The following is a 57,671-nucleotide window of genomic DNA, read 5'->3' as shown; positions in this document are numbered from 1 at the left end:
CGACTTCCAGATCAACTGGGAGCTCGGCCGCCGCTGGAACAAGGACCTCTGGCCAGGTGAAACGCTTGAGGAGTACTTCTCCTACCTCATCAAGGAGGCCGGCATCACCTACGACAAGTCCCGCAAACTCAACTGGATCTACCCCGAGTTCCACTATCGCAAGTTCGAGAAGGGCGAGCAGCGCCCCGACGGCAAGGTGGGATTCAACACACCGACCGGCCGCATCGAGCTGTGGTCGACGCTGCTGGCATCCTGGGGGCAGAAGCCGCTGCCCTACTTCGAGGAGCCGCCGATGAGCCCCTACAGCCAGCCGGAACTCTACAAGGAGTACCCATTGGTCCTCACCACCGGCGCACGCCACTACGAGTCCTTCCACTCTGAGCACAGGCAGATGAGCCGCCTGCGCTCCAGACTTCCCCAGCCGCTGTTCGAAATCCATCCCGACAAAGCGGCAGAGCTCGGCATCGAAGACGGCGACTGGTGCTGGATCGAAAGCCCCATCGGCCGTTGCCGCGAGGTGGCGAAGGTGACCCCGATCGTCGACCCGCGCGTGGTGCAAGCCGACCACGGCTGGTGGTTCCCCGAAGCCGACCCGGAGGACCAGGGCGAAGGCTGCTTCGCAACCTATGCCCGCAACATCAACGTGTGCCTGCCGTCGGAATGCGGCGACACCGGGTTCGGCAACCAGAGCAAGTGCTATCTGTGCAAGGTCTACAAGTGCACGCCGGAAGAAATCCCCCTGCCTGAACCGGCACAGCCCAAGGACCGCTTCGCCGAGGGCAGTTTCCGCAACTCCACCCTCGAAGCAGAAATGGAGGACTAGCCATGGCTGAGAAGGCATACGGACTGCTCATCAACTACGAGTTCTGCACCGGCTGCGGCACCTGCGAGATGGCCTGTTCCGTCGAGCACGACATCCCCATCGGGCGTTACGGCATCCAGATGGCCACCATCGGCCCCTGGCAGATCGACAAGAAGAACTGGCAGCTCGACACGGTGCCCATTCCCACCGACGAGTGCGACCTGTGCGCCAAGCGCGTTGAGAAGGGCAAGAAGCCAACGTGTGTGAAGCACTGCCAGTCGCTGTGCATGGAATACGGGCCCGTCGACGAGCTGACGGCGAAGCTGGCTGGCGCCACGACGAAGCACGTGCTCTTCGTACCCAAGGCGGGCACGGCAGCAAAGCAGTAAGCGTTTAACCCTGGCGCTGAGCAGATTTCACTGAAATATTCCGCGAAAACAACCGCTCAGCGCCGGGTCAAAGTGCAAAGAGGAAAGGGTGGGGGCCTGTGTGCGGTGGGTATACGCGCGTATGCGTACGTTGCGGTCTATGCGGCAAGGTCGACCCTCGCCCGCTCAACACTGCAGGCGCCTGTCCGATGTGCGGGCAGGTCGCCGAGCCGGGAGCGCAGCATTGCAGCGTCTGCGGCGCCAGAATCCCCCGGGCGCCCGGCGAGGAGGCACACCCGAGCAATGCTCGTCCCGACATTACGGGAATCAACGGGAAACAGGCCGAAGAGGCCGGAAGGGAGAAACGATGATCGCGATGGAAGACGTCAAGCCGATTGAAGTGGAAGCATCGATCCCAGCCGAGCAGGCGGCCGCCCCAAGCAACTCCCTCAAACGCAAGAGGCCGGAAGGCGAAGGCGCGGTCGAGATCTACTGCACCAAGTGCGGCGAGTCGGCGACCGACGGGCGCTTCAGCCCCTATGGCCCGAGCATGGAGTGGTGGTACACCATCGCCGGAACCCTCGACGAGATCCAGTGGGTCTATCAGACGGACAAGAACTACTGGGCGAAGGTGGTCGAGCCGACCGTTCGATGCGGATGCGGTAGCGGGCGCGAGTGCAACCCCATGCTGTGGTCCGTGCGGCAGATTCCCGCAAGCTAGGCGCAGGGCGCTCGGTTGCCAGCGGCTGTGCCTGCACCCCCCGCTGGCAACCGAGCGCCTTCGGCCTGCAAACCATCCCGTCCTTTGCGAGGACGGCGCTCCTCTGCACGCTGTATCTGGATTCGAATCTAGAGAAGGTGAGAACAATGGAGAAAGACAGCGCTGCTCTCAAGCAGCCAAGACCGTACGCTGAATCGGATATCAACCGCTATGAGGAAAAGACCCCGCGCTATGCCTGGGTCATTTGGATCGTCACCTTCCTCGTGAGCTTTGCGGCCCCATTAGGCCAGTTCAAGCTGGTGAACATCCCCCTGTATTTCATCTATGTCCCCAACGTCAGCCCCGCTGGCGGCTTCATGCTCGACGGAGCGGGATTCGGCATGCTCATGACCTGCGTCTCGCTGATCGGCATCGTGCTCGCGTTCCCCGCCGCCTTCATCTGCCGCAAGCTCGGCCTGAGGTGGACCATCACCATCGCCACGCTCGGCGTTATCGTGGGCGGCCTCATCCCCGCCTTGGCGGGCACCAACATCACGGCTCTCTACATCGGGCGCTTCATCGAGGGTCTGGGAATCGGACTTGTGGGTGTGTCAGCACCGACGCTCATCACCTTGTGGTTCCCGGACAAGACCCGCGGAGTCATGCTCGGCCTGTGGTGCTGCTGGGTTCCCCTCTCCATCACGCTTGATGCGCTCGTCACGCCCAGTATCGCCGCCGCAAGCGGGTGGCAGGGCGTTTTCTGGTTCGTCATCATATTCGCCACCGTGGCGCTCATCCTGTTCAACATCTTCTACAAGGTGCCAGGAGGCGAAGGGGCAAGCTACAACGTCGAGAGCAACTTCAAAGAGTGCATCGTGCTCCTGAAGAACAAAGACATCTGGCTGCTCTTCATCGTCTTCGCCGTGTTCATCGCGGGACAGACCGGCATCGTCAACACCTATCTGCCGACGTTTCTGCAGACGTCGGTCGAGACGGGCGGATGGGGCTTCACCGAGCAGGCAGCTGCGATGGGTCTTTCCGTCGTCACCACGATTGGCTTGGTCGCGAACCCCGCCGGCGGCGCCATCACCAACAGGCTGCCGTTAAAGCTCAAGAGAATCATGCCTGTGCTCGTTGCGGTGATCTACCTCTTCTGCTTCTACATGATGTTCCAAACCGAGAACATCACGCTCGTGTGGGTCGGCATCGTGCTGATGGGCCTGTGCGCCGGCATCGGAGGCGGTGGCTTGCGCCCACTCGCTCCGACGATCATGAACAAGTCGGCCATGGCGGCGACGATGGGTATGGCCGTCCTGCAGTTCGCGCAGTGCATCGGCAACTGCTTCAGCCCCGTCTACGGCGGCATGATCGACGCGGGCTACACGTATTGGGACGCTTGTTTGTTCACCATCATCCCGCTTTCCGTCGTGATGCTCATCGCCGCGATATTCATCAACCCGAAGCCGAAGGGCAAGCCTTTAAGCGAGGAGCCCGAGAACCACAGGTAACTTAGGTCCTCTCATCGCCCAGATGATGACTAATTTGCGAAATTCCAGGTAAACGTCTCATACCAACGTACTGATTTCGCAATACTGCATACCTTTCACGCGATAGTGTCAGCATCGACTCATGGTCAACTCTCAGTACCCGTTAGGGGGCGGGATTCTCGGGGCGGACACCCGTTTTCATGTCCCGCCGGGCCGACGCAGGGAAGACACCTGCACTCTTTTAGGCCCTACGAGAGGAGGATCGATGGCTGACACTATCGAGAAAGTCGAGACCAATATCGAGGGGCGCGACCGCGACGATATTGGCAACTCCAAAGAGGAGAATCAGTTCAACTTCGGTGCTGGCGTGCATCAGGAAGTTGACCCTCGCTGGAAGCATCCCGGCGAGTGGCAGTACGAGGAAGACGGCATGATCGTCACCCGTACGTCTGTCTGGTCGGCGCCTGGCTGCCACGAGGGCTGCGGCGTGCTCGTGTACTCCGACAAGGAGACCGGCCGCTTCATCAAGTGCGAAGGCGACCCGGACGATCCGTACAACCGCGGCGCCCTCTGCCCGCGCTGCCTCGCTTTCAAGCAGGTCGAGTTCCACCCCGACCGCATTCTCTACCCGATGAAGCGCGCTGGCGAGCGTGGCGAGAACAAGTGGGAGCGCATCTCGTGGGACGAGGCGCTTGAAACCTGCTACAAGGAATTCCGCCGCATCTCAATGACCTACGGCGGCGACTCCATCCACTGCCTGCGCGGCACCGCTCGCGACAACCAGTGGCAGGTCGGTCGTATGGCGAACACGTTCGGCAGCCCGAACGAGTATGGCTTCCTCTCCGGCACCGCGTGCTATCTCCCCCGCCTGTCGCTCATGATCATGACCTACGGCGGCATGCTCATCGCCGACTTCTCGCAGTTCTCCGCGCTGCGCTACGACGATCCCGAGTGGACGTGCCCTGAGTGCACCATCGTCTGGGGCTGCAACCCCACCATCTCCAACCCCGACTTCTTCATGGGCCATTGGGTGACCGACGCCATGAAGCTCGGCTGCAAGCTCATCTCCGTCGAGCCGCGCGTCACCTGGCTTGCCGCGCACGCCGACATCCACCTGCAGCTGCGCCCCGGCACCGACACTGCTCTCGCCCTCGCGATGATCAAGGTCATCGTTGACGAGGACCTCTACGACCATGACTTCGTCGAGCGCTGGACCTACGGCTTCGACGAGCTGGCCGAGCGCGCCCGCGAGCTCTCCCTCGATGAGGTTGAGAAGATGACCTGGGTTCCCAAGGAGAAGATCGTCGCTGCTGCTCGCATGTTCGCGAACGCTCATCCGGCAAACGTCGTCTGGGGCCTCGCTGTCGACATGCAGTCTCAGGGCACCCCGTGCGCTGCCGCTATCGCTGCGCTGTGGACGATCACCGGCAACCTCGATATCCCCGGCGGCATGTGCTACACCGCGTCCCCGATGGGTGTCGACCAGCCTTCCGCAGGCGCGTGGGGCATCTACGACCTCATCAACGAGGAGATGCAGAAGAAGCGCGTCGGCTGGAAAGAGTTCCCGATGTACCGCTACGGCCTTACCCAGGCAATGCCCGACATGTGCCTGGAGTACTGCGAGGCAGGCAAAGTGAAGGGCATCTGGATCCAGACGTCCAACGGCATCGCCTGCATGAGCTGCGAGACCGAGCGCTGGTATGAGGCCATGAAGAAGGTCGAGTTCGTCGCTGCGTGCGATATCTTCATGACGCCGACGATTCAGGCGTACGCCGATATTGTCCTCCCTGTTCAGACGTGGGCTGAGAAGCACTCCGTGCGCGCCCACTACTACTTCCTCTCCGCCATCACGGGCGGCTGCGCCACCGAGGGCGAAGCGAAGTCCGACTGCGAGATCAACCGCGAGCTCGCCCAGTACTTCGACAACGACGACGAGTTCAACCGCGTGATCGAGCGCCCCGAGGGCAAGCAGAAGACGTGGCCGTGGAAGACCGAGGACGAGGTCTACGACGAGATCGTGAAGCCTTCCGGGTTTACCTTCCGCGAGCTCATGGAGCATGGCCCGGCTTACCAGAAGTACGTCTACAAGAAGTACGAGAAGGGCCTTATGCGCCCCGACGGCCAGCCCGGCTTCAACACGCCGACCGGGCGCATCGAGTTCTGGTCGACGCTGTTCCAGAAGTTCGGCTACGATCCGCTGCCCTACATCGAGGAGCCGGGCATCGGTCCTGTGACCACGCCCGACCTCTACGAGGAGTACCCGATGATCATGATCACGGGCGCCCGCACCACCTCGTTCTTCCATTCCGAACATCGCCAGATTCCTTATCTGCGCCAGCTCACGCCTGATCCGTGGGTCCAGATTCACCCGCGCGACGCCGAGCGCCTGCACATCTGCGAAGGCGACTGGGTGTGGCTTGAGAACCATCGCGGACGCGCACGCCAGCGCGCTCGCGTCACCTACGAGGTGCACGAGGGCACCATCGCCGCACAGCACGGCTGGTGGTTCCCCGAGCAGGATGGCGCTGAGCCGAACCTGTACGGCTTCCGCCAGTCCAACATCAACCAGCTGCTTGCCAACAAACCTGGTACGACCGGCTTCGGCGCTGACCTCAAGTGCACGCTTGCCAAGGTGTATCGCTGCAAAGAGGAGGAACTGTAATGGCTAAGAACGGAATTCTTGTCGACTACCAGTACTGCACCGGCTGCTATTCTTGCGAAGTGGCCTGCCAATCCGAGCTCGATTTGCCGCTTGGCCAGTGGGGCGTGAAGGTCATGCAGAACGGCCCGTGGCCCATCAAGGACAAGGAAGGCAACGAGACCGACCAGTACGTGTATGATTTCATTCCAGCGTTCACGAAGCTGTGCGATCTGTGCGCCGAGCGCCAGGAGAAGGGCAAGCTGCCTTCCTGCGTCTTCCACTGCCAGGCAAAATGCATGGAGTACGGCCCTGTCGACGAGCTTGTGAAGAAGCTCGACGAGAAGCCTCAGCAGTACCTCTGGGTGCCGCCTTGCGCATAGGGCGCTAACAAGCTGAAGCAGTAACAACAACTGGGGCTGCCTGCGCTGACATCGCTGCGGGCAGCCCCTTGCAACATCGAAACGCGTTTCAAGGGGAGCGCGGTATTTCGCATACGAGGGGATACGACTATGACAGAACCAACTGCGAGCGACATCGCCCAACAAACCAAAGTGAGCGGCAAGGCATGGGGTATGCTTGCCGTCACGTATTTCGCCAGCATCTGCGCACCGCTTTGCCAATTCAAGATCCCGCCTTTGGCGTCATGGCTGTTCCCCGCATTCCATGGGGCATTGGACTCCGTGACGTTCGGCACGCTTATGAGCGCGATCGCCCTGATCGGCGTCGTGCTCGCCTTCCCCGCCGCCTTCATCGCCCGACGCATGGGGTTAAAAAACGTCATCTTGCTCTCGGTAGCCTGCTTAGGTGTCGGCAGCGCGCTTGGCGGCGTGGACGCGAATCTCACGTTGCTCCTGGTGAGCCGCCTTCTCGAAGGCGTTGGCATCGGGCTTATCGGCGTTGCGGCACCGTCGTGCGTGACCATCTGGTTCCCCGAGCGCAAGCGCGGGCTCGCACTCGGCCTTTGGGCGACATGGGTCCCCGTCGGGTCGGTTCTCGCGTTCAACACCGTGCCGATGATCGCAGGAGCGTTCGGGTATCAAACCGTCTTCTTCTCGCTTGCAGGCGTCTGCCTGGTGGCGTTCGTGCTGTTCTGCGTCGTGTACCGCATGCCTGAGGGCGCAACCGGCGACATGGGCATCGAGGGAACGTTCGTCGAGTCGCTCAAGTACTGCAAGAATCGCCGCATCTGGATCCTTGGCGCTGTGTTCTTCCTGTTCTCGATGACGACGATCGGCATCATGAACACCTACTATAACACGTTCCTCGAGACGCAGCTCGGCTTCGATGCGCAGACCGCCTCGTCGCTTTCCTCGATCATCATGTTCATCTCGCTGTTCGTGGCTCCGCTGACCGGGCTTGTGTCCGACAAGCTACCGCTTGGGCGCAAGTACCTCGTCGGCATCGTGATGATGGTTCTCCTCATCCCCACCGGCTTCTTCATGTTCTATGTCGGAGACGGCGCGACGGCGGTGATGTGGGCGACGATCGTCCTGCAGGGCATCGGTGGCGGCATGTGCGGCGGTTCGCTTCGCCCGATGGCCCCCATGCTCATGCGCAACACCGCGATGGGCGCCACCATGGCGATGGCCATTATGCAATTCTGCCAAAACCTCGGGTCCGCGATCGGCTCTCCGCTGTTCGGAGCTGTGATGAGCACGCAAGGCTGGGAGACCGCGAGCTTCATGCTGCAGCTTCCGGCATATGTGCTCGCGCTCGTGCTGTGCTTCTTCATCCTGCCGAGAGGGAAACACGTCACCTCCCTTGACGATGTCCCAGCCGACAAGGCATGGCCGAAGGGCTTCTAGCTCGCAATCGCTCCTCGCAATTTAGAAAGGGACCTCATGAAAGCACAAGACATGATCGCCGAGATCAAGAAAGCACCGCTGACCTCGGCACTTGAACTCGACCGGCTGCGCCTGGCGACGACGATCGGCGATGCCGTATTGCCCGAGTTCGAACAATACCTCGACGGAGCCGAAAGCTATCGCGAGTTCTTCGACGCCATTTACGCAGATGACAACAAGAAGAACACGAGCGTTTGGGCCGCCTGGGCCAAGCAGTCGAGAAAGCCCTGGATTGAGCGTTTTGACGCAAAGCTCGCGCTCACCGGCCTCCGCATCAAGAGCGACGGACTGCCCCTGGAGTTCGGTACGGGCATCGTGCTCGCGCCGACGGGAAGCCGCGACCGCATCTGCAACCTGTACGTGTTCCCGTCGAATGGGTTCAACACCGAGGCAGCCGACTTTTCGACTTCTGTGGGCGGATCGTTCACGGTGGCGAGATACGACTTCAAGGGCGTCTACGGCGTCTACCGCTACCACGGCAGCGTCATCTTCGAGGAGTGGGAAGTCGAGGGCGACCCCGTTCCCCATAAAGGTTAGCCTCCTCTGCTTCCTTCAATTTACAACTTACCATTTTCAGGCAATTCTCCCCGTTTCATACGCGTGACAACCTGTATCCGCATGCACTTCGCATAAGAGAAAGGTACGACGATGAATGAGAAAGATAGGTCCGTCGAGAGCAACCGAGGGCCACGACCCCTCGCCGAATCGGAAATCACGATCAAGGAAGAGAAGACGCCCCGCTACGCGTGGGTGATTTGGATCATCACGTTTCTGATAAGCTTTGCCGCGCCCATGGCGCAATTCAAGATCGTCTCGATTCCGCTTTATTTCATCTACGTGCCGGGGGTCAGTCCCGACGGCTGCTTCGGCCTCGATGCAAGCGGCTTCGGCATGCTGATGACGATGGTGTCGCTTATCGGCATCGTGCTCGCCTTCCCCGCCGCCTTCATCTGCCGCAAGCTGGGGCTGAAGCAAACGATCGCGCTTTCGGCCATCGGCGTGATTGTCGGAGGGCTCGTCGAGATTCTCGGCGGCGACAATATCGCGACCATGATGGTCGGGCGTTTCCTCGAGGGCACCGGCATCGGCCTTGCGGGAGTGTCGGCCCCGACGCTGATCACGCTGTGGTTCCCCGACAAGACGCGCGGGCTCGCATTGGGCCTGTGGTGCTGCTGGGTTCCCCTGTCGATCACGCTCGATTCAATCATCTGTCCGATGATTGCAAGCTCGATGGGTTGGCAAGGCGTCTTCGGCGTCGTCGTCGCTTTTGCGGTCGTCGCGCTCGTTCTGTTCTTGGTGTTCTACCGCGTTCCCGAGGGCAACGTGGCCGGGTACAGCGCCGAAGGCAGCTTCATCGAGTGCGTAAAACTGCTGAACAACCCTCAGATTTGGCTTCTCGGCCTCGTGTTCTTCATCTTCATCATCGGGCAGACCGGCATTGTGAACACGTATCTGTCCACGTTCCTCCAAAGCGCTCCCCCGGTCGGCTGGGGCTGGAGCGAGGCGGCGGCGGGCATGGGCCTTGCCGTCGTCACGGGCATCAGCATTATCGCCAACCCGCTCGGTGGCTCGGTAACCGCGAAACTGCCCCATCGCCTGAAGCGCATCGTGCCTGTCGGCGTGGCCGTTTCCTACCTCATTTGCTTCTACCTGCTGTTCCAGAACTCAAATGAGTCGCTTATCTGGATCGGCATCGTCCTGATGGGCATCTGCGGCGGATTCGGCGGAGGCGGCCTTCGCCCGTTCGCCCCGACGATCATGAACCAGTCCGCGATGGCGGCGACGATGGGCATGGCCGTTATGCAGTTCGCGCAATGCCTCGGCAACTGCTTCAGCCCAGTGTACGGAGCGATTATCGATGGCGGTGCCACGTATTGGGAGGCATGCATGACCACGATCATCCCGCTCAGCGTGGTGATGCTCATCGCGGCCTTCTTCATTCGCCCTGGGAAGAACTCCCCCGTCCGCCGCAAGTAGCGAGGACGAGCGTCCCACCACCGAACACCGCACGCCGCTGTCGGGATGCTCCTGATGCTGCCTCCATGCTCCCGACGCTGCCCCCTCGGGAGCAGAGAGGCAAGTTCGTGGTCAACTGGACGAGTTGTGCGACGTTTTTCGCCCGATTCTCCCCTTCATGAGGGCTTGGGGCGTCCTTCGAAAGAAAAGCCCGAGGTCAGCTTAAGGTAAGTTAGATTATTCTGAGAAATGACAGTGCACAACTCTCCCAACTGACCACGAAGTAAGGCTCCGCTCCACAGCAACCCCAAATCTCCTGCTCAGAGTGAACTCGCCGTGGACATATTAAGACGATTTCCCAGAGCCGCTCCAGCTACTTTCTGCGAACGATGAAGCACTTGTGAATGCGCGGGTTGCGCTCGAAATCGTGCGGGATGGTTTGCGCCGTGATATCCTCGATTTCCACGCCGTATTTCTCAAGCGATTCGAAGTCGGGCTTGAAGGTGCGCAGATTGCACGAGAAGACGGCCCGCCCGCCCTCGCGGAGAAGGCGGCTCACACCGATGAGAAGCTCCACGTGATCGCGCTGCACATCCCACGTGCGCCGTCCCATCGACTTCGAGTTCGAGAACGTCGGCGGGTCGACGAACACCAGGTCGAACAGGCGACGATCGCGCCGCGCCGATGTGATCCACTGCATCACATCGGCGCGCTCGAAGCGATGCGCCCGCCCCGAGAAGCCGTTGTTCGCCATGTTGCGGCGCGCCCAATCAAGATACGTCGCCGACATATCCACCGTGCACGTCGTGCGCGCACCGCACGCGGCGGCATGCACCGTCGCCGTGCCCGTATACGCGAACAGGTTCAGGAAATCCCCGCCGGCCGCCATCTCGCCGACCATGTGGCGCGTATCGCGATGGTCGAGGAAGATGCCGGTATCGACGTACCCGGCAAGGTCGACCTCGAACAGCGAGCCGTCCTCCTCGACGGTCGCCACAAACGAGCGTTCGCCGGCATCGCGGTACTGGCTTCCCCCGCGATCGCGACGGCGCGTCTTGGAGAACACGCGCTCGGGAGGCACGCCGAGCACAGCAGGGGTGATCGCCAGGATATCGCTCATGCGATGGCGGGCCTTCAGCTCGTCGATCGACGAAGGGGCTGCGTATTCGGCAACATGAACGAAGGTTTTTCCCTCGTCCTCGCCCGCGCCTGCGTACAGGTCGATCGCGGCCGCGTAGCCGGGCAAGTCAGCATCGTAGACGCGGTAGCAGCTGACCCCTTCGCGACGCGCCCACTTGCGTCGTTCCTTATACACCTTGCGTAAACGGGAAGCGAACTGGGAGGACGTCTCGTCGTGCACGTCGACGATGTGCTCGGCCCCGCCGAACATGTCGGGAACGACGATCGTCACAGGCGCAGCCGGGGGCGTATCGAAGAGGCGGACCTTGATGCTCACGCGCCCCCGCCCAAGCTCCTCACAAAGCGAAGGTTCGGCACCGAAGCGCTCTGCCGCGCCCTCGCCGCCGATGCAGGCGAAAACGGAGCGCGCGGGGGCATCGGCGGCTGCGCGCACAAAGGCAGCGTCCCCCGCCGCGGAGACCGCGTTGTCGTTCGCCGGGTCGATCAGCACCGCGGCAACGAGCTGCGGCGCGGAAGCGTCGAGGGGACGCAGCGACTCCTGGGCGCGCTCGGCACGCTCGTCGGCTTCATCGAGAAGCGCGTTCCACGTCTCCTCGTCAAAGCGTCCCCACGAGAAGAAACCCCATCGGGAACGCGCCGCGCCGGGCGCCTCATCGAGGACGATCGCCCTCGCCTCGCGCTCGAGAACGCTCAAGCCCCGCGACTTCTCGTCTTCGCCGCGAAACTCTGCGAGCGCATCGACGAAGCGGAAGCCCTCCCCCGCTCGCTCGCCCCATTTCGCATACGCGAGAAGCGCCGCCGCATACGAGCACAGAAGCGGCATCGTGTCCGGCGCGTTGCGGCCGAAGTAGGCTCGGTCGTTCAAGGGCGTACCGGAAAGATCGACCGACACCGTCGCCTTCCCCTCGTGGATGCGCACGTCGATGGCGATATCGGGGTGCGCAACGCTCACGTCAGGTCGCTCGCCGCGAACCTCGCGCAAACGATCGCAGATCGCATCCTTCACGCGCATGCCCGTGAACTTCGTGTTGCGAAGTCCCTCGTTCGTCCCGCGGGCGCGCACGGCGATGCTCTTGCCGGGAAGCAGGATATCCTCCCAAGGCAGCGCATAAACCCCCTGGTAGAGCGCATCCGAGTCCGCTGAACCAACGCGCCCCTCAACGCAGAGCACGCGTGACGCCAGCCGCGACCAAAGACATGCGCGCAAGGCGGCCTTCGGAGCGCCGAAAAACGCCACGCCGCCGCCAAGAGGGCGCGTGCGGCGGACTCCGAGCGCATGCAGCTCATCGGCGAGCAAGCCTTCCAACCCAGGAAGGCAGCTTGCGAAGAACTCGAGTTCTTCGGAGGTATGGTCGGACATATAGGTTCCTTTCCCGTGGGCTGGGTAAGCGATTCGACAAGAAAGCCCCTCGTCGCACCAGCATCGCACAAGGCTCCCGAAGCGCTCAGTGCGCAAGGGGCAGCCTCAAAGCGATCGAGTCGGTGACGAGGGGCTCTCGCAGCATCGCATCAATCGACGTTTGTCTAAGCGGCAAGGATTAATCTTCCAAATAATCCTTCAACTTGCTCGAGCGGCTCGGGTGGCGCAGCTTCGCGAGCGTCTTGCTCTCGATCTGGCGGATGCGCTCGCGCGTGACGCCGAACTCGCGTCCGACCTCCTCAAGTGTGCGCGGATGGCCATCTTCCAAACCGAAGCGCAGGCTGATGACCTTGCGCTCGCGCTCCGCGAGGCCGTCGAGCACCTTGCCGAGCTGCTCTTGGAGCATGCTGAAGCTCGCGGCGTCGGGAGGCACCACGGCGGCGTCGTCCTCGATGAAGTCGCCGAGCTGGGAATCCTCTTCCTCGCCGATCGGCGTCTCGAGGCTCACCGGCTCCTGCGAGATCTTCTGGATCTCGCGGACGCGCTCCTCAGGCAACCCCATCACATCTCCGATTTCCTTCGGAGTAGGTTCGCGACCAAGCTCCTGGAGAAGCTGGCGCTGGATGCGCACGAGCTTGTTGATCGTCTCGACCATGTGCACGGGAATGCGGATGGTGCGAGCCTGGTCGGCGATGGCGCGCGTAATGGCCTGGCGAATCCACCAGGTGGCATACGTGGAGAACTTGAATCCCTTGCGGTAGTCGAACTTCTCGACAGCGCGGATAAGACCCAGGTTGCCCTCCTGGATAAGGTCGAGGAAGAGCATGCCGCGGCCCACGTAGCGTTTCGCGATGGACACGACAAGGCGCAGGTTTGCCTCGATGAGCTGCTGCTTCGCGTCGAAACCGACTTCCTCGATGCGAGTCAGGCGGCGAAGGTCGCGCCTCTCGAGCTCGATTTCGCCGGCGTCGGCCTTCTCAAGCTGCTCGCCCGCAGCGACGCCCGCCTCGATCTTCATGGCGAGGTCGATTTCCTCGGCAGCGGTGAGCAGCGGCACCTTGCCGATTTCCTTCAGGTACATGCGAACCGGGTCGCCTGTGAGCATGGTCACGCCGCCGTCGTTTGCGCGCTTGCGGGTCGCACGGCGCTTGCTGCGGGCCGTCGTCACCTTCGGCAGCTGCACATCGGTGGTCGCTTTAAGTTCTTCTTCGGGAATGCCCTCGAGCAGGTCTTCCTCCTCGTCGATGCCAGCCTCAATCTTGTCTTCGTCGAGCGTGGTGTCGGAGGCTTCGGAAACCTCGCTTACAGGAGGCTCTCCCTCTTCGGGATCCTCATCGAGCTCGTCCTCCTCGAGAATCTCTTCGGGATTGGAAAGGTCTTTCGGTTCTTCGGCAGTCTTCTTCGATAATTTCTGGGAATCCTTTGCCACGTGATAGTCCTTTCTGGATAAGAACGCCCGGGGCTAAACCGCAACCGGGCGCAAATACACAGCGATAAAATATACCATAAATCGAGCCGAATGTGTTTGAATGTCACAATAAATCGTTCGGGTCGATGTCAACGGCAACGTTCACGTCCGCCTCGGGCGCACGAGCGCGGAACAGCGGGGCTATCACGCGAGAAAGATCGTCCTCGGGCGGGCATTTCACCACGACATGCCAGCGGTACACGCCGCGCAGCTTCGCGAGAACGCACGGGCTCGCGGGAAGGACGGACCACCCGTCACCGCCGAAGTCGCGGATATGCGACTCAAGCTCGGTGAACAGCCTTTCGGCGGTCGTGCGCACAGAGGGCTCGTCCCTTCCCCAGACAAGAACGTTGGCCATTCGGACGAACGGCGGGTAGAGAAGGATGCGCCGCTTCGGGAGCTCCGCGCGAAGGAACCGCTCGCGGTCGTAGGTGGCGGCGGCGCGGATGGCGACGTTGTCGGCCTCGTAGGTCTGAACGAGCACGCGCCCCGGCAAGTCGGCACGCCCGGCGCGACCTGCCACCTGCTCAATCAGGGAAAACGTGCGCTCAGCAGCTCGATAATCGGGAAGGTGGAGCTGGGTGTCGGCGTTGATCACGCCCACAAGCGTCACGTCCTCGAAGTCGAGCCCTTTCGCGATCATCTGCGTTCCCAAAAGCACGGCAGCATCCGATCCGGCAAACTGCTCGAGGAGGCGCTCGTGGGCCCCTTTGCCGCTCGTGGTGTCGGCGTCCATGCGGATGATGGGCACGTCAGGGCCGACGCCCGGCATCCCGTCGAGCAGTGCGCGCAGCTCGGCCTCGACGCGCTGGGTTCCCGCGCCGAACTTCTTCAGGTACGGGCTTCCGCACTCGGGGCAAACGGCAGGCGCAATCTCGGTGTGCCCGCAATGGTGGCACACGAGCATGCGGCCGCGCTCGTGATAGGTGAGCGAGGTGTCGCACGAGGGGCAGGCGGGCACGAACCCGCAGTCGCGGCACAAAAGGAACTTCGCGAAGCCGCGTTGGTTCAAGAGCAGCACAGCCTTGCGCCCGAGGGAAAGCTCGCTGCGAAGCCCCTCGACGAGCTTGCGCGAGAACATCGCCCGCGAGCCACCGCGAAATTCCGCCGCCATGTCCACGACCTCGACCGCCGGCAGGGGCTTGCCGTTCGCGCGATCGGGCAGATCGACTTTCGTCCAGCTCCCGCCCTGCCCACAGGCATAGAGCGCCTCAATGGAAGGCGTGGCCGAGCCCATGACGAGCACGCCGCCCGAGCGCTCCACCATCCAGCGCGCCACCTCGCGCGCATCGTAGCGCGGCGCAGAATCCTGCTTGTAGGAGCCTTCGTGTTCCTCGTCGATCACGATGAGCCCGATGTTCGAAAGCGGCGTGAACAGGGCGCTTCTCGCCCCCACCACGACGCGCGCCGCGCCGCTTTTGATGAAGTCCCACTGGTCGTAGCGCTCCCCCTGGCTCATGCGCGAGTGCATGACCGCGACCAGATCGCCGAAGCGGCCGCGGAAGCGACCCACCGTCTGCGGCGTAAGCGAGATCTCGGGCACAAGCACGCAGGCCGTGCGCCCCTCGGCAAGCGTCTTCTCGATGGCGCGCAGGTAGAGCTCGGTTTTACCCGAACCCGTGACGCCGTCGACAACGACCACCTCGCCGCAGGCACGCTCGCGCGCGCGGTCGATGACCGCGAGGGCACTTTCCTGCCCCGGCGTGAGCACAGGCTTCGGCGAGGGGGTGAAGCCATCGGACGCGATGGTGGACGCGATAGAGATTGAAGCAGAAGGCGTGCCGTCGGAAGTTTCGGCGAGCGTGCCGCTCACCGCAACACCCGGCAAACTGCCGAGCGCACCGTCAGCCCCCCGCATGCGGCGGCGGCGAACGATGCGCACGACGCCTTTCGACTCGAGGGCGCGCAGGGTGGACGAGATTGCTCCCATCTGGGCCGATAGCTCGGACACGCGCAGCTCGCCCGTCCGCACGGCCGCCACGATCGCCTCCTGGCGAACGGCGTTCTTGCGCGGCTCGAACGTGGAAAGCTCAGGACCGGCGACGACCCAGCGGTCGTCTACTTCCCCAATCTTTTGCTCCTCCAAGCGCCATCGGCCATCGCGGCCATGCACCATCCGCGGGATGCCCCCCGGAGGCGTGAACAGGCGAACGCAAGAGGAAAGCGGCGCGATGTAGCGATTCGCAAGCCATTGGGCGCACGCTGCTCCCTCCTCGTCGAAGTAAGGCTTCGATAGGCCTCGAACGATTGATTTCAACTTGCGCGCATCGAGGCTGGAAGGCCACGTTTCATCTCCTGGGAGCCCCGCCTCGAAGACATCGATGACGAACCCCACCGCCTGGCGCCTGCCGAAAGGCACAAGCACCGCGCAGCCGACTTCAACGGGGTAGTCGCGAGAGCGAGGAGAAGCATCGTCGACGCCTGCGCCCAACCCACAGGTGCCCTCCGCCCCGCCACTCGCTAAACCGGAGCGCTCGGCCGCACGGAGACCGACCTCAGAAGCGGCATCAACCGCGTCTGCGTCCACAACGCCGCCCGTGAGGGCATCGTCCTCAAACAAGCTCTCCATCTGGGCAGATGCAGAAGAATAAGCGCATGCCGAATCCTCCCCGTCCGTGGCGGGCAGAGCATAGGTATAAGGCGCGTCAAGCGCTTGCGTTGGAATATCGAGAATAACGGAGGCAAGTTTCATGCCGTCAAGTATAGCGAAAGCACCGCGGGCGCACGACCCGAATCGCCGCCTTCAGCAAAACGCCGCCTTCCCGATCCTGCGAAGGTGGGAAGGCGGCGCGAGGAATTGAAAGGCTGTCGCGGAAGAGCGCAGCTAGGCGAGACCGCACGCAGCGCGAAGCGCATCCGCGCGATCGGTTTTCTCCCAGGTGAACTCGGGAAGCTCGCGGCCGAAGTGACCATAGGCGGCCGTCTTGCGATAGATGGGGCGACGCAGGTCGAGGTCGTCGATGATGGCGCCCGGGCGCAGGTCGAAGACCTCGTTCACCGCACGCTCGATATCGGCCTCGGGAACGTGCGCCGTGCCGAACGTCTCGACCATGATGGAGACCGGCTTCGCGACGCCGATAGCGTAAGCAACCTGGATTTCACAGCGATCGGCCAGGTCAGCAGCCACCACGTTCTTCGCAACCCAACGAGCGGCGTAAGCAGCGGAGCGGTCAACCTTCGTGCAGTCCTTGCCGGAGAACGCGCCGCCGCCGTGACGGCCCATGCCGCCGTAGGTGTCGACGATGATCTTGCGGCCGGTAAGACCACAGTCGCCCATAGGTCCGCCGATGACGAAGCGGCCGGTCGGGTTGATGTGGATCTCGGCGCCCTCGGCGAGCTCGACCCCCTCGTCAGCGAGCACGGGCTTGATGACTTGCTCGGTCACGTCGCGGCGCAGCGTGGCGTTGTCGATGTCCTCGGCATGCTGCGTGGATACGACGACCTTCTCCACATTCACGGGGGCGCCGTCGACGTAGCGCACCGAAACCTGCGTCTTGCCATCGGGACGCAAGTAGGGCAGCGTTCCGTCCTTGCGCACCTTCGCCAAACGCTCGCTCATGCGCTGTGCCAGGTAAATCGGCATCGGCATAAGGGTCTTTGTCTCCTTGCAGGCATAGCCGAACATCATGCCCTGATCGCCCGCACCGACCGTCTCGTAGACGTCTTCCACCTCGCCGTGCTGCGCCTCGAACGACTCGTCGACGCCCTGCGCGATGTCGGGCGACTGCTCGTGGATGGCGTTCAGAACGCCGCAGGTCGTGCCATCGAAGCCGTACTTCGCGCGATCGTAGCCAATCTCGCAGATGACGTTGCGCACGATGGCCGGCACGTCGACATAGGCCTGCGTGCGGATCTCGCCCGCCACGACGACCATGCCCGTCGTGGTCATGGTCTCGCAGGCGCAACGTACCTTCGACACGTCGGCGGGCTGACCCGACGGCGAGATGTAGCCCTGTTTTTGAAGCTCGGTTTCCTTCTCGAGAATCGCGTCGAGAATCGCGTCGGAAATCTGATCGCAGATCTTGTCCGGGTGACCCTCAGTCACCGATTCGGACGTGAATAGATACGTAGAATGCTGTTCTTCGGCCATGAAGCTCCTCCTTCATCGTTGTCGGCCGGACCACCTTGGCACAACGCCAGGTTGGTGTCGGGATCGCAGAGCCAACTCTCTCCCCCGACTCTTGATAAACGGATGTTCGCGGACGCAATTTGTGCGCCCTCGTTTATGCACGCGGTACTTTACCACATCGTTGTCTATTCTAATTGAGAACAAAAAAGAAACAATTCTCAACCGCAGCCGTTTCGCGGAGCTTCTCCCCGCCACCCTTCCCAATACGTCGGGCTCATGACGCCCGCAGCCCCATCAGCATTCCATCGGCATCCCGCCGCCTCGCCGGGGCCTTGCAATGCTACACTCATCACGACAGACCGACACCCCCTCGGAAGGAGCGGGCATGCTGAGCAACAACGCCTACACGCAAGAGTATTTCGACATCATGGAGAGCTTGGGCGGCGACATCGAGAGCCGCCGTGCCGCCTATGATTACATGAAGAATTCCACCGCTATCGTGCACCATCAGGTGATTTCCACCTCTTTCGTACCGCGCCTCTACGATCGACGCACGCGCGAGATCATGCGCACCACGGTCGAGACGACGCACCGCATTCTTTGCAAGGTGATCGAGCACTACCTCGAAGACCCCGACTACCGCACCATCTTCGACTACGACCCGCGCTTAGCCGAGCTCATCTTGGTGCCGCGCGGCTATGACGCCGTGCTCCCCTTCGCGCGCTTCGACATCTTCCTCGACGAAGAGACCGGGGAAGTCGCCTTCTGCGAGTTCAACGGCGACGGATCCTCGGGCATGAACGAGAACCGCGAGATCACCAACTCGCTCGCGAACGCGAAGACCCTCCAGGAGTTCGCGCGCCGCCACAAAGTCGAGCCTTGCGAGCTCTTCGATGCCTGGGTGGAGGACTTCACCAGCATCTACAATACCTACAAGGGACGCGTCGAGCATCCCCGCTTCGCCATCTGCGACTACCTGCAAAATGGCGTCGTAGACGAGTTCCACCTGTTCGCAAAGAAGTTCGAGGAACACGGCTACCCGTGCTGCGTATGCGACGTGCGCGACCTCACCTTCGACGGCGAGGTGCTCCACGATGCGCAGGGCCAACCCGTGCATGCCATCTGGCGCCGCTGCGTCACCAACGACGTGCTCGAGTTCTGGGACGACTCGCAGGCGCTCATCGAGGCCGTGCGCGCGCAGAAAGTGGCGCTCATCGGCAGCTTTGCCGGGCACATCGTGCACGACAAACAGATTTGCGAGGCGCTTTTCCACCCGAAGACGCAGGCATTCCTCACCGACGAGGAGAACGCATTCGTCGCGCGCACCGTCCCCAAGACGCGCTACCTCGACTCGAGCGAGATCGACCTTGACGAGGTGCGCGCGAACAAGGACGCCTGGATCGTGAAGCCGACCGACGCCTACGGTGCCGCCGACGTGTACGCCGGATGCTTCCAAACGCAGGAGAAGTGGGACGAGATCATCGACCGCTTCGCTAACGGTGCCGCAGGCGCGCCATTCCTGGTGCAGCGCTACATCACGCCGTACAAGACGCACATCTTAGAGCCCGACCACGACATCGAGAGCCTCTCCGACGAGGAAGTCGACCGCGCGGGCGCTCTGTACAACAACCTGGAGGGGCTCTACTGCTACAACGGGCGCTTCCAGGGCGTGTTCAGCCGCCTGGGGCCTCTGCCTACCATCTCGAAGCCCATGCGCGGCATCACCGCGGCAACCATCTGGGTCGACGAGTAGGAAGGCGCTCGCATGGGCTTGGGAAACCGCATCGTGTCGGTGGTGTGCGCGATCTGCCTTGCGACAAGCTTCGTTGCTGCCGGGTTCGTCGCTGTCGCCGTCCCCGACGACGCGACGGCTTCGCTTGCCGATGCATATGCCGGGACCACCAACCCGACGACGCCGTTTTCGCACGAGGAGCTTTGCGACATGGCGCTCGCGGGAAAGCGCTATACCTTTGATAAAAACGACAGATTCGCCCTCAACCAGGCCATTTACGATATCAACGCGCAAGCGGAAGCCGACGGGCGCGCACACCGCGGCTCGCTTGACACCGCCTTGTGGGACGAGATGGCAGCGCGAGACAAGGTGAGCGGAGCCGACGCGGCAAACGCTGCTTCGACCTCGCTGTTCTTCGGCCTCGCGAACACGTTCGGGGGATCCTACGACGAGGCCGACGACCTGGCGCGCATGCGCACGCTGCAGCCGAGCAGCGAGAACGTGGACATGCTGCTCGCGCAGGCGTCCGACACCTACGTGCTCGACCCCGAGGCGATCGAACACCTTGACGACGTATTCGGCGTTCTTGCGACAGCCGAACCCGTCGTGCTGGGCGTGTTCATCGCGGCCGCGCTCACCGCCGTGGGCGTCGGGTGCGCGAGCGGAAGAAGAACGCTCGGGACGGTCTTGCTCTGCGCGGGTTTGGGAACGATTGCGATTTTCGCCATCTTGGGAATATGGGCCGCTATCGACTTCGAAGGGCTGTTCGCCGTGTTCCACAGCTTGTTCTTTGCGCAGGGCAGCTGGGTGTTCAGCGCCGACTCGCTGCTCATCACCATGTACCCCGAGCCCTTCTGGATCGGCATGGGAGCAATCTGGCTTGCCACGACGATCGCCGTGAGCGCCGTTTCGGCAATCGCGGGCTTCGCGCTGCGCCACGCCTAGCTTCGCGCCACCTTCGCCGAGATCCCGACGTAGATTGTCGCAATACGGTGCAATCCCCGCCATCAGGCGCGAAAGCGAGTATCATATGCAGGTTGAAACGACTTCCAAAAGACGAAAGAGGAATCCGTGACTGACAAACCCGTACGCGTACGCTTCGCACCCTCGCCCACGGGGCGTCTGCATGTCGGCGGCGCGCGCACCGCAATCTATAACTGGGCATTCGCCCGCGCGATGGGCGGCACCTTCATCCTGCGCATCGAGGACACCGACCCCGAACGCTCGACCGAAGAGAACGTCCAGGTCATCCTGAACGCCATGAAGTGGCTCAACCTCGACTGGGACGAAGGTCCTGAAGTCGGCGGCGACGCGGGCCCTTACTTCCAGACCCAGCGCTTCGACACCTACAAGACCGCGCTCGAGCGTCTGAAGAACCGCGGGGCGGTCTACCCCTGCTTCTGCTCGAAAGAACTGCTCGACCAGAAGCGCGCGAAGGCGGAAGCGGAGGAAGGCGGCTACGCGGGATACGATCGCACGTGCCGCGACATCGACCCCGCCGAGGCGCAGCGCCGCATCGACGCAGGCGAACCGCATGTTTGGCGCCTGAAGGTGCCGCTTGACCACGGCCCCATCGAGTTTGACGACGCCGTGTACGGACACGTCTCCTTCCCCGCCGACGTTATGGACGACATGATCGTCGTGCGAACCGACGGAACGCCCACCTACAACTTCGCGGTCGTATGCGACGACGCGAACATGGGAATCACGCACGTTATCCGCGGCGACGACCACCTCTCGAACACCCCGCGCCAGATCCTCATCTACGAGGCGCTCGGCTACGACGTGCCCACCTTCGCGCACCTGTCGATGATCTTAGGCCCCGACGGGAAGAAGCTCTCCAAGCGCCACGGCGCTGCGAGCGTCGAGGAGTTCCGCGACCGCGGCTTCCTGCCCGACGCGATGGTGAACTTCCTGGCCCTTCTCGGTTGGTCGCTCGATGGAGAAACGACGCTCATCAGCCGCGATGTGCTGTGCAGCGAGTTCTCGCTCGACCGCATCACGAAAAAGGACGCCGTGTTCGACGAAACGAAGCTCGAGTGGATGAACGGCCAGTACATCAAGGAGATGAGCGCCGGGGACTGGATTGACGCGAGCGTTCCTTGGCTTGCGCGCGCCCGCGCGGGCGTTGCCGCCGATGCCGAGATCTCCGAGGAGGAAATCCGCGAGACTGCGGCGGACATCGCGAACCGCCCCGAGTTTTACGAGAAGCTCTATCCGCTCGTTGCCGAGCGTGAGACGCGCCTTGTCGACGCTGCCGACAAGCTGGCATACATGTTCTGGGGCCCCCGCGTTGAGGCGCTCGACGAGAAGAGCGTGAAGAAGGTGCTTCTGAAGGAAGGCGCGCGCGCCGACGAGGCGCTTGCAGCCTGTCGCGCCATCCTGGCCGACGAGAGCCGCGCATGGGAAGCGGGAACTCTCGAGGCCGCATGCCGCGAGCTCGGCGAGGAAGACGCGCTCAACATGAAGCTCAAGCTCGTGCTGCAGCCGCTGCGCGTGGCCGTCTGCGGCAACATGGTCTCCCCGCCGCTGTTCGAGTCGATCGAGCTTTTGCCTCGCGAGGACGTGATCGCGCGCATCGACCAGGTCACCGCCGAGGTTTTCGGTGGGAACGAATAGCGACACCGAACAGGGCGCTCGCGACGCACAATCCGCCGCGAGCGCCCCTTCTACCTTGCGCGTCGCCTTGGGCGCTCCGCGCAAGGTGCTCTTCCTGCGCGATTTCTGCACGCGCCCTCAAGGCTCCAGCTGCATGAAGTGCATCGAGGCATGCCCGAAGGGGGCTATCGCCATCGCGAACGCCTCCGCTGCCGTCGATGCGCACGCCTGCACCAAATGCGGGATATGCGTTGGTGCGTGCGACGGGTTCGCGATTCCCGGCGCCTCAATCGAGGCGGTGTTCTCGCAGATGCGCAAAATCGCGCTCATGGGCGAGAAGGTCATCCTGACGTGCTCGTACCTGCTCCCTTCCAGCTTTACCCCAGCGGACAATGTGATCGTGCTACCATGCCTTGCGATGCTGCCGCCCGAGCTTTGGACCTGCGCGCTCGCGCTTGGCATCGACCTTGCCGTCGCCGTCATCTTCGAGGAATGCGAGGCATGCAAGCGCACTAACTCTCAGGGACTTGAGCGCTTTTCCCGTGCAATCGAGCAAGCAGAAGACGCCACCGAGTGCACCGTGGCGTTCACCGGCGACGTTCCCGAAGCACAGGTCGCCCTGACGCTCATGCAAACGCTTGGCGACGCATCGGGCAAGGACCGCCGCGAAGCGCTTCTCGACTTGAAGGACCAGGCGGAAGACATCGCCTCGGGCGCATACCGCATGAAGCGCAACGAATCGCTGCGCGCCTTCCACGAGCAGCGCGACCACATGCTCGCCGACGAGCGCATCGGGGGCGCGGTCGGGACCCCCGAGCAAAACGCATACGCCGAGGGGGGCATGACGCGATGCACGCTCTCACCTCGCCAGCGGATGCTGCTCGAAGCGGCGGACGTCTCCGACGCCGTCGCCGTGCGCAAGCGCGTGATGCTCTCCGCCACCGACGCCTCTCTTTGCGACAACAGCCTCGCCTGCGCGAAATCGTGCCCCACAGGCGCCCGCAGACCAAGCCCCACGGATGGGCAACTCGTCTTCGAAGCGCGCCTGTGTATCGGCTGCGGGCTGTGCACAAACGCCTGCCCCCAAGGCGCCGCAAGCCTTCGCGAGGCATATGCCGGCGAGCTGCTCCCCCAACCTGACGACGAATAACAAAGAGAAGAAGGCGAAAATGCTCTCGGACAATCCAACACTTGAAGAGGTGGCGAGCTATTTCGCGAACGACCAGTTCGCCACGCGCGCGGCAGGCTGCACCGTCGTCGAAGCGAGTCGCGGACACGCGGTCTGCGAGATGAAGCTCACCGAAATCCACCGCAACGCAACGGGGAACGTGATGGGCGGCGCCATCTTCACGCTCGCCGACTTCGCGCTCGCCATCGCCTGCAACATCGGTGAGTCCCCGAGCGTATCGGTGAGCAACACCATCGAGTACTTCTCGGCAACAAAGGGCGAAAAGCTCATCGCTACCTGCGATGTCGATAAATCGGGCCGCCGTCTGGGGTTCTACACTGTAGAAATCACCGACGACACGGGGCGGCGCATCGCGAAGATGTGCGCTACCTGCGCGCGGTAGACTTTTCCTTCCCGCCCGCTACGGAGACGAACAGGATCATCGACACCATGAGCAAAAAGCCGGCCCAGTCGAAGCCGGTGAACGAAGTCCCGAGCCACAGCGCGGCGAACACCGTCGCACTCACCGGCTCCATGGCGCCGAGCAGGCTGCCCGTCACGGGACCCACGAGCGCGACGCCGTGCAGATACAGCGTGAAAGCCGCGAACGTTCCCAAAACGGCGATGGCGGCAAGGACAAGCCATCCCGTCGCATCGAGGGCAGGCATGACGACGGCACCGCCCCACGCGGCAGGCGCCGCCCACGCGATTCCCGCGGCAACGCCCCCGATAGCCATACCGATGCCCGTCGTCGGCAGCGTTCCCCACACGAACATAAGGCGCTTGGGATACATGATGTAGATCGCAACGGTAAGGCTGTTGACAAGCCCCCATGCAAGCCCCGCAGCAGGAAGCGCAAGGCTCGACGGGTCGCCTTGCGTTGCAATAAGGAAGGTTGCGGCCAGGGCAAGCACAAGCCCTAGCGCCTCTCCTACGCGTGGAGGCTTCTTTGCGAGCGCGCACGCGGCAAGCATGACCCACACCGTACCGAGCGATTGCAGCACTGTGGCTGTACCGGCATTGGTGCAGCCAATCGAGGCGATGTAGGAAAACTGGCAGGCGAAGAGCCCGAAGACGCCGAAGATGACGAGGTGCCGAAACGAGGCTCTATCGCGCAGCATCGCAACAAGGCGCTCGCGGCGCGTCGCAAGCAGCAACACCAAGAACAGCGCACCCGAGCCGAGCATGCGGGCCGCGGTGATGAAGGAGGCGTCGATGTCGTAGTGCGCGAACAGGTACTGCGAGCACGCACCCGAGAAGCCCCAGAGCGCACCGCCCGCGAGCGCGCACACCACGCCAAAGAGAAAGCGCTCTCTACTCCCCTTCCCCACCGCTGAGCTCCTTTAAGAAATCGAGGACCGCGCCGAAGAGCGCATCGCCTTCTTCAACTTTGAAATACCTAGTGGGAAGCGTGAGCTTGCGTTTCTCCGCAAGATAGCGGCCACCCGCTCGGCGAATCGGCACCATCTTGTCTCGCGGCACGGTGACCGGCTCGACGATGAGCTTTCCGCCGGCAACCGTCACTGTACTCATATGATGCTCGTTCGCAAACGCCTTCACGCGCGCCTTCGCGAACAAGTTCCTTGCCGCAGCGGGCATCTCCGGCCGCTTGGCGAGCATGTCCTGCTCGATGGCCTCGACGTCCTCCATCGTCGCCGCCGACGCGATCTTTCGGTACCACAGCACGCGCTCATCGGTATCGGGGACATATTCTTCCGGCAGGTAGGTGTGGCCCGGCAGGTTCACGGTGATGTCGGAAAGCGCAGGCGGAAGCCCGTCGGCGGCGCCCGCGTCGCCCTCGCGCGTGGCGGCAACCGCTTGCTCGAGCATTTGCGCGAACAGGTCGAAGCCGACCGCGCTCATGTTGCCCGACTGCTCGGCGCCGAGCAGGCTTCCCGCGCCGCGAATCTCGAGGTCGCGCATAGCGATGCGCATGCCGCTGCCGAGCTCGGTGTGCTCGTCGAGCGCGGTCAGGCGCGCTTCGGCCTCCTCGGTCAGGTTCACGTTGTCGGGGAACATGAAGTATGCGTAGGCCTGGACCGATGAGCGCCCGACGCGCCCCTTCAGCTGATACATCTGTGCCAAGCCGAGGCGCTGGGAATCCTCGATTACAAGCGTGTTCGTGTGAGGATTGTCGATGCCACTCTCGATAATGGTAGTCGCCACGAGCACATCGAGCTCGCCTGCGCTGAAGTCCTCCATCACGCGCTCGAGCTCTTCGCGCGACATCTGCCCGTGCGCGATGCCGACGCGCGCCTCGCCCGCCGCTGCCTGCACGCGTGCCACGGCGTCCTCGATCGAATGGACGCGGTTGCTCACATAGTACACCTGTCCACCGCGCGCAAGCTCGCGCCTGATAGCGCCGGAGACGATGTCGGGATCCCATTCCCCCACATGCACCTCAACCGGCCTGCGATCACCCGGCGGCGTCAAAATCAGGCTCATATCGCGCACGCCCGACAGCGACATTTGCATGGTGCGCGGAATCGGCGTCGCCGAGAGCGTCAGCACGTCAATCGACTCGCGCAGGTTTTTCATCTGCTCCTTGTGGCCCACGCCGAAGCGCTGCTCCTCGTCGATGATCACCAGCCCCAGGTCATAGGGGTTCACATCGCGCGAGAGGAGCCGATGCGTGCCGACGAGCACCGACACGCTGCCGTCGGCGAACCCCGCCAGCGCCCGCGATTGCTCAGCCGGCGTACGGAAACGCGAGAGCACCTCGACCGTCACGCCGAAGGGCGCGAAGCGATCGTGGAAGTTCGCGAAATGCTGTTGCGCTAGGATTGTTGTCGGGCAGAGGACCATGACCTGCTTGCCGTCCTGCGTCGCCTTGAAGGCTGCGCGCAAGGCGACCTCCGTCTTCCCGAAACCGACGTCGCCGCAGATGAGACGGTCCATCGGGCGAGAGCTTTGCATGTCTACCTTCACATCGGCGATGGCCGCGAGCTGGTCGGGCGTCTCCTCGTAGGGGAACGACTCCTCCATCTCGCGCTGCGCTGCGGTATCCGGGCCGAAGCTGAAGCCCTGCGTCGCCGCGCGGCGCGCGTACACGTCGACCAAATCGAACGCGAGCTTTTTGGTCGCCTTGCGCGCCTTTGCCGTCGCACGCGACCAATCCGACGTGTTCAGCCTAGTGAGGCGCGGGCTTGCCCCTTCGGGACCCACGTAGCGCGTCACGCGGTCAAGCTGCTCGACCGGAACGAACAGCTTATCACCTTCCGCATACTTCAAAAGCAGATAGTCGCGCGCCGTGCCGTCGATCTCGCGCCTTACAAGGTCCTCGAAGAAGGCGACGCCGTGGGCAGCGTGGACAACGTAGTCGCCCGGCTTATAGGGGAAAGTCACCTCCGTGATGTCGGTCCGCCTGCGGGCGCGGGCCGTCGACTGGGTGCCCTGGGTGTCTGAGAGCGCCACGATCGCGAGCTTCGCCTTCGGGAAGATCATTCCCAAGGGGACGTCGATATCGACAACATTAACGACTGACCTGCGAAGACGACGCTTCGCCGACCCGTCACCCGAAAGGCCGTCCGACTCCGAGAAGTTCGCGTCGAGCGCCTCCTGGAAAGCAATGCCGCTATCGACGAGCGCGAGCTCGATGTCGTGGCGCGCGCGTGGCTCCGGCGCGCAAAGGGCCACCGTGTTGCCCCCCTCGACGAGGCTCACCAAGCGACCGAACAGCTTGTCGGGATGCCCGGCGACTTCGACCCGCTTCACGGGAAGCTCGACGTCAATCGTGCCGCCGACGCGCATGATCGACACGTACGTCGCGCGAACGCCCCTGCCGAAGTCGAGCGCGGTCGGCCCGGCGTAGAGCCCCGCCGCGGGAATCTTCGTCCCCTTCGCGCGCGCCTCTATTTCCTCGTAGGCGTGCGTCGCATCGTCGAAAAGCGAGCGCGGCTCGATAAGGCACGTCATCGTATCGGGGCCCGCCCATGCACCGAGCGTCACCGGCTTATCGTAAAGATACGGGAGCAGCGCGTCGGCACCCTCGAAGCGAAGCCCGCCATCGAGCTTCTCGAGCATGTCGCGCAAAACCGCGTTCGATTTGGCAGGCGCTGCGATCTTCTTGCGCGCACGGGCAATCGTCTCCGCTGAACAGGAGTACTCTCGCACAGGATATATCTCGACGCGCGAAAGTGGGGAGATGGTCTGCCCCGTCGAGGGGACGATGCGCCTGATCTCGTCCACTTCGTCTCCGAATAAATCGATGCGCACGGGGTACGTGAGGTTACCAGGGAAGACGTCGATCGTGCCTCCATGCACGGCGAAGGTGCCCGGCCCGTCGAGCTCGCCGGTGTTCGCGTAGCCGCGATCCTCGAGCGCGCGGGCCACGTCCTCGAAAGCCTCGACGCAGCAGCGCTCGCGCATCGCGCTTGGAAGCGCCGCCTCACCTTCCCGCGCCGTATCGGCAAGTTCAACCCCTGCCTCGAACACGAGGGGCGCCGCCACAAGGCTGTCTTTCGGCGGCATCATCCTGATAAGCGCACGGGCGCTCGCCACGACGACGCATGGCCTGCTGCATGCAAGCGAGAAGGCGGCCTCCATACGGCGGGCGACCTTGCGGGCATCGGGCGTTTTCGGGGAAAAGGGGGTATCGGAGCGCTCGGGGAACAGCAGCACGCGGTCTTCCCCCAAATACGCTGCCATATTGCGAGCAAAGGCAATAGCGGCATCCTCACCTGCGACGACAACGAGCGTCGGGCGTGGTGTGCGGGAGAACTGAGCGCTCGCGAGGAAGGGACGCGCAGATGACGCGACTCCGAGCGTCGCATCGGTTCCCGCATCGAGCTTTCCCCAAAAGTCATCTAACGCGCCCGATTTCTCGAGCACGAACGTCAGCGAATCGATGAGCATGCGCGTCCTTCCAAGCATCTGCGGGGCGAAACAGCCCGCAGACAGCACAAAGAGCCGCATCGCGCACCTTTATGATGGGAAACGCGAATACGGCTTCAGTTTTGATATTGTTCCCAACAGGGAGTTTTCCAAGAGCAAGTGTATCACAGCGGGCCTTCGCACCCCAACCGCCCATGCCCGCATCTCCCAAACCATCACGATGATTCAAAAAAGTACACGCTTCGTGCCAGAATTCGGGTTCAGGCGTGCACTCATTCCCTCGAGCCCCGAAGAAGCCGCTATACTTTCAGCGGAGAGGAAAGGATGAACCATGCCCCGTGAGACCGTCGCCGCGAAACGCGAGCGAGCCATCGAGATCGCCCGCCGAATGAATGAGCGCTACCCCAAGGCGGAATGCGCTCTGCATTACGATGGCGAACCATTTCGACTGGTCATCGCCGTGTTACTTTCCGCGCAAACGACCGACAAAGGCGTGAACAAGGTGACGCCCGCGCTCTGGAAGCGCTACCCCACCCCTGCCGACCTTGCGTCGGCCGACGTCACCGACGTCGAAGAGATCATCCGCGCCATCGGCTTCTATCGCACGAAGGCCGCGAATTGCGTAAAGTGCGCCCAACTGGTGGTCTCAGAGTACGGTGGAGAAGTCCCGCGGGATATCGACGAGCTGCAAAAGCTTCCCGGCGTGGGAAGGAAAACCGCGAATGTCGTGCTCAACGAGGCATTCGGAATCGTCGAAGGCATCGCCGTGGACACGCACGTCTTTCGGATCGCGCACAAGCTGAAACTCGTCGGCCCCTCGGCCGACACGCCCGCGAAAACGGAAACCGCCCTGCTCAAGCTCTACCCGCGCGACTTATGGGGGCCGATCAACCATCAATGGGTGCTCTTCGGGCGTGAAACGTGCATCGCGCGGCGGCCAAAATGCGAGGAGTGCTTCCTTGCCGACCTGTGCCCGAGCTGCGGCAAGAAATAACGATTGGAGCCGCCCGCGAGCGAAGACTCCCCCCGCAAGCACTTACCGAACGTTGCCGTACGCGAGGACAAGCTCCTCGGGCGACGCCCCCTTCACATAACGCGAGCGGAGGCGCGCCATGTTTACCCACACCCGAAGGCGATTGACCTCCCCATCGGGAAAACGCCGCGCCGACGTGCGGATGCGATGCTTTGTCATACCAAGCGGCTCGCCGAGGCGCTTCAGGTTCAAGGCGAATTGGAAATCCTCCATAAGCGGCACATCGGGAAACATCCCTGCCTTAAAGAATAGGTCCCTCTCGATAAAGAGACCCTGATCGCCATACGAGATATGGCGGAACCTCACCCGCAGGTTCGACATCGCCTGGCAGAGTATGAGCACCGGCGCCGCGTCTGCCCCCTCCTTGCCGCGTGATGCATGCTCGCGGTAGAGCTGCCGCGCCAAAACAGCGAGCGCCGCGAGCGCAAAGAGAATAAGCAGGGCTGTGACCAGCATCTTTGTACCACCAGTGAGCATACCGCCCACATAGGAGTACACAATCGTCGCCGGAAGCTGTCCAATACCCGTCGCGACCATGAAGCCCTTGAAAGGCATCGAAGTCAAACCCGCAAAGTAGCTCACGAAATCGAACGAGACGAACGGGAGGAGACGCGCGATGAGCACGCATTGGTCTCCATGCCGCTCGAAAAACCGCTCGATGGTCGCAAGTCCCGTTTTCGAGCACAGCTTCTCGACCGCTTCGCGCCCAAGCGACCGAGCAATCCAAAAGCAGGCCGCCACGACGACGACCGCGATGGCGATTCGCGATACCCAAGCGTTGCGCTTGGAAGCCATGTATTTCTACCTGGAGAAACTAGGCTTCAGTTGCGCCGGTCCAAGCCTTCATGCCGCCCTCGAGGGTGAACACGTTGTCCATGTTCGCGCCGATGACGGAAAGCACATTGGTTCCGGCCTGGGCATAGGTCTTGCCGGAGTAGCAGATGAGCACAAGCTTCTTGTCCGCGCCGCTCTCGGAACCGGTAGCGTCCTTAAGGGCCGCCCTCATCGTGTCGACGCCGTTCTGGAAGTCGCCGCCCTTGCAAGCGTCAACGTCAGCCGCGATAGCGCCCTTGATGTGACCCGCCTTGTAGTCATCGGCCTTGCGCAGGTCGATGAACACGTAATCGGAGGAATCAAGATTAGCCTCGGCATCTGCCGGGGTGATGTACTTCATGGCGACGTCGGACTCGGGAGCCTTGATCTCGTCGGTGGCCTCAGCCTTCTGCTCGGTAGCGGCAGAATCGGACTTCTTCTCGGCGTTGTCGGAATTGCCCGAGCAACCAACGAGAACACCGCCCGCGAGGGCGAGAGAAATGAAATCATGCGACACTCAAATAACGCAAATCCAACCTGCGCTATTCGGAAGCAAACGGCCTCTTTTTCAGGTAGAAGCCGCGGCGATGCAACTCGGCGACGAGCGTTTCCACCAAAAGGGGGAGCGCCGAGCGCACAGGCTCGGTCAAATCCATCGCATACTCGGAAGGGGACATGTTGGCAACCTGCATCCCCAGGCAATAGCCTTCGGCCTCGTACCCAAGAAGCGACGCAGCGTCAAAAAGGTCGACGAGCTTCAAATCGTGCAGCGAGGCCATCGCCCCGGAATGCCTGGCCATGGCGTCGGGCGAGAAGCGGTACACCGTGCCCGGGGCATCGCCCGTGCCATCAACCGCATCGACCGTGATGATCACGTCGTAGCTCTCCACGTAGGGAAGCATGTCCAGGCTCATGCAACCGACATCGAAAAGTCGCACGTTTTCAGGGACCTCGTAATCGTGCAGCACGGCATCGTACACAGCAGGCCCCACTCCCTCATCGAGCATAAGCCGGTTCCCCACGCAGAAAACGGCGGCTTTCTTCTCCCCCATACGCTTACGCCCCCAATCCCGGACGGATGACAAGATTGTAGTAGGTCGCGGCGGCAATCATCACGCAGCCGACGATGACGGAAACGACAGCCCAAATCCTCTGGCGCGAGAGATACTTCTCGCGCGAGACACCGCGCTCCGCCGCACGATGCGCCGCAAACGGCTGGCTCACGATGGAAAAGGCCACCGTAGCCGCAGTCAGAAGCACGAACACGATCACCGCGAACATAATGGAAAGCGCGCTTGGGGTCGCAAAAGCCGCGTAGAAGGCGTTGTCGGCGAAAAGCCAGATGGGGTAAAACAAAATGGCAGCCCACATACCGTGCGCCGGCCCCCAGATGGGCGGCAAGAAAAGCGCGCCAATGTTCACGCGCGGAACGCCCTTCAGGAACTTCTCTTCGCGGGCAATTTCCTCATCAGTGAGCTCACGTGCCATGACGACGCGCACCTCTCTCTACTCCGTCGGTTTCGAAACAATGGGATTGCGATGTGCAGCATATGCCGCGATGCACGCGCTTTCGAAAAGCGCGCGCATCGCCTGCAAGCTGCGAAGATAAAAGGAGCCCGCTTTTGACGGCGGGCTCCCTCACGTTGCAAACGCCTAGTGCTTCTCGGACTCGCCGAGGTCGTCCTCGCCCACGATGGTGTGGGTATCGGGGTCGTACACCAGTCCGCCATGCTCTTTCCAGAAGAACATGAGCTTGGTCGGGGCAATACCTTCGATGTTCGCCAGGTAAACATGGATGAACATGAAGATGATGAAGATGTACATCATGAAGTAGTGGATGATGCGCATCGACATAAGACCACCGACGAGGTTCGTACCGGCAGCGAAGAACGGCAGGTTCATCGTCGGCACCCACAGGCACATGCCGGTGTAGAACATCACGATGATGAGCACCGGAATGAACAGGTAGGAAATCTTCTGAGGAACGCCAAGCTTCGCTCCCAGCGGATGGTCCTTCTTCAGGAACAGGTAGTACTTGATCCAGATAAGGCCCTGATGGCGGTTATCCTTCTGCGGCAGCCAGGTCTTGTAGTCGGTGACCTGCTTGCGCGTGCCGCCCGTCGGCGCCGTCTTCACGAAGAACGCGGCGATGATGCGGAACACGCAGTTCAGGAAAATCACGAAGCCAAAGAACACGTGCATGCCGCGCGCCAGGCTCTCGAAATAGGGCCAGAACGGGAAATGGATGCAGAAACCGGTGACGATCAGGACGATCATCGCAATAAGGTTGATCCAGTGGGTGATGACGAAAACGAGAGGATGCGCCTCACGGTAGTGTGCAAGATGTGCCATCCTACTTCACCCCCCAAGGGCTCGTAACGGTTTCAAAATGCTTGCCCGTGGCAGGCTCGGTCACATGCACGGCGCAAGCGGTGCAGGGATCGAAGCTGTGAACAGTGCGCAGCGCGTTGATCGGTTTCTTGATGTCGCCGACCGGCACGCCGATGAGCGCCTGCTCGAGCGGGCCGTACTCGCCCTTCTCGTTGTGAGGAGCGAGGTTCCACGTGGACGGAATGATAATCTGATAGCCCTGGATGCGGCCGTTTTCGACCTTCTCAGCATGGTAGAGTGCGCCGCGCGGTGCCTCCCAGAGACCCTCGCCCTCGCCGGAGATGCGGGCGGGCTCGCGGAAGTACTCGCTGTCGCCGCTCTTCACGGCCTCGATGAGCTCATCCACCCATTCCTTCATGAGGCTTGCGATGTAGAGCGTCTCGACCTGGCGGATGCCGGTACGACCGAGCGTGGAGCCGAGCGCATTCAGGTTGCCCGGCGCGCCGAGCGCCTCGAGCACCGCGTCGACGTGCTTCACGATGAAGGGCACGTTGCGCTTGTATGCAACGAGGATACGGGAAAGCGAGCCCGCCTCCATCGGCTTGCCGTCGTAACCCGGGCACTTGACCCAGGAGTAGCGGTCGTTGACTGTATCCGAGCCGTCCTTGTAGTACTCGGTGTATTCCGGTTCGGTGGTGTAATCAGGAGCCTGACGAGTTTCCTCGCCCTTGTACCAGGAATGGCCCACGTACTCGGCAATCTTCGAGGTATCGACGTCCTCGAGCTTGAGGCCGTCCTGCAGGACGCCTGCCGGCATGTAGCGCTCGTTCAAGAGCATGCTCTTGTTCTCGAACACACCCCAAGCGATATAGCGACCGCAGCCCTTGCCCCAGTTGAGAGCGTCCGTGTAGTACGGCGCGAGGGCGAGCACGTCGGGAAGCATGGTCGCTTCGACCCAGTTGTACAGCTCGTCGACGAGGTACTTCAGGTCATCGAGCTTGCTCGAGGTGGGAACGAACGCGGTGCCGCCCGGAACGATGGTCATGACGTGGGGCATCTTGCCGCCGAGCAGAGCCGCGATCTCGGAAGCCTTCGCCTGCATCTTGAGAGCCTCAAGATAGTGCGCGGTAAGGATGAGGTCGAGCTCCGCAGGAAGCTTGTAGCCCGTGCCGTCCTCGGCATCGAACCAGTTGCCCGAGAAGATGGACAGCTGACCGTTGTCGGCGAACTTGGAGAGACGCTCCTTCAAGGCGTACATATCGCTCGCGGTAGCGCATCCCTTGGCAGCCGCCAGGTCGTACGCGTCGCCGACGTTCGCCTTCAGGGCGTTCAGCGGGTTCACGTAATCAAGGCCGGCCAGGTTGTAGAACCACAGGATGTGGCTGTGCAGGAACTGGGCGCCCTCGATCAGGTTGCGGATGATGCGCGCGTTATTGGAGATCTCGATGCCGTAAGCCTTCTCAGCGGCGATCGAGGAGGCGTGAGCATGGGAAACCGGGCAAACACCGCAGATGCGCTCGACGATCTGAGCCGCATCCTCGGGAGTGCGGTCCTTCACAACGAGCTCCATGCCGCGGAAGCAGCCGCCCGAGACCCACGCATCGGAGACCTTGCCGTTCTCGACTTCCATCTCGACGCGGAGATGGCCTTCGATACGGGTAATCGGGTCAATGATAGAACGGGTCATTTACTCCTGACCTCCTTCCGTATCGTTTTTCTTCATGTCGGGACGAACGCCGATGGTGTCGTAGAGGCGCTCTTTCTGGGTAAGATTGCCGGAATTCTCCTTGCAAGCCTGCGCCTTCTCCTCGTCGGTAAGGTCGTAGGTGCCGATGGAGTTCTCGGGATGGTCCTTATCCCACTTGCGGATGGTCTCGAAGTCCGCGCCGCCGTCCATGCGTCCGGTGGCCTTCATGCCGAAGCCGTGTACGACGAGCGCTGCAGCGACGAGGCCTGTAAGCGTGAGAGCGATCGTGCCGGGCTGAACCATCCAGTCGCCGATGCGCAGGTCGCGATGGCGCTTGTAGAACGGGGTGTTCACCTCGACCCAGTTGTCACCCGGGTCGTTGGGGTTCGCCTCGCAGCAGCCGATGCAGGGAGAACCAGCCTGCACGCACCAGCTGCGGCGGTTGTTCCACATCGTGATGCCGCACGTGGACTTCGTCTGCGGACCGCGGCAGCCGAGCGGGTAGAGGCAGTAACCCTTTGCCTCTTCTTCGGAGCCGAACTTGTAGACGAACTCGCCGTTCTCGAAGTGGCCGCGGCGCTCGCAGTTGTCGTGGATGGTCTGGCCGAAGATGCCCTCGGGCTTGTTGTCGCTCGTGAGCTTGAGCTGCTTGCTGTCGAGCATGATCACGTCGACGAGCACGGAAACGAGCCACTCGGGGTTCGCCGGGCAGCCGGGGATGTTCACGACGGGAACCTCGATACCGGACTTCTTCAGGAACTGCTCGACGCCGAGCGCATCGGAAGAGTTCGGGTGAGCGCCCATCCAGCCGCCGTTCACGGCGCAAGAGCCGAGCGCGACAACCGTCTTCGCGTTCTTGGCAGCCTCGATCAGATGCTCGGTGCCGGGCTTATCGGCGACGCGAAGCGCCTGGCCGCCCCAGCCCTCGAGCACAGCGCCCTCGTACACGAGAACGTAGTTGCCGGATTCGATCGTCTGCTCCTTGGCTTCCTCCATCGACCAACCTGCCGCCGCAGAAAGGGTCTCGGAGTAGTTGAGTGACAGAAGTTCAAGCACAACCTCTGCCGGATCGGGAGTCTCAACCTGAGCGAAGGACTCCGTGCAGCCTGTGCACGATGCGCCCTCGATCCAGATGACAGGATACAGGTTACCCTTAGTTGCACCGATAACGGAGTTTTCCAATGCGGAAGCAACGCGCGGAGCCGCGAGCTCGGAAAGTCCTGCTGCGACCGCGATCGTACCGCAAAGCTTCATGAAGCTGCGTCGCGTAACCCCCCGCGCTTCGAGCATACCGGAAAACTCGGAAGCAGTAGCTTCGTTTACCATGTGCACACCTCCTCTTTCTCTCTCTCAAAAATCGATTACGGAGTGCCCGCGCATACCGATCCGTGCATGCGCGAACGTTCCTTGTATAAAACCTAGCCATTGTATGCGCATTATGTTACGGAATAATCGCAGAGGGATGAAAAAATAGGTGCTTGTACTGAAAATGTTACGCCAATATCGCTATGTAACACCGATTATGCCTGCTCAAGCATTGCATTGCGCATCGAATGTTTAACCGAGAATCAGCAAACGAAATAACACGGCCCAAAGATTGCGCAACGGGAAGACTCCCCGTTCAAAGACTTTTTCAGGGAATATCGCCCTCTATCGAATGCGACCGCTACAATGTTTGCGCACGTGAAAACCGCTTCCAAGGAGTTGCCCACCTATGAAATCGCCCGACAACACCATCGCATTCCTCGGCCCAACCGGCACGTACTCTCACGAGGCGACGCTCGCCTTCGCGAAGCGCCTCGGCATCGAGAGCCCCGACTTTATCGAGTGCACCTCCTTCGACGAGGTCTTCGATTGCGTCGACCGCGGCCGCTGCGAGTTCGGTGTTGTCGCGAAGGAGAACTCCATCGAGGGGCCGGTTACCGCCACACTCGACGGTTTCGCGCTGAAAAGCACCTCCGTTATCTTGGGGGAAGAAGTCGTCGATATCCACCACTGCCTCGTCGTGAACCCCGACGCCAAGCTCGAGGACATCACCACCGTGGCGTCTCATGCGCAGGGGCTCGCCCAATGTCGCCGCTTCATGTCGGAGAAGCTCCCCGGCCGCACGACCGTGACCACATCGTCCACCGCCGAGAGCGCGCGCCTCGCGGCAGCTGATATCCATACGGCGGGCATCGCGAACGCCTTCGCCGCGGAAATCCACGGCGCGAAGGTTTACGCCCACGACATCGAGGACCACTTCGGCAACCAGACGGTCTTCGCGCTCATCGGTCGACAAGGACATGCGCCCGTGTTCACGGGGACGAAATTCAAGACGTCGGTCGCGCTTTTCCTGAACATGGACCGCGCGGGCACGCTGAACATGATTCTGTCCGAGTTCGCCTATGCGGGCGTCAACCTGTCGCTCATCCAGTCGCGCCCGACCAAGCAGGCTCTCGGTGACTACATGTTCTTTATTGAGTTCGAGGGCAACGCCAACGAGCCCAACATCCAGACCGCGCTGAACTGCCTGCGTTTGAAGCTGCGCGAAGTGAAGGTGCTCGGAAGCTATCCTATCGGGTAGTAAGCAGGCGTTCTTTCCCGATTTCCGCCTATCGTGGACAAATAATGGCGATATGTGAGTCGGTGTAGCTCCCCGAACGCTTTCCCTAATTGCTTTGCCTGAGAAAGCCCAGGCCGTAAATCGACGGGTATGCAAGATGGACGACGCTTCACCTGGGCTGACTCACATATCGACCAGTTTTGTCCACGGCGACCCGTTTTTCAAGAAAAAAGCCATGCAAGCTGTGGCGGGGGCTTCAGCGCCGAAGGATGCGGGATACAGTACGTAGCTCGCAGCGCTCTGTCAGCAAGCTGTGGCACCTGAGAACTAGAGCATCACAATTCCCAAGTGCTCGAGAAGAATCTTGCAGCCTATCAAGATGAGAACGATGCCGCCCGCGATTGTCGCACCCTTCTCGTAGCGCGCGCCGAAAACATGCCCCACGGCGACGCCCACCACGGAGAGGGCGAACGTCGTCACGCCGATGACCGCTATCGCCCAAACGATGTTCACGCCCAAAAACGCGAAGGTGATGCCCACGGCAAGCGCGTCGATGCTCGTCGCAATGGCCAGCATGAGCAGCTCTTTTAAGTCGAGCCTCGTATCCTTTGGCTCGCCCGCTTCCCCCTCATCGTCCCCACGGAAGGCGTCAAAGAGCATCTTCCCGCCGATAAGCGCGAGCAGGATGAAAGCAATCCAGTGATCGATCGGCGTAATGAAATCGGCGAGCTGCGTGCCGAGCGCCCAGCCGATAAGGGGCATAAGCGCCTGAAAGCCCCCGAAGAAAAGCCCGATCACGAGCGCCTGCCCCATGTTGAGGCGTTTCATTCCCAGCCCTTTGCAGATGGAAACAGCGAAGGCGTCCATCGACAGCCCAACGCCGATCAAAAACAGCTCGACGAAGCCCACAGCCTCATTCCTCCCGTCTTAGCGCCCCCCGACTAGGCGCGCGCAATGCCGTCTTCGACGACGAAAAAACCTTCTCGTTCGAGATCGGCCGCAATCGATGCGAACAACTCGTCGTCGACGCCATCGCGCCCGCGGTCGCGCTCGAAGCTGTTGAGAAGCGAATGGGCTTCCTCAAGCGAAATCGCCCCCTCGGCCGCAAGCACGATGCGCACCACTTCCGCCCGCTTCTGACGACGCGACCCCTCGAACGCGCTTTGCCGCGTGTAGTGCGCACTGCGACGAGAGGCGTTGCCGAAGGTGGCCTTCAAATGCGCGCCGTAATCGAGCAGCGCGTAATACCACGACCGGGGGTTATCCGCAGGGCATGTCGCGCGGACAAGGGGCTCGAGCTGCTTGTCCCGAATGGCTTCTTCATCAGGGAAAAGCTCATGCAGAAACACGGTGCGGACGTTGGTCTCCAGATACATCGCAGGGCGGTTGTGCGCGAACGCGACAACGCCTGCCGCCGTTGCAGGACCGATGCCTGGAAGAGCCTTAAGCTCGTCGACCGTTTCGGGCAGCTTCCCCCCGAAATCTTGCGAGCAGATCTCGCATGCGCGTTTGAGAGCGAGTGCGCGGCGATTGTAGCCAAGCCCCTGCCATTCGCCCACAACGTCCGACGTGCTCGCGCTCGCCAAGGCATCGGGCGTGGGGAACTTCGCCAAGAAGCGCTCCCAGCGGCCGAGGACGCGCTTCACCTGCGTTTGCTGGAGCATCACCTCGGAGACCAGCACCGCATAGGCGTCATCGATATTCCGCCAGGGCAGATCGCGGTAGAGCCGCGCGCCCTCGCGACTCACCAAAGCAACAAACGCCTCCAGGGAGGGGGCGTTCGCAGGCCACGCGCAGGAAGGCAGCTCCATGCTAGCTGGATGCCTTCCCATGGCAGGATTCGGTTAGGGCGAGGTTGATGCGGCCCGCGCAGGCGTTGCAACCGCCTTCGCAATCGCCGAGCGCCTCGCGCACTTTCGGATGCTCGCCGCCCATCTCGAAGAGGTCCTTCAGCGTGATGGACCCCAGGTAGTCGCTTAAGATGCGATCGGCACCGCGCCAGACTTTGTTGTAAGCGCAGGTGTCGCTTTGGCCGCACGGCGCGCTTCCTGCGCCACATTCAGAGACGCTTACCGGCCCCTGCACAGCCTCGACCACATCGCGAACGGTCACAGTAGCAGGGTCGCACCCAAGGCGCAAACCGCCGCGGGCACCGCGCGTCGTGTTGACGAAGCCGCACTTCGTGAGGTCATGCTGGATGCTGCGCGCAAACGCATAGGGAATTCCCTCGCGCTCGGCAAGCTCCGCAACGGACATACGCTCATCGCCATTACGGTATGCGGCGCGCAGGATTCTGCACGCATAGTCGCAGCGTCGTGTGATATCCATCGATGAGCCCTCCCCCTATTGGCCCGAAAGTAGGTCTTCGATGTTTTCTAAGTCAGAGCGGAAATCACGCACTACCTGATCTTCCAGCTCGCGGTACTCCTTGGAATCGAGCGGCTGGTAGGCAGCAAGCTTATCGAAGAGGTTGTCACGCGTGACCGGAACGTAGCGGCGAGCGAAGAGGCTTTCCTTGTAGGCCTCCTCGATAGCCTCGCGCGCTGCCATATAGATGTCGAAACGGGGCATGTTCACCGAATAACGCACCAGGTCGGCAACTCGAATGCTGCGAATCGAAGGGTGATCGCGGGCGATTTCCATCCAGATTTCGACGCGCTCCTCGGCCGTCGGGCATTCGATGTCGATAAGCGACAGCGGCTCAAGAAGCTCCAGGAAGAACGGGTCGATATCGGCGTTCTTCGAAGCCGAGGCCAAGACGTAGACGTCAGGATTGTCCACCGCCGAGCGAATAAGCTCGATTGCCTCGCGGGCGCCGCGCGAGAGCGAGGCATACACGAAACCTTCGAAGTCGTCGCCCCCGTCCGCCTGGGGAGCACTCCACAGATCGATGTCCTCGAGCACGAGAACGCCGCGCCCCGAGAAGACGCTGTCCGCGCGCACCGCCCGCGTTGCGTTTCCCGAAGGCCCCATCACGCAAAGAATTGGCATACCCGAGAGGTTCTCCTCCATGCGCATGCGCATCGCCGGGAGCTTGAGCTCCCCGATCGTCGCCTGCACGAAGCGACCAGCATCCTCGCGCGCCGGCGAGCGGAACACGAAGGTGTCGGTCACTGGAAGACGGTCAAGCCCATGGCGCGCGTTCAGCATAGTGACGAGCGACTTGAAGTCGGGGTCATCCTGCATGCCGATACCGAAATCGCGCATCGTGGCAACTGCCGCGTCATATCCCGCAAGGTCGTCGTAGGTGAGCTTTTCCTTTTGATCGCCCGGGGACTTGACACCGGCGTCGACCGCAAGCTTCGAAAGCACAGACATGCCATCGCGCTCCGCACGATCGGATGCGCGGGAGACATCGCCGTCAGAAGAGGGTTCCCCTTCCGCCTCGGCCTTGCCCTTCCCTGTCAAAAGAGACGACAGGTCCCCCGACGGGAAATCGCCGAGAGGTTCCACTTTGAGCAGCTTGGCGTCAAATCCGAGGAGATCCCTCGAGATCGCCTCCGCCACATCTTGAAGATCTCCCCTGGAAAGCCCGAACTCCTCGAGCTTGTCGAGGGCGAGCTGCTGAAGCCGCTCCGAGCACTCCGAGGACTCACCCGCACTCAGGAACGGGTCGAGCTTGCCGAAAATGTACTCAGCGAGAGAGCGCTCCTTAAGATCGCACGCCAAATCCCACGCCTTCTTCAGCGCATCAACAGCCTCGGGGCTCGGATCGCCGGCAGCTCCCGCTGCCTTTTCGAAGGCGGTCAAATACAGATGCATGCCGAGCACGGCGTCACCTTGCGCGCACGCGTCCTTGGCGCGAAGCAGATAATCGACATCGCTTCCATCAGCACCTTCACCACAGCTTTGCTTGTCAGCGTTCTCCAGCATGGACCCACCTCCATTCGTAAAAAGCGGATGCGCACACGCATCGCATTCTCTATGTTTAACCTCTTATATTAAACTACGGGAGGCGAATCTGGCCCCAAGTGACGGTATTCCCACGATTCTTTACACGGACGAAAGAAAACGGGAAGACAGCTCCGCGACATGCCAGGGAAGCTACCACTCCGCGATGCACCATCCTTCGCTTTTCGCCGTTCTCGCAAGGGGACGATCGGGAGTCACGGCAACAGGATTTCTTGCAGCCCCGAGAAGCGTGCGGTCCGAATGGTGATCGCCATAAGCGGCATCGAGAACCCAGCGGCCCGCGCCGAAGCGCTCATCGGCGAACTCGCGCAGGCGCACGATCTTCTGGTCGCCTTCCACGGGAAGCCCCTCGACCTCGCAGGTGTAGGTGCCGTCCTTTGCCGCACGCATGCGCGTCGATATCTGAAAGTCAATCGGATGGAACTCCATCGCGCGGGAGACGATGGGTTCGAAGGTCGCCGACACGAGTATGACAACGCGGCCCTGCTCCTTTTGGCTTAGCAGTTCCGCCGTGGCCCGCTCGCGGAACAGCGACGCCACGTCCGAGTCGTAGAAATCCCGCAGGAACGCATCGACGTGCGAGACCGGCTTGCCCGCGAATGCGCGGAAGACGAGCCCGCGTACCCAGCTCTCGTTCTGGGGAAGGCGCAGCTTGTAAGCAATCCCCCACAACATGATGCGCGCAAGGACGCTTTTTTCCAGCATGCCGAGCTTCATGAGCCGACGGACCAGAAGCACCGGCGAGTTACCCGAGATGCAGGTCCCATCGAAATCGAATGCGGCGATATGGACCAGCCCGTCTTCCTGCACGAAGGGCGACGGGTCGTCAGATGAGTCGGCAGGCGATGCGACCGAACCGTCGGCCTCCGACAAAATTTGAGAATTATCAGCGCTTTCTTCCACGAACACTCCACTGAGAATCTAGTAGCGAGCAAACAAGGGCGCCCCAGGAGGCGCCCTTGCAAAGCATACCTACTCTTCGCCCTCGTCGAACTGCGAATTGTACAGTTCCGCATAAAAGCCACCGCGAGCGAGCAGCTCGTCATGAGTGCCCTGCTCGACGATGTCGCCGTGCTGCATAACCAAGATCAAGTCCGCCGAGCGGATCGTCGAGAGGCGATGCGCGATCACGAACGACGTACGGCCCTCCATAAGGTTATCCATGGCCCGTTGGATGCGCTCCTCCGTGCGCGTGTCGACCGAGCTCGTCGCCTCATCGAGAATGAGCATGCGCCGGTTCGCCAAGATCGCACGCGCAATCGTGAGAAGCTGGCGCTGGCCTTGGCTTATGTTGGTCGCGTCCTCGTTGATCACGAAATCGTAGCCGCCGGGCAGGGTGGTGATGAAGTGGTGCGCGCAGCCCGCGCGCGCCGCAGCCTCCACCTCCTCGTCGGTCGCGTCGAGCTTGCCATAGCGGATGTTCTCGCGAATCGTGCCGCTGAACAGCCACGTGTCCTGCAGCACCATCCCGAACATCGAGCGGACGTCGGAGCGCGAGAAGTCGCGCGCATCGACGCCGCCGATACGGATAGCGCCTCCGTCGACGTCGTAGAAGCGCATGAGCAGCTTCACCATGGTCGTCTTGCCGGCACCCGTCGGACCCACGATGGCGACCGTCTGGCCCTCGGAGACCTTCGCCGAGAAGTCGTTGATGACAGGCTTGTCGGGTGAGTACCCGAAGCGCACATGGTCGAACTCCACGTTGCACGGGACCTGCGAGGTTTGAGCCTTCGGCTCCTCGGGTGCAACCTCCTCCTCTTCCAAGAAGGCGAAAATGCGCTCGGCTGCGGCCGCCATCTGCTGGAGCACGTTGCTCACCTGGGTCAACTGAGTGATCGGCTGCGTGAAGTTCTTCACGTACTGGATGAACGCCTGGATATCGCCCACCGTGATGGCGCCCTGCACCGCGAACACGCTGCCCGCGAGCGCCACCGCTACGTAGCCGAGGTTGCCGACGAAGTTCATGACCGGCTGCATGAGGCCCGAAAGGAACTGTGATTTCCATGCGCTCTCGTAGAGCTTGTCGTTCGTCTCCTCAAAGCGCTCCTCGCACGCCTGTTCCTGGTTGAACGCGCGCACGATCGCATGGCCGGAGAACGTCTCCTCGACTTGCCCGTTGATTTCCCCGAGCTTCTCCTGCTGAGCGCGAAAGTGCTTCTGCGAGAGCTTCACCACGACCATGATGAGCACAAGCGAGACCGGGAGCATGACAAGCGTGATCCCCGTCATCACCAGGTTGATCGAGAGCATCATCGCGACGACACCGATGAGCGTGGTGATCGACGTGATCATCTGCGTGACGCCCTGGTTCAGGCTCTGCCCTAGGGTGTCGACGTCGTTGGTGATGCGCGAGAGCGTGTCGCCGATCGAGTTGCGCTCGAAGTAACCGACGGGAACGCGGTCGATCTTCTCGGCGATGGCGCGGCGAAGCCCATAACAGGTGCGCTGCGATACGCTCGACATCATCCATCCCTGCAGGAAGCTGCAAGCCGCGCTGACAAGGTAGAGAGCGAGCGTCGCGCCGATGATGCCCGCGATGGCGTCGAAGTTGATGCCGCCCGTGCCGCCGATCTTCGCGACGATGCCGTTGAACAGCTCGGTCGTCGCCTGCGAGAGCACCTTCGGACCCACGATGCTGAAGGCCGCAGAGAAGATGGCGAACACGATGGCGACGGCAAGCGAAACCTTGAATTGGCCCATAAAACGCACGAGCTTCGCGATGGTTCCCTTGAAGTCCCTCGCCTTCTCGCCGGGCATCATCCGCGCGCCCGGTCCGTGCGGAGGACGACGGCGCTGCGTCACTTTCTTCAAATCCTGAGCGTTCTCGCTCATCGCGCACCACCTCCCGCAAGCTCCTCTTCCGATAACTGGGACATGGCGATTTCGCGATACTCCTCGCAGCCGTCCATCAACTCAGCGTGCGTGCCCTTGCCGACAACGCGTCCCTCATCGAGCACCACAATCTGGTCGGCAGAGAGGACGGTCGAGATGCGCTGGGCGACGATGATCACGGTCTTGCCGCCCAAGCGGGCACCAAGCTCATGGCGAAGCGCGGCGTCGGTCTTGTAGTCGAGCGCGCTGAAGCTGTCGTCGAAGAGGAAGACGCGCGCGTCGGTCGCAAGCGCACGCGCGATAGCGAGGCGCTGCCGTTGGCCGCCAGAGACGTTCGTGCCTCCCTGAGCGATGGAGCTTTCAAACCCTTCGGGCTTCTCGCCGATGAACTCGCTTGCCTGAGCGATGTCGGCCGCGCGGCGAATCCGCTCGTCGTCGGCGCCTTCTGCCCCGTAGGCAATATTGCTCGAAATCGTGCCGCTGAACAAAAACGCCTTCTGGGGAACGTAGCCGAGCTGCCTGCGCAGCGCGTGCTGGCTCACATCGCGAACGTCGACGCCGTCGATGGTGACGCTTCCCTGGCTGACGTCGTAGAACCGAAGCACCAGCTTCACGATGGTCGATTTCCCGCTGCCCGTGCTGCCAATGATGGCTGTGGTCTTTCCGGGCTTGCACGTGAAATCAACGTGGTCGAGGACGTTCTCGGCGGAATCGGAGTAGCGGAAGCACACGTCGTGGAATGCGACCTCGGCACCGGGCACGCAAGAGGCCGAAAGCTCAGCATCCTTGGAATCGGCAGGGGCGGGATCGCAGATCGAGGGCTCGCATTCGAGCACTTCCTCGATACGCTGGGCTGCGACGTCGGCGCGCGGGAGCATGATCGAGAGCATGCCGATCATAAGGAAGCCCATGATGATGACCATCGAGTAGGTGATGAACGCGATAAGGTCGCCTGTCTGGAGCGTGCCCGCGTCGATTGCATGGCCGCCGAACCACACGATGCCAACCGACACGAGATTCATGATGAGCATCATGAGCGGCATCATGAACGTCATGACGCGGTTCGTGAAAAGCTGCGTTTTCATCAGGCGCGTGCTCGCCTCGTCGAAGCGCTCCTCCTCATGCTGCTCGCGGTTGAACGCCCTCACGACCGAAAGGCCCATGAGCATCTCACGCGACACAAGGTTCACGCGGTCGATCAGCTTCTGCATGATCTTGAACTTCGGCATGGCGACCTTGATGAGTACCACGAGAATAAGCGCGATTGCGAGCACGGCGACGATGACGATCCAGCCCATCGAGAGGTTGGTGCGCGCAATCATGATGATGCCGCCTATTGCGAGGATGGGCGCATAGAGAACCATGCGCAGCAGCATCACGGTAACCATTTGCACCTGCTGGACATCGTTAGTCCCGCGCGTGATCAGCGACGCCGCGCTAAACGATTGAATCTCGGCGTCGGAGAAGGTGACGACCTTGTCGAAAAGCCGCCCGCGCAGAGATCGACCCACCTTTGCCGCGGTTCGCGACGCGAGGAAGCCGATTGCGATTGCCACGACCATGCCGAGCGCGGAGAGCATGAGCATCTTGGCGCCCGTGAAGAAGAGATAGTCCATCTGCATGGCGTCCATGTCAACACCCAGCTGCTCATATTCCGCTCGAGCTGCGGCGATGCCTTGCTGCGCGATAAGCGTATCCGCCATATCGCCCAACGACTCACGAGACTCATCGAGCATGGACATCACGTCGTCTTTGCTCACAAGCCCGGCATCGAACGCTGCTTTCACCTGGTCAAGGTCGAGATCGGGAATCTGGTCGGCGTAGTGGACGACAGAGAGCGGAAGCGCCATCGCCTCGTCGAGGTCCTCTCGCCGCTCATAGCCCGCCTCGGTGAGGGTATAGTTCCCGCTTGCAGCCTTGTCGTACGCATCGGCGAAGAGCTGCTCGTCGGATTCGGGAAGCATCATCTCCACGAGGTCGTGGGTGCGTGCGGACAGCTGCGACGCGGACGCGTGCTCCACACCCGATTGCTGGATTCCCACGTCAACGATGTCGGAGGTGTACCTCGGAAGCGACAAGTCGCAGAAAGCCTGCACGGCCAGAAGAGCAACGATAAGCAGTACCGCGATTTTATGATGAGCAAGGTTTTTGGCTATTCGCATCGCTCGCCGCCTTCCCCCGAACTGCTTCCTGCGAAAGCCTCTTGCGAAGGCTCCTTCCGCGTAGAATCGCCCTTAAGCTCGCAAGGTCCCTCGACATAGGCGCTCCAAGGGTGGGTGCTCTCGAAGTCGGACAAGCGCTCGGCGATGCGAGCGAACTCGCGCGCATCGTCTGCCCCGAGAAACTCGAGAAGGTCCTCGAGGCGGCGATCGTGCATACGCCTGTTCATCTGCTCGTATTTCCAGCCGAGCTCCGTCAGCCGCACCGTGACGCCGCGGCTGTCGCCCTCGTCGCGATGCCTTGTGATGAAGCCCTTCTCCTCAAGCGACCTCAATGCCTGCGACGTCGCACTCGGAGTGTTGTGGCCACGCTTGGCGATATCGCCCGACCGGACGCGCTTTCCGTCAGACATAAGCTGCGAAATCGACATCAAAACGAAGCCCTCGGCCGGTGTGATGCCCTCAGGCAAAGGCCGGTGCGATCGGCTTTTGCGCACGCGCCTCGTGGCCTCAAAGAGCCGCTGCTTCAATTCCTCAATGGATTGTTCCACGCAGCAAACCCCCTTACTTCCTCATCTTTTTCATCCTAAATATTTTAGCTGCGAAAATATATCACAGCTAAAACACTCTGCAAGGAATAAATGGTTCAATGCATCTTTTCATCAAACATGTGCTACCCTTCCAAAGCAACCACCAAGGAGAGAGCCATGTCGAAGCAAAAGGAAACGAAAACGAACGCCATGAGGGAAATCGAGGCCGCAGGAGTGCCCTTCGAGAGCCATCTTTTCCCATGCGAGAAGGCACTTTCAGGCGTCGAGGTGGCGAAACTCCTCCAGCAGGACCCAGATCAAACCTTCAAGACGCTTGTCACCGTCGCGAAATCGGGCGAGCACTACGTGTTCATGGTGCCCGTCGCCGAAGAGCTCGACCTGAAGAAGGCGGCAGCGGCTGTCGGCGAGAAAGCAGTGAGTATGCTGAAGTCGAAGGAGCTCTTGCCTCTGACCGGCTACGTGCACGGAGGATGCTCCCCCGTCGGGATGAAGAAGCTGTTCACGACCACCATCGACGAAACGGCACAACTCTTCGACACGATCATGTTCTCGGGCGGACGCATCGGGTGCCAGGTCGAGCTTGCCCCGAGCGACCTCGAGAAGGTCATCCCGCTTCACTACGCCGACATCACAGTAAGCTAGCCGCATCGCGCTGGCAAAACCCGCAGCAAACGAAAAGAGCCTGCCCGCGCATCGACAGAACTGCGCAGGCAGGCTCTCTTTTTCTTACCAGTGCGACACCACGACGTCGCCCATAGAGCAAAGCCCGTGCAACTCGGCAGCTTTGCTCGTCGGAAGGTTCACACACCCATGCGACCCCGCGCCGTCCCGATATCGCGTTCCGCCGAACGCGTATTGCCAGCTGGCATCATGCAGGCCGATCAAATTCCCAACGAATGGCATCCAGTAGGTGACGGGCGTCTTGTACTTCGATCCATCATCGTTGGTGCCCTCGAGCGTCGATCCGCCCGAATTCGAGTTGATGACGTACACGCCCGTGGGAGTAAGACTTCCCGAACCGCCGCGCGGCTTGCCGCTCACGATGTCAGATTCCCAGATAGCCTCGCCGTTCTCATCGAAGAGGCGCGCATGTTGCGCCGACAGGTCGATATCGATGTAGCGAGCGCCCCAATCGCGACCGCCGACCCCGTTCCACGCGTTCGCGGTCTGGCTGCAAGGCAAGTCAGCCTCGCCCGTCTGGTCAGCCTCGATCGCCGCCTTCGCCCAATCGAAGAGCGCGTCGCGGTCGACCTTCCAGCCATACGAACCGCCCGACACGCTGAACTGCGCGCCGTCCGCGCGCGTGTAGGAGCGCGTGGAACCGACCGTCGTGTAAGCCGAGGCGACCTCGTCCGCCCAGGCGCCGAGCGCGTCCTCGTCCAACGACACCGAGCAATCCTCCCCAATCGAGATGCAGGGACCGATAACCGACGCGTCGAACACGAGAGCGCTCTTCCCCGCCATCATGAGCTGCACGTTGGCGAGGATCATGCTGTTCGCCTGCGACGTCGCATCGATCACGCGCTGGTCATCCGAGAAGATCGTCGGCTGCGAGAGCGCGCGCTCGTCGAGCACGACCTCGCTCTCGAGCGTGGCGACGGCCCGCTCCACGTCCTGCATCACCACGTCGGTGTTGATCTGCGTGCCGTACTTCTCCTTCACGATCTTGAACATCTTCGCGTCCTCATCGAACGCCACCGTGGCGTTCACGGGAGCTTCCGTGTTCTCATTCACCGCATCGATCGCCTGATGGAGCTTGTCGGCAACGCCGGACTTGTCGAGGGTAGCGACAAGGCTTTCGGTCTCATCGTGCTCACGGAACACCTCGACCGGCCAGGCCCATTCGTTCGCCTGCGCGAACATATCGCTCACGATCTGCTCCGCATTGAACCGCACGCCCGCTTCATCAGCAGAAAGCGTCACATCCAAGCCGTCGCCATGAACGCGCAACGAGTACTTGTTGATTCCCTGCTCGAGGACCGATGCGACCTCGTCGGGCGTTTGGAAGGAAATGTCGGAAGAGCCGATCGTCGCCTTCGGCCAGAAATGGCCTGAGAAGGCGGCAACCCCCACAAGGTAGACGACGAGCAGGACCCCGAAGACGACACCGAGAACGATTCCCGCAATGCGGGCAGCGCGAGGCTTGCTGCCGAGAGTCGGCGCGTCGGCGATTTCGGGGGCAAACCCGTTGCCGTTATGCGGCGCTGGGACGCCAGATGTCTTCATGCCCGCAGGAACCACAGGGGGAATCGCCTGAGTCTTCCCGTGCGAAGGCGCAACGCGAGGCGGCTCATTGGGAGCCTTTTTGGCGTGTGCTGCATGTTTTCCGTGGGAAGGAGCGGGTTGCTCGTTACGTTTGGTCATTCCTGATTCATCCGGTTCAGCTTGCTTCTTATATCCGGCTCATTGTAGCAAGAGAACCCGCCTTGGCAGGACACGTTCTGGCACGTTGCACGAATACTTGACGCACGGCCCAAAAGTGAGCAGAAAGCCAGGCTTGTCGTCCTAATCAAAGCCGCGGAAATAAAACAGGCAGACCCGTTTTCGGGCCTGCCTGGCATGTTGTGGTGGAGGCGCGGAGAATCGAACTCCGGTCCATACTATATTCTCGCTGAGGCTCTACAAGCTTATTTCGCGTTCAGGTTCAAGGCCGTCTCGGTCCGCGAACTAACGTTGCCGACCCGGATCGGTTCGATCTTTACCAAAGCCATACCGATTACGTGCTTTGATGCAGTCCCCTAAAATGACGTCGCACCCGAGTCGGGGACAACTCGGGGTTGACGTGCCAGGTGCTGATTAAGCAGCCATGGCGAGCGCAGGAGCGCTCTGATAGTTCTTCTTGCCAATTAACTTGACGTTACCCCTGTTTTACGTGGCGAGGAGACCACGACCTGCTCCTCAGTTCAAACATACCATGTCGAAACCAGTCGCCCCCGAATTCGTCGGAGCCAATCGCCGACGGGCGGGAACTCATGCGTTCCACCTTGTCAAAGTGCGCAAGACGTGCTCTTGCAGAAAAAATATTTTAGCCGAGCAGCTTGACCTGTCAAGGCAACACGGAGAGGTTATTTCTTCTTCGTCGGGAGGATGTCCGAGAAATCCAGTGCCTCTTTGATTTCGGAGAGCGCGTCTTTCAAGTCGACCGCAATCGCGACGCCATCGCGATAGATGTCGTTCATGTCGCTCGTCGCCTCGGCAACACCTTCTCGGGTGATGCCCAAATCATAGGGGTTGTCCTCATCGGATTCCCCCTTCGCGGCTTCCTCGTCGTCATCGTAGTAGTACTCGATCTCGTTGCCATCCTCGTCAAGCAGGATAAACCCGATCTCGTTGTCGTCCTCGTCGACGATATAGGCCTCGATGTCGTCCTCGGAATACTCAATCTCGACGGTTTCGTACTTTTCGGCCTCTTCGGTCTCTTCTTCTACCACGTTTTCCGAATCAGCAAGCTCGTCTTCGCCCTCGGCTTCCTCGACGCCTTCGGAGTCGACGACTTCCCCCGCCCCCTCGGACAGCACCTCACAAACTTCTTCCTGCGTCTCCTCCGATGGCGAATCAGCCTCGTCAGCTGCGGTTTCGATCCGATTCTCGCTCATGGCAGTAACCCTTTCTAACGAGAGCGCGCCTTCAGTGCTCGATCGATTTCCCGTTTGGTGTCGCGCTCTTTCATGCTCGCGCGCTTGTCGTAGAGCTTCTTGCCGCGGCAAATCGCAAGCTCAACCTTGACCAGCCCGTTTTCCTTGAAGTACATCTTCAGGGGAACGAGCGCCATGCCCTTTTCGCGCGTCGCCTCCGCAAGGTAGCGGATCTGCTTTTTATGGAGCAGGAGCTTTCGCTTGCGATCGGGGTCGGGATTGTTAATGTTGCCGTGGGAAAATGGCGTGATGTGCACATTGTGCATCCATACTTCCCCGTTGCGCACAAGTGCGAAACAGTCGGTCAACTGGCAGTTGTTCTCGCGCAGCGACCGCACTTCCGTTCCCGAAAGCTCGACCCCCGCCTCAAACGTCTCCACGACCTCGTAATCATGGAACGCACGGCGATTCTTCGCGATTGTCTTCTCTTCACGTTTCATGGGGCGACGTTACCTCACGTTCAAGCGCCTCGACGCTTTATGCTCAATCGCCGAGACGCTTCATTCATTCCTTCACAGCCTGCGCGGCCGTGGCCAAAACTTCCATATCATCAGCGCATATGCGCCTTGCTTCATGCACCCATGATACACCATGCCCGCAGGTTATGCGCGAACCTTCACGACGACCTTCTTCACGTGGACAGGCGCGTCCTCCGCGATGCAACCCGGCTTGTGCGCGTCCTCAGGAGGGAGCACCGCAATCTCGCCCGCATGAAGCACAACCGATGTTGCCGGCATCGGAGACTCGAACAGCGCGTAATCGTCAGCTTCATCATATTCCTTCGCGCAAACAAGCCCTTCGAGGGGCGCCACCTCGACACGTTCGATTCCGGAGGCAACGCACTGCACGTCGTAGTAGAGCTTGTGGGCCTCGAGCTTCTTCGCCTCCGCGGAGACAGTGTCGTACTCCATGACGTTTGCGAACACGTCTTCCCCATCGATGTCATGGCGTCCACAGGAAAGTGCGCCAAGGTCGTTTTCGCGCAGGAAAGCATAGGCCTTCTTCAGGCGTTCGGACAGGTAATCGTGCGCTTCGGCGTTTTCAATGGAAGCTACGAGCATGGTATCAAGTCCCTTCGATGCGATTCGTTTGAACGTCACGAAATTGTAGCAGAGCAGCACACGGCAGCAGGCCACGGATTCGCATCGACCCATCTTGTCCATTGCAGTAACTGGTTTATACTGAATTCAGGTGAAAATATCAGCATGCAATCAAAGGAGTTCTGTTATGGAGCACACGCCGGAACCTTCGACCATCGTCTTTCCTGGCACCGATGACCCAGCCTCACCTTGGCGGCTCTACAACCACCTCATCGCGGGCATCCCCGAGGACATCTTCGTGCGCGATTACTGTCTCGGGCTCAACTGGTCTTACGTTGAGGCAGATTGCGGATGCGGCGTCGCCTTTACCGCACGCAATGGCGGAAAGCGCACGTACAAGGGCGATCTGCGCGGGAAGTCGCTGCGCGAGGTGGCCGAGCTGTCGAAATCATGGTGCTTCGAGGAGGCCACACTTGGCATCGCGGCCCTGAACGCCTGGTATGCTCGCCGCGAGCTGCTCGACCCTCTGGGCGCGACATACGACACCGAGGAGGAAGAAGACAAGGGAAAGCGCGGCGGCACGTCGTCGAAAGACGCCTTCGAGACGTATCGCCCTCGCATCGAGCAAGCGGGCGGCGACGCCCACGTCGTCGTTGTCGGGCACTTCCCCCACGTCGAGAACATCGCGGAATACGCCAAGCTCACCGTGCTCGAGCGTTCCTGCCGCGATGAGTGGGATACCCCCGATCCAGCCTGCGAATACGTTATGCCGACCGCGGATTACGCCTTCATCACCGGCGTCACGCTCATCAACAAGACCGCGCCGCGCCTTCTGACCCTCGCCAAGGACGCTACCGTCTGCATGGTGGGTCCCAGCGCGATCATGACGCCGTACCTTTTCGAGTGGGGCGTCGAATCGCTTTCGGGCAGCGTCGTGGCCGATCCGGAAGCCGTGAAGTTCGCCTGCAAGAACGCTGCCGGCAAGCTGTTCGGCAAAGCGCTTCAGATGACCACCATCAACGCGCAATAAAGGCAAGCAGCTGGTCGTGTACGAAATCGACGATAAGTTGTGAAGGCTTTGCGAAATACATCGAATTCAGTGTTGAATAATCCCCAATCTTCTTAAGTTTGGGGATTATTTTTTGGCGGAAACCCTGATAATCCGCTCATTTGACGAGTTCTCCACAACTTATCGTCATTCTTGTACAGTTTGGGTCCTAACCAATAATCGCCCCGCCCGCGAAAACGGGACCTACACGCTATCCTCCACGTCCATCAGCATAAGGTTCGTGTTGTCGCGCATCCGTTTCGCCTCGCCACGGGTTAACTCGCCTTCTTCGTAGCGCGACTGAATCTGCTCGAGCTCAAGCAGGTAGCCAAGCCGTTTCACGTCCTCCGCCTTGTCGGACGCACGCATGATGACCGTCGCCGAAGGGGCTGCAAGCTCGGCGGCAAGCATGGCAACTGTGCGCTGATATTCGATGAGAAGCTTGCTCACATACTCGCTCGGGACGTTGCAGTCGGAATCGGCGAGCATGTCCTTCAGACGTCCAATCACGCACTCGCCTGCCTTCTGCTGAATCTTGCGTATCTCTGCCGCCTGGTCGGCAGCCGTTATCGGGGACGACGACATATGCGAAACGTAGCGCAAGACAACGCCCTTCGCGCGCCTCAAAAATGTGCGCAACACAAGATAGATGTTTTGGATGGACCAACGTCCCGAGCTATGTTTCCTTAGCTCCTCGATATGCTTCAAACGCTTCAGGTACTTAAGCGCAATCTCGCTGTCGATATCGTCTTGTTCAGCGAGCTTCTTGACAAACTCCCGCTCCCATCCGATTGCGCGGATGCGCAAATCGGAATAGGCCTCATCCTCGTCCTCGTCGAAGCCATGCTGCTCTTTGATGCGCTCGATGCGATCGTTGTAAGAGCTGACCACGCTTCTCGTCGCGCGGCGAGTATCCGGCGTCTGCCGTGCGGTGAGCTCTTCGACGACGCTTCTGAGGATATCGATTTTCAACTCCGCCTCGCGCTCGCGGGCCGCTTCCTCGCTTTCGCTCACTTTCTTCGGCGCGATGAGGGGCACAATGAACGTCGCCACAAGCAAGGTGCATACGATAACGCCGCACCCAAGGAAGATGATCAGATCACGCTGCGGGAACCGAGCGCCATCCATGAAATACGGGATGGTGAACAGGATCGAAAGCGTGATGGTTCCCTTAGCGCCCGCAAGGGTCGTGATGAGGCTCTTGCGAAGGTCGAGCTTGAACTTCTCACTATGCTTCTTACTGCGTCGGCGCGTGTAGAGCCAGTCGCTCGCGCAGACCCACGCGAATCGAACAACATAGAGAAGCAACGTAAGCGCGACAACATAACCGATGAGTGTGAAGTTGCTGAAGGTGACATCATCCCACGTATGAACCATGGCCTGCGGCAACTGTGTGCCCAGAAGCACGAACACAAAGCCGTTCAAGGCGAAGGTGAGCACACGCCACACACTCGAAGACACGATGTTCATGCGCGAGATGGAAGGTCCGATCGCATGCGGGGAGATCACGTTGATGAGGCCCGCAACGACAACGGCGATAATGCCGCTCACGTGAACGGCATCGGCAATCGAATACACCAGAAGCGGAATGAGGATTTCGAAGAGCACATGGAACGTCGTGTTCTCAACGCCAAGAGAGCGCGCCTTATTGACGAGGAACTTGCCGATATAGGCGAGAAGCGCACCGACCGCGATACCGCCAAGAAACTCAACGAAGAAATTCCCCGTCGCATTGAGAAGGGAGAACGACCCCGTCACCGCGGCGGCAATGGCGAACTGGAACGACACGATGCCGCTCGCGTCGTTTAAGAGAAGCTCGCCTTTGAGAATGCTCCCCTGCCTGTCAGGGATGTTGACCTGCTTCGAAAGTGAGGTGACGGCAACGGCATCGGTCGGACCGAGCGCGGCACCAAGGGCAAATGCAGCAGCAAGCCCGATTGACGGGATGACCGCATGCACAGCAAACCCAATCGCGAGTGTCGTTGCAACGACCAGGCCGATCGCAAGAGAAAGCACAGGACGCTTATGGTGCCAAAGCGCCGCCTTGTCGGCGGACTTCGCCTCTTCGTAGAGCAGCGGCGCAATGAATAGCACAAGGAACAGTTCCGGGTCGAGTGTAACTCGAATTTGAGAGGAGGCGAACAATGCGATGAGAAGACCCAGGCCAATCTGTATGAGCGGCGATGACACCCTCGGCACCACCTGGTCGATGATCGAGGATGCGAGAATCGCCGCAAAAATCAGCATGACGAGCGTAAGGGTCTCCACCTAGCAATGACCTCCTCAAATAGGAAACTTACATATGCACTACATCTTTTCAGGTGCGCTAACCCCCAGAAGACTCAGTGTTAGGGCGAGCACGATGCGCGAGGCATCGCAGAGCGCCAAGCGGGCACGGCGAGTCGCTTCGTCGTCGGCGAGCACATGGCAGTTCGTATAGAACTGGTGGAACAGCGCTGCGAGATCCTGCGCGTAATGCGTCAGGCGAAACGGCGCGCGATCAGCTGCCGCCTGGGCAACCATGTCAGCGAAATCTCCCATCTTACGCATGAGGGCAAGCTCCGATTCCTCGCACAAAGGCGAGAGGTCCACGTCGGCGCCGACCGTGCGCTCGGCAAGCTCGTTAAACGTGATATCGCCCGCTTCCGCTGCTGCAAGATCGCCTTCGCAGGCAGCCTTGCGCAAGATCGAGCAGATGCGCGCGTGGGCGTACTGCACGTAATACACCGGGTTAGTGGCATCTTTCTTCTTAGCAACCTCGATATCGAAGTCGATCGGCTGGTCGGAGGAGCGCGAAAGCATGAGATAGCGCGTCGCGTCGACGCCCACTTCCTCGATAAGCTCCTCGAATGTGACCATCTCGCCCGTGCGCTTTGACATGCGAACCGCGCTACCGTCACGGAAGAGATTCACGAGCTGGCCGAGAACCACTTCAAGCGCGCCCTCGTAACCCCATGCGGCGAGCATTGCCTGGCAACGCTTCACGTATCCGTGGTGATCTGCTCCCCAAATGTCGATCAGGTGGGTAAAGCCCCTCTGGATCTTGTTGTAGTGGTACGCCACGTCGGAGAGGAAGTACGTGAACTCGCCGTTCTCCTTAATGAGGACGCGATCCTTCTCGTCACCGAAAGCGGTCGATTTAAACCAAGTCGCCCCATCTTTCTGAAAGACATAGCCCTTCGCGTCCATTGCTTCGAGTGCGCGATCGACAGCGGACTTCCCGTCCTCGTCGGGAACGTAGAGCGTGCGCTCGGAGAACCAGGTATCGAACGTTGTACCGAAACCGGAGAGCACAGCCTTGTTATGCTCGAGCATCTCGACATACGAGCGCTCGCGGAATGCCACGACGCGCTCTTCCTCGGGAACATCGAGCCACTTCTCGCCATCGGCATCGAGAATCTCGCGCGCGATGTCGATTACATAAGCTCCACCGTAGCAATTCTCGGGCATCGGGACATCGCGGCCGCAAAGCTGCTCGTAGCGCACCGACACCGAGCGACCGAAATTATCCATCTGCGTGCCATGGTCGTTGATGTAGAACTCCTCGGACACGTCAAAGCCCGCATGGCGCAAGACGCGCGCCATCGAGTCGCCGAGCGCCGCCCAGCGCCCATGGCCGACATGCATGGGGCCCGTCGGATTTGCAGAGACATACTCAAGATTGATGCGCCCCGCATTCGCAGGAGTCTCACCACGTCCGAAATCCATGCCCTCGTGACGCGCCTCGGCGATAACGCTCGCAAGCGCAGCGTTCGTAAGACGAATGTTAACGAACCCAGGGCCTGCGATCTCGGTCGAGGCGATAAGATCGTTCTTCGGCAAATGAGACACGACCACTTCCGCCACATCGCGAGGCTTCATGTGCGCCGCTTTGGCTGCGCGAAGGGCGACCGTCGACGCCCAATCACCATTAGCCGCATCACGCGGACGCTCGAGCGCTGCTGCGGGGACCTCCTCCAAGGGAAGCGACTCATCTGCCACAGCGGCGCTCAAAGCCGCATCGACAACTTCTTCAACTTGCTCACGTAAAGTCATTGCACTATCTTTCAATCAGTCTTTATGCCGCTCGAAAAAACGAGGGGCTGCGAATTTCACAGTCCCTCATGATAACATCAGCCGTCGAGAAAACGGAGCTACTTCAAGGTTGCATAGATAATCGCCTTGATAGAATGCATCCGGTTCTCAGCTTCGTCGAACACTCGGGAGCGCGAGCCGCGGAAGACCTCATCGGTCACTTCCATCTCGGTGATGCCGAATCGCTCGGCAATCTCGGCCCCGATGGTCGTCTCAGTGTCATGGAACGCGGGAAGGCAGTGCATGAAAATGCCCGTTGGAGCCATAAGGTCGATCACGCGGCTGTTGACCTGGTATGGGGAAAGAAGCTTAATTCGTTCTTCCCACAGTTCCGCAGGCTCGCCCATGGAAACCCAAATGTCGGTGTAAACGACGTCGGCGCCCGTGCATGCCTCCTCAACACTTGAGGTAAGCGTCACTGAACCGCCAGACTCGCGCGCGAGCTCCCTGCAAGTAGCCACAAGATCCGCCTTAGGCATGCGCTCCTTGGGGCCACAGGCAACAAAGTGAAGCCCAAGCTTCGCACAGACGACCATAAGGGAATTAGCAACGTTGTTCTCAGCATCGCCCATGAACACAAGCTTCTTGCCCTTGATTCCCTCGGGAAAGTTTTCCTCGAGCGTGAGCATATCGGCGATCATTTGCGTTGGATGGAACTCGTTAGTCAAGCCGTTCCAGACAGGGACGCCCGCATGAGCAGCGAGGTTCTCGACGATTTCCTGGCCGTATCCGCGGTACTCGATGCCGTCGAACATGCGGCCAAGCACGCGTGCAGTGTCTTCAATCGATTCCTTCTTCCCCATCTGAGAGCTACCAGGATCGAGATAGGTTACGCCTAGCCCAAGGTCATGACCGGCGACTTCGAAAGAGCAACGAGTTCGCGTCGAAGTCTTCTCGAACAAGAGCACGATATTCTTGCCTTCGAGATAACGATGCGGCGTGCCAGCCAACTTCAAAGACTTGAACTGTCTAGCAAGCGAAATAAGGTAGCGAATCTCGTCAGGAGTGAAATCGAGAAGCTTCAGATAGTTACGACCGCTCAAACTAATCGGCATGAGAATTCCTTTCGCTGAGAATAGGTTTCAAGAATACCCTTCTTCAAATTCATTGAACAGAAGAAGAGCGGGTAAATCCGCAAAAGGAGATTAAAACCAGAAGGTAACAGAGAATAAGAAAGCGAATTGCTAGCGGTAAGAAGAGACCAGCATCTAGAAGGAGCCCACGACAAGGAACTGCCACCCTCCCGGGCGCAGGAAAAGGGCCGTACCACAAAGCATAAATGAAAGAGCTGACTTCCCACTCGAGCGCAAGAAGAAGGGGGGCCGCGGCCCGGGGTTGCCCGGGGCCGCGGCCCCCCTGCGCAAAAGAAAAAGCGCCGCCCATGAGCGGAACGCCCTATCCTCCCACGGACTTCCTCCGCAGTACTTTCGGCGAGGAGGGGCTTAACTTCCGAGTTCGGAATGGGATCGGGTGATCCCCCTCTCTACGGTTCCGCTCATGGGGGGCGCTCCCCCCGCGAGGCTCTATGTTCAGGTGCCTCTTCCAGGTCGCCCGCGGCGACCCTGGCGGCTGCATGCGCGCTCCATGCCTCGATTCCGATACCCGCACTAAAATCGGTGAAGAAGAGCTCGGGCTATCAGCACCGCTCGCCTGAGCGCCTCGCGGCGCTTGCAGCTGCGGCCTGTCGACCGGGTGTTCTACCCGGGCCCTTACCGAACAGGGAGCTCATCTCGGAGCCGGCTTCCCGCTTAGATGCTTTCAGCGGTTATCCGTTCCGGGCGTAGCTAGGCGGCGGTGCCGTTGGTCGACAACCGCTCCACCAGAGGCCCGTCCGCCCCGGTCCTC

The 57,671-nt window shown here is 61.1% G+C and carries 46 protein-coding genes, 2 rRNA genes, 1 other RNA gene and 1 riboswitch (1 of these 50 running past the window's edge); of the genes, 18 read left to right on the top strand and 31 right to left on the bottom strand.

All coding sequences use genetic code 11. From position 1 onward, the window contains the following. The 9 genes from F8C90_RS00245 to F8C90_RS00205 all read left to right on the top strand — a co-directional run. On the top strand, nt 1-823 hold the end of the coding sequence (locus F8C90_RS00245; RefSeq protein ID WP_246155713.1) for a molybdopterin-containing oxidoreductase family protein. The gene continues 1,589 nt to the left of window position 1, outside the view; 823 of the gene's 2,412 nt are visible here — the last part of the coding sequence; its start codon lies beyond the left edge, outside the window; it ends in the stop codon at nt 821-823. A gap of 2 nt (nt 824-825) precedes the next feature. Next, nucleotides 826-1,191, top strand: a complete 366-nt coding sequence (locus tag F8C90_RS00240; protein WP_158048442.1) for a 4Fe-4S dicluster domain-containing protein — start codon at nt 826-828, stop codon at nt 1,189-1,191. 346 nt (nt 1,192-1,537) lie between these two features. Continuing rightward, nucleotides 1,538-1,891: a hypothetical protein gene (locus F8C90_RS00235; protein WP_158048441.1), complete on the top strand. Its 354-nt coding sequence runs from the start codon at nt 1,538-1,540 to the stop codon at nt 1,889-1,891. 146 nt (nt 1,892-2,037) lie between these two features. After that, nucleotides 2,038-3,378: an MFS transporter gene (locus tag F8C90_RS00230; RefSeq protein WP_158048440.1), complete on the top strand. Its 1,341-nt coding sequence runs from the start codon at nt 2,038-2,040 to the stop codon at nt 3,376-3,378. A gap of 244 nt (nt 3,379-3,622) precedes the next feature. Further along, nucleotides 3,623-6,019: a molybdopterin-dependent oxidoreductase gene (locus tag F8C90_RS00225; protein WP_170264471.1), complete on the top strand. Its 2,397-nt coding sequence runs from the start codon at nt 3,623-3,625 to the stop codon at nt 6,017-6,019. Next, a complete protein-coding gene (locus F8C90_RS00220; RefSeq protein WP_158048438.1) occupies nt 6,019-6,378 on the top strand; it encodes an oxidoreductase in 360 nt (119 codons plus the stop codon). The genes F8C90_RS00225 and F8C90_RS00220 overlap by 1 nt, the downstream gene beginning before the upstream one ends. Before the next feature lie 129 nt (nt 6,379-6,507). Next, complete coding sequence (locus F8C90_RS00215; RefSeq protein ID WP_158048437.1) at nt 6,508-7,803, top strand: MFS transporter; 1,296 nt, start codon at nt 6,508-6,510, stop codon at nt 7,801-7,803. A gap of 36 nt (nt 7,804-7,839) precedes the next feature. Continuing rightward, nucleotides 7,840-8,379 carry a hypothetical protein gene (locus F8C90_RS00210; RefSeq protein ID WP_158048436.1) on the top strand — a complete coding sequence of 180 codons (540 nt, stop codon included), beginning with the start codon at nt 7,840-7,842 and terminating at the stop codon, nt 8,377-8,379. A 111-nt stretch (nt 8,380-8,490) separates the two neighbouring features. Next, a complete protein-coding gene (locus F8C90_RS00205) occupies nt 8,491-9,819 on the top strand; it encodes an MFS transporter (RefSeq protein WP_158048435.1) in 1,329 nt (442 codons plus the stop codon). 352 nt (nt 9,820-10,171) lie between these two features. On the opposite strand, the gene F8C90_RS00200 is transcribed toward F8C90_RS00205, so the two are convergent. The 4 genes from F8C90_RS00200 to metK all read right to left on the bottom strand — a co-directional run bounded on the left by F8C90_RS00200 (nt 10,172) and on the right by metK (nt 17,856). Then, on the bottom strand, nt 10,172-12,298 hold the full coding sequence (locus tag F8C90_RS00200) for a class I SAM-dependent methyltransferase (protein ID WP_158048434.1): 2,127 nt from the start codon (nt 12,296-12,298) through the stop codon (nt 10,172-10,174). 178 nt (nt 12,299-12,476) lie between these two features. Beyond that, nucleotides 12,477-13,655, bottom strand: coding sequence for an RNA polymerase sigma factor RpoD (rpoD, locus tag F8C90_RS00195; protein WP_246155725.1), 1,179 nt, complete (start codon nt 13,653-13,655; stop codon nt 12,477-12,479). A gap of 175 nt (nt 13,656-13,830) precedes the next feature. Continuing rightward, the gene (priA, locus tag F8C90_RS00190; RefSeq protein WP_158048432.1) at nt 13,831-16,335 is read right to left on the bottom strand and encodes a replication restart helicase PriA; all 2,505 of its coding nucleotides are present in this window, start codon (nt 16,333-16,335) and stop codon (nt 13,831-13,833) included. Nucleotides 16,336-16,590: 255 nt separating this feature from the next. Continuing rightward, nucleotides 16,591-17,856, bottom strand: a complete 1,266-nt coding sequence (gene metK / locus F8C90_RS00185; RefSeq protein ID WP_158048431.1) for a methionine adenosyltransferase — start codon at nt 17,854-17,856, stop codon at nt 16,591-16,593. Between the two features lie 9 nt (nt 17,857-17,865). Continuing rightward, nucleotides 17,866-17,957: riboswitch (SAM riboswitch) on the bottom strand. Between the two features lie 263 nt (nt 17,958-18,220). Between metK and F8C90_RS00180 the strand changes: the two genes are divergently transcribed. From F8C90_RS00180 to F8C90_RS00160, 5 genes are all read left to right on the top strand, one after another. Continuing rightward, the gene (locus F8C90_RS00180; RefSeq protein WP_158048430.1) at nt 18,221-19,588 is read left to right on the top strand and encodes a circularly permuted type 2 ATP-grasp protein; all 1,368 of its coding nucleotides are present in this window, start codon (nt 18,221-18,223) and stop codon (nt 19,586-19,588) included. Between the two features lie 12 nt (nt 19,589-19,600). Further along, nucleotides 19,601-20,512 (top strand): lipoprotein intramolecular transacylase Lit, encoded by a 912-nt coding sequence (locus F8C90_RS00175; protein WP_158048429.1) that lies wholly within the window; start codon nt 19,601-19,603, stop codon nt 20,510-20,512. Nucleotides 20,513-20,638: 126 nt separating this feature from the next. Then, nucleotides 20,639-22,186 (top strand): glutamate--tRNA ligase, encoded by a 1,548-nt coding sequence (gene gltX, locus F8C90_RS00170; protein WP_158048428.1) that lies wholly within the window; start codon nt 20,639-20,641, stop codon nt 22,184-22,186. Beyond that, nucleotides 22,173-23,315, top strand: a complete 1,143-nt coding sequence (locus F8C90_RS00165) for a 4Fe-4S binding protein (protein WP_158048427.1) — start codon at nt 22,173-22,175, stop codon at nt 23,313-23,315. The genes gltX and F8C90_RS00165 overlap by 14 nt, the downstream gene beginning before the upstream one ends. 19 nt (nt 23,316-23,334) lie before the next feature. Beyond that, complete coding sequence (locus tag F8C90_RS00160; RefSeq protein WP_158048608.1) at nt 23,335-23,736, top strand: PaaI family thioesterase; 402 nt, start codon at nt 23,335-23,337, stop codon at nt 23,734-23,736. On the opposite strand, the gene F8C90_RS00155 is transcribed toward F8C90_RS00160, so the two are convergent. Further along, nucleotides 23,720-24,664, bottom strand: a complete 945-nt coding sequence (locus F8C90_RS00155) for a DMT family transporter (RefSeq protein ID WP_158048426.1) — start codon at nt 24,662-24,664, stop codon at nt 23,720-23,722. The two genes, F8C90_RS00160 and F8C90_RS00155, sit on opposite strands and share 17 nt — an antisense overlap. Next, nucleotides 24,648-28,187, bottom strand: a complete 3,540-nt coding sequence (gene mfd, locus F8C90_RS00150; protein WP_158048425.1) for a transcription-repair coupling factor — start codon at nt 28,185-28,187, stop codon at nt 24,648-24,650. The genes F8C90_RS00155 and mfd overlap by 17 nt, the downstream gene beginning before the upstream one ends. Nucleotides 28,188-28,497: 310 nt before the next feature. On the opposite strand from mfd, the gene nth reads away from it, so the two are divergent. Continuing rightward, the gene (gene nth, locus F8C90_RS00145) at nt 28,498-29,160 is read left to right on the top strand and encodes an endonuclease III (protein ID WP_158048424.1); all 663 of its coding nucleotides are present in this window, start codon (nt 28,498-28,500) and stop codon (nt 29,158-29,160) included. A 42-nt stretch (nt 29,161-29,202) separates the two neighbouring features. Here nth and F8C90_RS00140 read toward each other — a convergent pair whose 3' ends face one another. The 7 genes from F8C90_RS00140 to F8C90_RS00110 all read right to left on the bottom strand — a co-directional run bounded on the left by F8C90_RS00140 (nt 29,203) and on the right by F8C90_RS00110 (nt 35,356). Continuing rightward, the gene (locus tag F8C90_RS00140; protein ID WP_158048423.1) at nt 29,203-29,994 is read right to left on the bottom strand and encodes a VTT domain-containing protein; all 792 of its coding nucleotides are present in this window, start codon (nt 29,992-29,994) and stop codon (nt 29,203-29,205) included. Between the two features lie 19 nt (nt 29,995-30,013). Next, a complete protein-coding gene (locus F8C90_RS00135; RefSeq protein ID WP_158048422.1) occupies nt 30,014-30,529 on the bottom strand; it encodes a rhodanese-like domain-containing protein in 516 nt (171 codons plus the stop codon). Nucleotides 30,530-30,554: 25 nt separating this feature from the next. After that, the gene (locus F8C90_RS00130) at nt 30,555-31,064 is read right to left on the bottom strand and encodes a hydrogenase maturation protease (protein WP_158048421.1); all 510 of its coding nucleotides are present in this window, start codon (nt 31,062-31,064) and stop codon (nt 30,555-30,557) included. A 4-nt stretch (nt 31,065-31,068) separates the two neighbouring features. Continuing rightward, nucleotides 31,069-31,500, bottom strand: coding sequence for a viscotoxin-A3 (locus tag F8C90_RS00125; RefSeq protein ID WP_158048420.1), 432 nt, complete (start codon nt 31,498-31,500; stop codon nt 31,069-31,071). A gap of 165 nt (nt 31,501-31,665) precedes the next feature. Next, nucleotides 31,666-32,364, bottom strand: coding sequence for a cytochrome b/b6 domain-containing protein (locus F8C90_RS00120; protein WP_158048419.1), 699 nt, complete (start codon nt 32,362-32,364; stop codon nt 31,666-31,668). 1 nt (nt 32,365) lies between these two features. Further along, nucleotides 32,366-34,030: a nickel-dependent hydrogenase large subunit gene (locus F8C90_RS00115; protein ID WP_158048418.1), complete on the bottom strand. Its 1,665-nt coding sequence runs from the start codon at nt 34,028-34,030 to the stop codon at nt 32,366-32,368. Further along, the gene (locus F8C90_RS00110) at nt 34,031-35,356 is read right to left on the bottom strand and encodes a hydrogenase small subunit (protein WP_158048417.1); all 1,326 of its coding nucleotides are present in this window, start codon (nt 35,354-35,356) and stop codon (nt 34,031-34,033) included. A gap of 388 nt (nt 35,357-35,744) precedes the next feature. Between F8C90_RS00110 and pheA the strand changes: the two genes are divergently transcribed. Then, nucleotides 35,745-36,596, top strand: coding sequence for a prephenate dehydratase (gene pheA / locus F8C90_RS00105; RefSeq protein ID WP_158048416.1), 852 nt, complete (start codon nt 35,745-35,747; stop codon nt 36,594-36,596). Nucleotides 36,597-36,902: 306 nt separating this feature from the next. Here the strand turns inward: pheA and F8C90_RS00100 are convergent, their stop codons facing one another. The 8 genes from F8C90_RS00100 to F8C90_RS00065 form a co-directional block, all read right to left on the bottom strand. Further along, the gene (locus F8C90_RS00100; protein WP_158048415.1) at nt 36,903-37,484 is read right to left on the bottom strand and encodes a manganese efflux pump MntP; all 582 of its coding nucleotides are present in this window, start codon (nt 37,482-37,484) and stop codon (nt 36,903-36,905) included. A gap of 32 nt (nt 37,485-37,516) precedes the next feature. After that, entirely contained in the window at nt 37,517-38,386 is an 870-nt protein-coding gene (locus F8C90_RS00095) for an HhH-GPD family protein (RefSeq protein ID WP_158048414.1), read from the bottom strand. Between the two features lies 1 nt (nt 38,387). Next, nucleotides 38,388-38,903 carry an RrF2 family transcriptional regulator gene (locus tag F8C90_RS00090; protein WP_158048413.1) on the bottom strand — a complete coding sequence of 172 codons (516 nt, stop codon included), beginning with the start codon at nt 38,901-38,903 and terminating at the stop codon, nt 38,388-38,390. Between the two features lie 15 nt (nt 38,904-38,918). Then, nucleotides 38,919-40,448: a ribonucleotide reductase subunit alpha gene (locus tag F8C90_RS00085; RefSeq protein WP_158048412.1), complete on the bottom strand. Its 1,530-nt coding sequence runs from the start codon at nt 40,446-40,448 to the stop codon at nt 38,919-38,921. 171 nt (nt 40,449-40,619) lie between these two features. Beyond that, nucleotides 40,620-41,390: an HAD family hydrolase gene (locus F8C90_RS00080; protein ID WP_246155711.1), complete on the bottom strand. Its 771-nt coding sequence runs from the start codon at nt 41,388-41,390 to the stop codon at nt 40,620-40,622. 69 nt (nt 41,391-41,459) lie between these two features. After that, nucleotides 41,460-43,319 carry an ABC transporter ATP-binding protein gene (locus tag F8C90_RS00075; RefSeq protein WP_158048411.1) on the bottom strand — a complete coding sequence of 620 codons (1,860 nt, stop codon included), beginning with the start codon at nt 43,317-43,319 and terminating at the stop codon, nt 41,460-41,462. Next, nucleotides 43,316-45,481 carry an ABC transporter ATP-binding protein gene (locus tag F8C90_RS00070; RefSeq protein ID WP_158048410.1) on the bottom strand — a complete coding sequence of 722 codons (2,166 nt, stop codon included), beginning with the start codon at nt 45,479-45,481 and terminating at the stop codon, nt 43,316-43,318. The genes F8C90_RS00075 and F8C90_RS00070 overlap by 4 nt, the downstream gene beginning before the upstream one ends. Then, the gene (locus F8C90_RS00065; RefSeq protein WP_158048409.1) at nt 45,472-46,029 is read right to left on the bottom strand and encodes a MarR family winged helix-turn-helix transcriptional regulator; all 558 of its coding nucleotides are present in this window, start codon (nt 46,027-46,029) and stop codon (nt 45,472-45,474) included. The genes F8C90_RS00070 and F8C90_RS00065 overlap by 10 nt, the downstream gene beginning before the upstream one ends. Before the next feature lie 156 nt (nt 46,030-46,185). Between F8C90_RS00065 and ybaK the strand changes: the two genes are divergently transcribed. After that, nucleotides 46,186-46,671, top strand: coding sequence for a Cys-tRNA(Pro) deacylase (ybaK, locus tag F8C90_RS00060; RefSeq protein WP_158048408.1), 486 nt, complete (start codon nt 46,186-46,188; stop codon nt 46,669-46,671). A gap of 84 nt (nt 46,672-46,755) precedes the next feature. Here the strand turns inward: ybaK and F8C90_RS00055 are convergent, their stop codons facing one another. The 5 genes from F8C90_RS00055 to F8C90_RS00035 all read right to left on the bottom strand — a co-directional run bounded on the left by F8C90_RS00055 (nt 46,756) and on the right by F8C90_RS00035 (nt 50,827). Then, nucleotides 46,756-48,393 (bottom strand): L,D-transpeptidase family protein, encoded by a 1,638-nt coding sequence (locus tag F8C90_RS00055; protein WP_158048407.1) that lies wholly within the window; start codon nt 48,391-48,393, stop codon nt 46,756-46,758. Nucleotides 48,394-48,594: 201 nt separating this feature from the next. Continuing rightward, nucleotides 48,595-48,964: a transfer-messenger RNA gene (gene ssrA, locus F8C90_RS00050) on the bottom strand. 130 nt (nt 48,965-49,094) lie between these two features. Continuing rightward, the gene (locus tag F8C90_RS10840) at nt 49,095-49,625 is read right to left on the bottom strand and encodes a hypothetical protein (RefSeq protein ID WP_170264469.1); all 531 of its coding nucleotides are present in this window, start codon (nt 49,623-49,625) and stop codon (nt 49,095-49,097) included. Between the two features lie 14 nt (nt 49,626-49,639). Next, on the bottom strand, nt 49,640-50,104 hold the full coding sequence (smpB, locus tag F8C90_RS00040; RefSeq protein ID WP_158048406.1) for an SsrA-binding protein SmpB: 465 nt from the start codon (nt 50,102-50,104) through the stop codon (nt 49,640-49,642). 162 nt (nt 50,105-50,266) lie between these two features. Next, nucleotides 50,267-50,827, bottom strand: a complete 561-nt coding sequence (locus F8C90_RS00035; protein ID WP_246155710.1) for a NanQ anomerase/TabA/YiaL family protein — start codon at nt 50,825-50,827, stop codon at nt 50,267-50,269. Nucleotides 50,828-50,891: 64 nt separating this feature from the next. Between F8C90_RS00035 and F8C90_RS00030 the strand changes: the two genes are divergently transcribed. After that, a complete protein-coding gene (locus F8C90_RS00030; RefSeq protein ID WP_158048405.1) occupies nt 50,892-51,734 on the top strand; it encodes a Rossmann-like domain-containing protein in 843 nt (280 codons plus the stop codon). Nucleotides 51,735-51,956: 222 nt separating this feature from the next. On the opposite strand, the gene F8C90_RS00025 is transcribed toward F8C90_RS00030, so the two are convergent. The 5 genes from F8C90_RS00025 to F8C90_RS00005 form a co-directional block, all read right to left on the bottom strand. Beyond that, complete coding sequence (locus F8C90_RS00025) at nt 51,957-54,020, bottom strand: Na+/H+ antiporter (RefSeq protein ID WP_343030115.1); 2,064 nt, start codon at nt 54,018-54,020, stop codon at nt 51,957-51,959. Between the two features lie 39 nt (nt 54,021-54,059). Continuing rightward, entirely contained in the window at nt 54,060-55,787 is a 1,728-nt protein-coding gene (argS, locus tag F8C90_RS00020; protein WP_158048404.1) for an arginine--tRNA ligase, read from the bottom strand. Nucleotides 55,788-55,885: 98 nt separating this feature from the next. Beyond that, complete coding sequence (gene argF / locus F8C90_RS00015; RefSeq protein ID WP_158048403.1) at nt 55,886-56,881, bottom strand: ornithine carbamoyltransferase; 996 nt, start codon at nt 56,879-56,881, stop codon at nt 55,886-55,888. 327 nt (nt 56,882-57,208) lie between these two features. Beyond that, nucleotides 57,209-57,323, bottom strand: a 5S ribosomal RNA gene (gene rrf, locus F8C90_RS00010). Between the two features lie 119 nt (nt 57,324-57,442). After that, nucleotides 57,443-57,671 (bottom strand): 23S ribosomal RNA (locus tag F8C90_RS00005); the annotation flags it as partial.

It is taken from the genome of Ellagibacter isourolithinifaciens (assembly GCF_008831035.1).
Lineage (GTDB): Bacteria > Actinomycetota > Coriobacteriia > Coriobacteriales > Eggerthellaceae > Ellagibacter > Ellagibacter isourolithinifaciens.
This window is presented reverse-complemented; position numbering and strand designations above follow the sequence as displayed.

What these genes read in the sequence shown, in the direction of transcription:
- F8C90_RS00240 (WP_158048442.1), top strand. Translation starts at nt 826, where the DNA reads ATGGCTGAGAAGGCATACGGACTGCTCATCAACTACGAGTTCTGCACC.
- F8C90_RS00235 (WP_158048441.1), top strand. Translation starts at nt 1,538, where the DNA reads ATGATCGCGATGGAAGACGTCAAGCCGATTGAAGTGGAAGCATCGATC.
- F8C90_RS00230 (WP_158048440.1), top strand. Translation starts at nt 2,038, where the DNA reads ATGGAGAAAGACAGCGCTGCTCTCAAGCAGCCAAGACCGTACGCTGAA.
- F8C90_RS00225 (WP_170264471.1), top strand. Translation starts at nt 3,623, where the DNA reads ATGGCTGACACTATCGAGAAAGTCGAGACCAATATCGAGGGGCGCGAC.
- F8C90_RS00220 (WP_158048438.1), top strand. Translation starts at nt 6,019, where the DNA reads ATGGCTAAGAACGGAATTCTTGTCGACTACCAGTACTGCACCGGCTGC.
- F8C90_RS00215 (WP_158048437.1), top strand. Translation starts at nt 6,508, where the DNA reads ATGACAGAACCAACTGCGAGCGACATCGCCCAACAAACCAAAGTGAGC.
- F8C90_RS00210 (WP_158048436.1), top strand. Translation starts at nt 7,840, where the DNA reads ATGAAAGCACAAGACATGATCGCCGAGATCAAGAAAGCACCGCTGACC.
- F8C90_RS00205 (WP_158048435.1), top strand. Translation starts at nt 8,491, where the DNA reads ATGAATGAGAAAGATAGGTCCGTCGAGAGCAACCGAGGGCCACGACCC.
- F8C90_RS00200 (WP_158048434.1), bottom strand. Translation starts at nt 12,298, where the DNA reads ATGTCCGACCATACCTCCGAAGAACTCGAGTTCTTCGCAAGCTGCCTT.
- priA (WP_158048432.1), bottom strand. Translation starts at nt 16,335, where the DNA reads ATGGAGAGCTTGTTTGAGGACGATGCCCTCACGGGCGGCGTTGTGGAC.
- metK (WP_158048431.1), bottom strand. Translation starts at nt 17,856, where the DNA reads ATGGCCGAAGAACAGCATTCTACGTATCTATTCACGTCCGAATCGGTG.
- F8C90_RS00180 (WP_158048430.1), top strand. Translation starts at nt 18,221, where the DNA reads ATGCTGAGCAACAACGCCTACACGCAAGAGTATTTCGACATCATGGAG.
- F8C90_RS00175 (WP_158048429.1), top strand. Translation starts at nt 19,601, where the DNA reads ATGGGCTTGGGAAACCGCATCGTGTCGGTGGTGTGCGCGATCTGCCTT.
- F8C90_RS00160 (WP_158048608.1), top strand. Translation starts at nt 23,335, where the DNA reads ATGCTCTCGGACAATCCAACACTTGAAGAGGTGGCGAGCTATTTCGCG.
- mfd (WP_158048425.1), bottom strand. Translation starts at nt 28,187, where the DNA reads ATGCTCATCGATTCGCTGACGTTCGTGCTCGAGAAATCGGGCGCGTTA.
- nth (WP_158048424.1), top strand. Translation starts at nt 28,498, where the DNA reads ATGCCCCGTGAGACCGTCGCCGCGAAACGCGAGCGAGCCATCGAGATC.
- F8C90_RS00140 (WP_158048423.1), bottom strand. Translation starts at nt 29,994, where the DNA reads ATGGCTTCCAAGCGCAACGCTTGGGTATCGCGAATCGCCATCGCGGTC.
- F8C90_RS00130 (WP_158048421.1), bottom strand. Translation starts at nt 31,064, where the DNA reads ATGGGGGAGAAGAAAGCCGCCGTTTTCTGCGTGGGGAACCGGCTTATG.
- F8C90_RS00125 (WP_158048420.1), bottom strand. Translation starts at nt 31,500, where the DNA reads ATGGCACGTGAGCTCACTGATGAGGAAATTGCCCGCGAAGAGAAGTTC.
- F8C90_RS00120 (WP_158048419.1), bottom strand. Translation starts at nt 32,364, where the DNA reads ATGGCACATCTTGCACACTACCGTGAGGCGCATCCTCTCGTTTTCGTC.
- F8C90_RS00115 (WP_158048418.1), bottom strand. Translation starts at nt 34,030, where the DNA reads ATGACCCGTTCTATCATTGACCCGATTACCCGTATCGAAGGCCATCTC.
- F8C90_RS00110 (WP_158048417.1), bottom strand. Translation starts at nt 35,356, where the DNA reads ATGGTAAACGAAGCTACTGCTTCCGAGTTTTCCGGTATGCTCGAAGCG.
- pheA (WP_158048416.1), top strand. Translation starts at nt 35,745, where the DNA reads ATGAAATCGCCCGACAACACCATCGCATTCCTCGGCCCAACCGGCACG.
- F8C90_RS00095 (WP_158048414.1), bottom strand. Translation starts at nt 38,386, where the DNA reads ATGGAGCTGCCTTCCTGCGCGTGGCCTGCGAACGCCCCCTCCCTGGAG.
- F8C90_RS00090 (WP_158048413.1), bottom strand. Translation starts at nt 38,903, where the DNA reads ATGGATATCACACGACGCTGCGACTATGCGTGCAGAATCCTGCGCGCC.
- F8C90_RS00085 (WP_158048412.1), bottom strand. Translation starts at nt 40,448, where the DNA reads ATGCTGGAGAACGCTGACAAGCAAAGCTGTGGTGAAGGTGCTGATGGA.
- F8C90_RS00075 (WP_158048411.1), bottom strand. Translation starts at nt 43,319, where the DNA reads ATGAGCGAGAACGCTCAGGATTTGAAGAAAGTGACGCAGCGCCGTCGT.
- F8C90_RS00070 (WP_158048410.1), bottom strand. Translation starts at nt 45,481, where the DNA reads ATGCGAATAGCCAAAAACCTTGCTCATCATAAAATCGCGGTACTGCTT.
- ybaK (WP_158048408.1), top strand. Translation starts at nt 46,186, where the DNA reads ATGTCGAAGCAAAAGGAAACGAAAACGAACGCCATGAGGGAAATCGAG.
- F8C90_RS00055 (WP_158048407.1), bottom strand. Translation starts at nt 48,393, where the DNA reads ATGACCAAACGTAACGAGCAACCCGCTCCTTCCCACGGAAAACATGCA.
- F8C90_RS10840 (WP_170264469.1), bottom strand. Translation starts at nt 49,625, where the DNA reads ATGAGCGAGAATCGGATCGAAACCGCAGCTGACGAGGCTGATTCGCCA.
- smpB (WP_158048406.1), bottom strand. Translation starts at nt 50,104, where the DNA reads ATGAAACGTGAAGAGAAGACAATCGCGAAGAATCGCCGTGCGTTCCAT.
- F8C90_RS00035 (WP_246155710.1), bottom strand. Translation starts at nt 50,827, where the DNA reads ATGGACAAGATGGGTCGATGCGAATCCGTGGCCTGCTGCCGTGTGCTG.
- F8C90_RS00030 (WP_158048405.1), top strand. Translation starts at nt 50,892, where the DNA reads ATGGAGCACACGCCGGAACCTTCGACCATCGTCTTTCCTGGCACCGAT.
- argS (WP_158048404.1), bottom strand. Translation starts at nt 55,787, where the DNA reads ATGACTTTACGTGAGCAAGTTGAAGAAGTTGTCGATGCGGCTTTGAGC.
- argF (WP_158048403.1), bottom strand. Translation starts at nt 56,881, where the DNA reads ATGCCGATTAGTTTGAGCGGTCGTAACTATCTGAAGCTTCTCGATTTC.